Origin of the sequence: Novosphingobium soli, from assembly GCF_042432915.1 — a bacterium.
In the GTDB taxonomy this organism is placed as follows: Bacteria; Pseudomonadota; Alphaproteobacteria; order Sphingomonadales; family Sphingomonadaceae; genus Novosphingobium; species Novosphingobium soli.
This window is the reverse complement of the sequence record NZ_JBHLWK010000039.1, coordinates 1-42209: the sequence shown is the minus strand read 5'-3', so window position 1 is coordinate 42209 and position 42209 is coordinate 1. Positions and strand designations below refer to the sequence as shown.

Here is a 42209-nt window from a genome sequence, read left to right as displayed (position 1 = left end):
CGGCTATGCTTCAGCCTAAGATGATCACGCTCTAACGCGGCGCTAACCGACCGCTGCGGCCGAGCCGATCGCGGGGCAGCCGACCTTCACGAACGGGTCGACCACGAAGGGATTGCCCCCCGCGAAGGTACGGATGCGAAAGTCGAACCGCGCGCCGCCCTGGGTCAGGCTGCCCTCCCCGATTGCCGGCGACGCCCCGCCCTTGATCGCGGCCACCTTCATCATCCGAAAGACGGCCCAGGGACCGTTCCAGGTGCGCTGCGCCGGTGCCCCGCCCGCCGTCGCGAAACTGACCGAGGCGCCGCCCGCTCCCGGCCAGTCGAAGGTGGACGGGATCGCCGCCTTGCCGTCGTAGCGCAAGGTCTGGCCGTCCACCTGCAGCGTCAGCGATTCCGCGCCGGACAGCGCCACCGGCTCGATCTGGTAGGAGAGCCGCGGGCTGTTCGGGTCGGTTCCGAAGAACGTCCGCGTCACCGTGTCCGCCGCCTGCATGGCGCGCACGGTGGCGGCGGTCAGGCCGATTTCACCGGCGTTCTCCTTGGCCGTCCAGTACGGCGGCGTCTTGTCGACGTAGCCGCCCAGCTCGGTAGCGACGAAGTTGGCGAACAGCCCCTGCGGCGAGAAGAACCGCGTGAAGTCGGCCACCGCCAGATCCACGCTGGAGCCGGGCATCACCGGATAGGCCTTGGCCAGGCCGTTCGCGCAGGATTCCCCGAAGCTGCCGCTCATCGCCTCGCCCATCTGCGCCAGCCGCGCGCCGCCGAGCGCGACGTTGGCATCGCTGGCCACCGCCTTGGCCCAGAGGCTGGCCGGCGCCGGCATCGAATTGCCCGTCTGATCGAGCTGGAGGATGGCGGCCTTGGCCTCCATGCTCTGCTGCGAACCGGTCTCGCCGCCGCCGCCTGGCAGGACCGCGATGACGTTCAGCTTGTCGGCGAGCTGGACCATCCCTTGCAGCCAGGCGTCGAGCGGGGAACCCTCGCCCTGGCCGACGAACATGCGCAGCGGCAGGAAGGCATCGACCACCGCCTGCCGTCCACCGTCACCCGCCGCCGGCAACGCCCCCGCCTGCCCCGCCATGGTCATCGCCTGCGCCAGCTTTCCGCCCGGCTTGGGCGTCCCGGCGGCGGGGGTCATGTCGGTGGCCTTGGCCATGGCCGCCAGGAGCGGCTTGATCGGCGAGAGCGGCCCGCCCCCGTCGCGCAGGCGCTGGACGTTTTCGCCCAGGGAGGCCGCCGGCTTGACCTGGATCGAAGCGGTGTAGGACTGCCACCGGTCCAGGAACTCGGCGAAGTAGAGCCGCTCCAGGTCCGACTTCAGCCCGGCCAGCTCGGCCGGAGAGAGCTGCGTGCCGCCGGTGTCGCCGACGACCCATTTCTCCTCCTCCAGCAAGCTCGCGCCCTTGGCGACGATGGGCAGGAAGATCTTGTCGTAGCCGCTGCGGGTGAACAGCGCCGGTACGCCCGCGCCGGGCGCGAAGGCGCCGCTGGTGTCGAAGAACGCCTCCGGCCGCGGACCGGCATGGGCGCGCGCGGTCCACATCTCCTCCCCGGTTTCGAGCGCCTTGCTCTTGAGGCGGCCGTAGACGCGCACCGCCGCGGGCTGCGCGCGCAGGACCGAGCGAGCCGCCTCGACGCGGCCCGCGTCGATGGTCTGCGGTGCGAAGTTGCCGTCGAACAAGGCCTTGGTGTGGCGCGCGAGTTCACCCGCCTGGCTCTCGGCATTGCCGCCGCCGCGCTCCATCCAGGCCGGTTGCACCCAGCCCGCCACGTGCTCGCCCATGGCGGGGCCCTGCCCGCCGAGGATCAGGTAGGACTTGAGATCGTCGTAGAGCGCGGTCGGGTTCTGGCCGTCCGCCGCCATGCGCTGCTCCGCAAGGCCGACGAGAATCGGCGCGAGCCTGCGCTTGAGGTCGCGCCCGTAGATCCCGCCCAGCTCGGCAGAGAGGCGTCCGCCCTGGCCCAGCCCCAGACCGAAGTCGCTCGCCTGCGCCATCTGCGTCGTCGCGTCGCCCAGGATGCCGAGTGCGGCGACATCCTCGTCCACCCCGCCCCCGCCGTTCGCGCGCACGTTGGCATAGGCCTCGGCGGTGCCGAAGACCTGGTCGATGAGCGCAAGATTGCGGAAGTAGCCCCAGGTCCAGATGCCGCAGCAGATCGCCAGCGCCGCCACGCTGGCGGCGATGGCCACCGTGTAGCGCTGCCCGGCGCGCTTCTCCGCCAGCGGGTTGCGCCCGGCCATGCCCTGCTCCGGGATCAGCAGGTCGGAGAAGAAGCGCTTGAGGAAGTAGCTGCGCCCGGCGCCGACCGCCTGCGCCGAATGAGTGGCCGGCGCGCCGACGCTGAGCAGGATGCGATCGACCGGGTTGCCGGTCTGGATCGACGAGGCGAGATAGACCCCGCGCACGCGTGCGGGTTCGTCGAAGCGGCTCTTCTGGCCGAGAGCCTCCAGCAGCCGGGCGATGGGAGCCTGCAGCGAGGCGAGCTGCGCCGGAAAGGCCGCGATCTGCGCGCGCAGGTGCATCTGCGGCTCGTTCTGCATCCGCTCGACCACGCGCGAGGACACCGAGGTGACCAGTGCCTCGAACCCTTCGAGCACCGAGGCATTGTCCGGCCGATCGCCCCTGGCCGTCGCGCCGAACACCTGATCGGATTCGCTGTCGGTGCTGGAACGGAAGTACTCGCGGAAGCCGGCGAGCAGGTCCGCCTTGGTGACGAGCACGTAGACGGGCAGGTCCTGTCCCAGCTCCTTGCCGATCTCGGCCAGGCGCGCGCGGATGTGGCGCGCATGGTCGGCCATCTTCGCCGGATCGACGAAATCCGCGGCGGGGATCGCGACGATGACGCCGTTGAGCGGCTGGAGCGGCCGGTACTGCTGGAGCAAGTCCAGGAAGGACTTCCACCCCGCGGCATCCGCGCTGGCATCGTCGTCCTGCGTCACGTAGCGGCCGGCGGTGTCGATCAGCACCGCCTCGTCGGTGAACCACCAGTCGCAGTTCGGGGTCTTGGGCTGGCCGCGCAGGGCGCGATACTCCCCCGCCACGGCGGTGGGAAAATCGAGGCCGCAGTTGAGCAGCGCGGTGGTCTTGCCCGCGCCCGAGGGGCCGATGATGGCGTACCAGGGCAGCTGATAGGCGTAGGCCCCGCGCGAGCCCACCTTGGCGGACTTGAGCATGTCGAGCGCCTGGGTGAGCTTGGCGGAGATCTCGTCACGGTCGGCGGCGCCGGGCTCGGGCTTGAGCGCCTCCATCATCGCGGCGTTCTTCGTCTTCTCCCCCCGCACTGCCAGGAGCCACAGGACGCCCACGACGAGCAGCGGCAGCAGCGCGACAAGGCTCGCCACCGGCCACCAGCCGAGCGGACGAAAGCCCGCGATCGACACCAGGGGGCCGACGAAGAACAGCAGCAGGCCCAGCGCGACTGCGCCGATCACGCGCCAGAACCAGCGGTTGCGGAAGAGTGCCTTCATCACCTGTCTCCCTCAGCGCCAGTGGATGTCGTTGGCGACGCGCAGTTCGACCCGGCGGTTGCGGGTCCGCCCTTCGTCGCTGCCGTTGTCGCCGATCGGCTGGGTCGCTCCGAAGCCGGCGATCGACAGCCGCGCCGGGTCCGCCAGGCCGGCGCCCTCGATCGCCTGCGCCACCGACTGCGCGCGCGCCTCCGACAGCTCCTGGTTCGACGGGAACTGCAGCGAGTGGATCGCCTGGTCGTCGGTGTGGCCTTCGACCTTGACCGGGCCCTTGGTGAGGTTCGCGGCCTGCGCCAGATGCGCGAAGGTGTCGCTCCACGCGCTCGATGCGTCGGCTTGGGCGGAGGCGAAGAGGCCCTGGTTGTGCAGGCGGATGACGATCTCGTTGCCTTCGCGCGTCAGTTCGAGGCGACCGGCGGCGACGTCGGGGCGCAGGATGTCCTGGAACTTCTCGTAGAGCGGCGTCTCCGCCTGCGCGGGGGGCGGCGGCGGGGGCGGCACGGCGGCGGTGCCGACCGCGCGGTCGACCGCCTCGATCGCCGCGTTGCCCCGGCTCGACAGGTGCATGAGCAGCGCCGCGAAGATCAGCAGGGCGACGACGCCGATGCCGGCGAGCACGGCCCAGAGCGGGACCTGAGAGCCGAAGCGGCCGGACGCGATCTTCTGCCCGTGCCATTGCGGAGAGATCTCCCCGCTCGGCGCCGCGCGCTGGCGCTGCACCAGCGCGGCAAGGCCGGCGCGGCGCTGGGCGAGGATGTTCTGCCCGCGCGGGTCGAGCGCGGCGCGGCCCTCGAACCCGAGCGAGAGGCACAAGTACAGCAGCTCGATCAGCCGCGGCTCGCTAGCGGGATCGCGCTCCATCTGCTCGGCGAACTGGAACATGCGGTCACCGCCGCGCGCGTCCTTGTGGTAGACGACCAGCAGGCTCTGCGTGGACCACTGGCTCTGCCCGCCCCAGGGCGTGGACATCACCGCATCGTCGATGAAGGCGCACAGTATGTAGTGCGCCAGCTGCACCGACTTGGGCTCCAGCCCCAATGCCCGGGCGCGCTTGGTGAACGCGTCCAGCTCGCCGACGGTGGTGCGGCGCAGCGCCTCGAGGTCGGGACCGACCGCCATGGTCTTGATGTGGTTGGCCAGCAGGATCAGGCGACCCGCCGCCGCGACGACGGGCTCGGGTCCGTAGAGATGGGGCTCGCCAGGCGCGAAGTCGATGCGCCCGCCCCCGCCTTGTGAGGTCGATGGCGGCGGCGGCGGAGCGCCCCACGGCGCGGCACCGCCGGATACCGGCTGGCCGGGCGGCGGGGAGACCGGAATGCCGGGCGCCGCGGATGCCGGCGCCGGCGGGATGCCCTGCGGCGGCTGCGGCGGGAAGCCGGCGGGTGTCGGCGTGCCCCCGCCCCCGCCCCCGGCCGGACGGAACACGGTCGCGTCGTCGCCGTCGTCGTCGCCGATCATTGCTGCTGCCCCCGGATCGCCCACATCTCCAGCTCGAGGCCCGGGATCTCGCCCGCGACGTGCAGCGCGACTGCACCCGAGGTCCGCACCGCCTGCCACTGTTCGTGCCGCGCGTTGATGTTGAAGTAGACCGTGTTGGCCCGAAACGGGATCTGCCGCGGTTCCGCCGCCATGGGATAGAGGTCCGCGCCCGGCAAGTGCCGGTTGACCAGATCGCGGATGTGCTCGACCGAGCCGATCTTGGTGAGCCGCGGCATGTTGGCCCGCAGCTGCTCGGTGTCGACGCCCGCGCGCACCGCAAGCACGAACGAGGCGGTGGTGAACAGCGAGCGATCCTCGATCTGCCCGACCTGGATGCCGTAGCCGCGCGGGGTCAGCGCGATCGCCACGGCCGTCTGCTCGAACACCTTGCTGAGCGAGCGGCGCAGGTCCGCCATCACCGCATCGAAGCAAAGCCGCGGCTGGCGATGCTGGTAGAGCGGCATGAAGGTGGGCCGGTTGGACGTCTGGGTGAAGGTCGAAAGCTCTCCGGCCAGGGCACACAGCATGCCGTAGAAGTCGGCGGGGTGGATCGCGGGCAGCGCCGAGAGATGCTTGAGCAGCGCCTCCGCCCGGTTCGCCACCATCAGCATGAGGAAGTCGGTGATGTCGGCCACCGCCTTCGCACCGGGTGTGCCCAGCCGCCCCGCGATCGCTTCGGCCCGCTGGTGGAGCATGCCCTCGAGCTCGGTGATGAAGCCGGACAGCACCGGACTGGCAGTGACCGACACCGCGCAGGGGATGAAGCCGGTGTCGAGCACCACGGAGTCGTCGGTGCGCCGCTCCACCACGCGGGCGATCGGCAGGGTGACGTAGCCTTCCAGCCCCTCCGCCTCGGTGCGCAGCGACAGCTGCAGGCGGCCCACGTTCATCGCCACCCGCGAACTGGCGCCGTAGACGATGTCCGCCGCTTCGAACTCCTCCGCCAGGAACCGCGTCTCGGCCTGGGCGCTGCGATCGAGCGCGACATCGGCGGTGCCGGCGCGGCTCTCCGGGATGCATAGGTGCACGACCTGGTCGCGCACGTCGCGCATGACCTCGAGCGGCTTGGGCGCCGCCGCCTGCTCGGGGATGCGGAAGGGGGTGCCGTCCTCGAACACGCCGGAGCAGCGGTTGACGACGATCTTGCCGGTGCGCAGCGGCCCCTCGCCGATCTCCAGCTGGTGTACGCCGTAGCCGTGCGCCACCAGCGGCGCGACGCGCGATTCCAGTTGCGCGACGGCGAAGCGCTCAAACTGCTGAAAATGCTGCGGCCGCAGGAACATGCCTTCCGACCAGACAGGCTTGTTCTCCCACGTCACAGACCCGATTCCCCCTTGCCCAAGTCTACGTCCCCCGAATGACTCTAACGCGTAGACTTCATGAACTTTTCGTATCCTTCGCGGAAGGCCGCACTCATGATTCCGTTGGCATTGGACGTCGCATCTTTTCGCAGGTTTTCATAGACCGTCACGTACAGCGACCAGCGATCGATGCCGCGCTTTCCGAGGAAGCCCTTCTTCTGGCCTTCGGCAGCGGCGACGAGCTTGTCCATCTCCGCGGGCGAGAGGCGTGCGAAGGCGATCGTCAAGGCGTTCTGGACGCCGGCGAGCATCGCCATCTGGTGCTTCTTGATGTCCTCGAACGCACTGCGCACCGCCTCCTCCCCGTCCATGAACCCGGGCAGCGGCTGGCCGATCACGACCCGGGCGGCATCGAAGGCGGGCAGATGCTTGAGCGGGTTGTTGCGCCCCATGCTCAGCTGCGTGCGCTCGACCCGGAACTCGTCCTTGAACGTGGCGCGGTCCTGCAGGATGTCGCACAGGCCCAGCACGACCTGCCGGTACAGCACGCCGAGCCGGTACATGGCATCGGGCGGGAGCCGCATGTCCTCGGGCGAGAACCCGGCGCCTTCGTAGAACGCGGCCCAGCCCTCGGCATCGCTGCCCGGGCCTGCGGACGCGGACGGCGGGGGCGACGATGGCGGCGATGTTTCGGGCGACGGTGCGGACGGCAGCGATCCAGCGCCCGCGGCGCTCGCCTGGAAGAACGGATCGCCGGCCGCGTCCGGGCCGGGCATCGGCGCGGCGGCGAAGAGATCGTCCTTGCGCTGCGGGACACCGCCGGCATCCGGACCCAAGGGGGGCATCGGCAGCGCCGGGAACGGCTCGAACTCGGGGACGGGCTGGCCATCGCCGATACCATTGCCGGGGCTCGCCCAGTCCTCCGGAATGCCGACGCTGCCTCCGAACGGCACGGGGTCTGCCAGGATCGGGCGCGGCACGAAGGCCTGGCCGAACGGCTCGCTGAAGCCGAAGTCTGCCAGCGGCGGCGGCGCGGGCGCGAAATCCGGGACGTTCGGGGGCGGCGCATGGAAGCTGCCGCCGGAGAGGAAGTCGTGCACCTCGCCGCCGCCCAAGTCGCCGAGGAACGGATCGGCGGGACCCGCGCTCCAGATGTCGTCTCCGGCCGTGCTGGCGCCCAGCGGCAGCGGCGCGACCGGCGGTGGCACGAAGGAGGCTCCCAGGGCGTCTGCCGGCGTGCTGACGGTGATGACGAAGTCGTTGATCACCAGCCGGTCGCCGGGACGGATCGTCACCGGCTGGCCGGGCACGATCCGCTGCCCCGGATTGTTCAGCGCCACCCCGTTCTTGCTGGTGTCGGTGACGGTGAGGTCGAGCCCCATCGCCGCGATCGTGCAATGCTCGCGCGAGACGAAGCCCTGGTCGTCGGGCAGGACGAGATCGCAGATCTTCTCGCTGCGGCCCACCTTGATCTGGCCGGCGTCGATCTGGCGGCGGTCGAAGAAGCTCCCCGGAGGGTCGTTCAGGCGCGAGAGAAGCAGAGTCCACATGGTCAGCCAGGCTTGCGTTCGGCCAGCCTGCCCCGCAGTTCCGCCTGCGCCTGCGCCCCGTTGCCGCCCGCCATCAGCGCCAGCCCGACCGGGAGCCAGTCGGCAAAGGCGATCCGGCCGGCCAGCGCCGGTTCATGCGCCAGCAGAAGCAGCGCGATGCGCGCGGCGACGCCCGGCAGGTGCGGGGCCGGCGGCACCGCCTGCTGCCCACGCGGTGCGATGGAGGGCCCGGCCCAGTAAGCCGCAGTCGCCACCCAGGCGGGCGCGAAGTCGGGATCGCAGGCGTTCGCGATCTCGCCCGCGCGCTCCGCGTCCCCCGCGCCGCCGCCCTGCACCCAGCGCTCGGCCGCGGCGACCGCCGCAAGGTCCTGGCTGCGCCGCTCCAGATCCGGCACCACGCGCGCGGCCAGGCAGGCCCACCACACGGCCTGGCGGTGCGGCAGCATCATCGCCAGCGCATAGATGGCATCGCGCGCGTTGCCGTTCTCGACCAGCGCGGTGACGAGCTTCTCGGGATGTCCGATGCGGCCCAGCATCCCCTTTCCGGCGGCGGTGAGATCGGCCTTGGCCTCTAACTCGGACCGCTGGAACCGCAGGGGAATGGACAAGGGGGAGGACGCCATCAGTTGATCATCACCATGCCGCCCTTGAGGGTCAGCATGGCGTCCCCGTTGACATCCGTCTTCGGCGCCTTGAGCGCGGCGGTCGCCCCGCCCGACATGTCGAGCTTGACGTCGGCCTTGATGGTGATCTGCATGGCCTTGATGGTGATGCCGTCCGGCTTCATGGTGATCGTCGAGCCGCCGACCTTGAGTTCGATCTCGGACTGCGACTCCAGCAGGTTCTTGTCGGTGACGGTCACCGTGCGCGTGGACTTGACGTCCACCGTCTCCTTGCCCTCCACGGTGCGCTTGCGGTCGCGCTTGACCTCCAGCGTCTGGTCGCGCTTCACCGTGCCCCAGTCGTCCTGGTCGATCTCCCGGCGATAGTCGCGCCCGGTGTAGAGCTTGATTTCCTCCTTGCCGTCCTTGTCCTCGAAGAAGAACTCCTGGACCACCCCGCCGTTCTTTTCGGTCACCGATCGCCAGCCGGTCTGCGTCACCTTGCTGGCGGGATCGAACGGGTAGGCCTGCGACGGGGTGTAGACGGTGCCGGTGATGATCGGCAGGTCCGGGTTGCCGTAGAGAAAATCGATGATGACGCGGGTGCCGATGCGCGGGAAGAACTGCGCGCCGTGGGTTGCATGCGCCCACTGTTGCTGCACCGGCAACCACACCTGCTTGGCGAACCCGGCCTTGGAATAGTCGCGCGCGTTGGAGATGGCGACCGGAACGCGCCATTCGCCGTCCACTTTGATCTCGCCCGCGGTCGCGCCCTCCAGCTCGACCACGCCCAGCATCGGACCAGGCGCCTGCCGCGGGGGCGTGTCGACGCGCGGCCGCACCGTCTTGGTCGCGTCGATCGCGGTGAAAAGATTGGAATAGCGCGCCGTTCCCGCGCCTTCGAACATCCAGGGATCGTACGCGGAGTGGATGACGCGGGTCAGCACCATGCGCCTGGGCGCCAGCGTCGTGCCGCCGGTGATCTCGACCCGGCCGCCGGCCATGAAGCTCGGCTCCAGCGCCCTGCCCTCGACCCGGTCCGCGCTTTGTGCCGCGTGTTCGTCGCTGGCCTTCTGGCGGCTTTCCACGTCGCCCCCGGCCAGCGCCTCGTAGCCGATGGTCTCGTACTCGTGGCTGTAGACCGCCCCCCAGCCGTCCCCGGCGGAACTGTCCTTCAGGAACGGCTCGTCGAGCTTGTTCACGTTGAAAGAGACGTGCTTGTGCCGGCGCGCAGCGGCGGCATAGTGCCGCTCCAGCACGTCGATATGGCCGTTCTTGCTGCCCGCGACGAACTCCACCGGGCCCGCGGCGATGTCGACGTAGTCGGCCGGCTTGTTGGTCACGATCATCTTGTGCCGGTAGGCGCCCGCACTGCGGTCGTAGACGAAGAAGTACATGATGCCGTCCTGCGCCAGCAGGCGACCCAGGAAGTCCAGCTCGCTCTCGTCATAACGGACGGCGTAGCCACGCTTGGGCGGGGCGGGGCTGACCGACAGGGTCTTCACCAGCCCCGTGACATCGGCGGTCATGCCCTCGAAGATCTGGACGCTGGTCTTGTCCTGTACGAAGTGCGTGGCGCTGGCGTAGGACAAGGCGTGGTAGGCGGGGCGCAACTGGACGAAGATCCGGCCGATATCGTCGCCTACCACGCGGCGGGCGGCGTAGATCCGGCCCGCGAAGACGCGTTCCTGGCCCGATCCGGGATAGATGTCGAACTCGGCGAGCTTGCCGATCCAGCTCGTCAGGTCGGGTTCGGCATTGGTGATGAGCTCGAGCCAGTAGTCGAAAGGCTGGGATATCTCTTCCCGCCCCTCGAAGCCGACGAGGGCATAATCCTCGATCGCCGCATCCGCCAGGACGCGAAGATTGAGCAGGTGCTTGTCCATCGCCGCGTGCCGCGAAGCCGACCGGTCCGGCGGGGACGACGTGCACCGTGCACGCCGTCCGCGCCCGTCCCGATCAGCCGACCTTGTTTTCGGTGAGGTCGTAGATCAGGTGGGTCGGGTTGCCGCCCTGCTTCTTGTCGCGGCCGGTGAACGACCAGTCGAACTTCGTGAAGTTCAGCGAGATCGATTCGCTCGGCAGGTCCTGGCCACCGCTCGACATCGAATAGCCGGACACGATGATGTCCTCGAGTTCCAGGGTGGCGAAGGCGACCGATTCACCCTTGCTGGCGGCGACGAACGAGATCGTGCCCTTGCCGATCGGATCACCCTTGAGCAGCGCCTTGAACAGACCCTCGGACGACTTGTCCAGCACCTTGGTCGCGGTGATTTCCGAGACGCTGGGCTCGCTGGTCGTGCGGTCGCCGCCGCGCGGGCTGCCTACGCCGAGGCCGGCGCCCCACTGGAAGGACTGAAGCTCGATCTGCTCCGAAAACTTGCTGTCGGTGGAACTACCCTTGACGCTGTCGATCTTGAGAAAAATAGCCACTGCATGCCTCCTTCCACTTGATTTACCCACCCGGCCAAACGGACAAGGCCGGGTTCACTTCGCTCAACTTATCGTAAATGCGTAGTCTGCGGCCTCGCCCGAGGTGACCTCCACGCGGTCGACCGCCTTCCCCTCGGCGCGCATCTCCAGGAGCTGGCCGGCCAGGTCGGCCAGCAATCCGCGCTTCAGGATGTTCTCGATGTTGCGCGCGCCGCTCTCGACCTCGGTGCATCGCGCCACCAGCCGGTCCAGCAGCGCATCGTCCCAGGTGAACTGGGCGCCGTAGTTGGCGACGATGCGCTTGCGGATGCGCTCGAGGTTGATGACCACGATCTCCCTCAGGATCTCGGGCTCGAGCGGGAAGAACGGCACCGTGGCGACGCGGCCGAGGAAGGCCGGCTTGAAGTATTCGAGCAGCGCGGGCCGCAGCTCCTGCGCCAGCGCCTCGGGCTCGGGCATGTCGTCCTTGCCCTTGGCGCGGCACAGGTCCTCGATCGTGTCGGTGCCGGCGTTGGAGGTCATGATGATGAGCGTGTTCTTGAAGTCGATGTCGCGGCCCTGGCCGTCCTTCATCATCCCCTTGTCGAAGACCTGGTAGAACACGTCCTGGACGCCCGGGTGGGCCTTCTCCATCTCGTCGAGCAGGATCACGGAATAGGGCTTGCGCCGCACCGCCTCGGTGAGCACGCCGCCCTCGCCGTAGCCGACGTAGCCGGGCGCGGCGCCGACCAGGGTGGAGACCTTGTGCTCCTCCTTGAACTCGCTCATGTTGATGGTCGTGATATTCTGCTCGCCGCCGTAGAGCAGGTCCGCCAGCGCCAGCGCGGTCTCCGTCTTGCCCACGCCCGAGGTGCCGCAGAACAGGAAGATGCCCAGCGGCTTGCGGGGATCGGCCAGCCCGGCGCGGGCGGTCTTGACGGTGTGCGCGATCATGTCGAGCGCGTAGCGCTGGCCCTTGATCCGCTCGGCCAGCTGGTCCGCGACAGTCAGAACCGAGCGGATCTCGTCGCCACCCATCCTGCCGACCGGAATTCCCGTCCACCCCGACAACACGGCGGCGACGACGTCGCGGTCGACGACGTCGTACACCATGATGTCGTCGCTGCGCTTGGCGGAGAGTTCGTCCTGTGCCGCCTTCAGGTTCGCCCGCGCCTCGCTCACCTTGGCCGAGATGTCCTGCGTCGGCGCTTCGGCCACGGCCACTTCGCCATCCGTCGCGGCATCGGACGTCACCGGCGCCGGTGCTTCGCTGGCAGCGGACTTGGCGGGCGCCTCGTCATTGAGCAAGTCGTCGAACGCCATACGCGCTTCCGCGACCTTCTGGACGAGCGCCTTTTCCTCGTTCCACCGGCCGGTCAGCACTTCGGCCTCGGCTTCCAGTTCCGCCCGGCGATCGACGCAGGCCTGGAGCGCGGCGGCATTGTCCAGGCCGCTGCCCTGTTCGCGCTTGAGCATGCGCACCTCGGAGTCCAGCAGGCCGATCTGCCGCTGCACGTCCTCCAGCGCAGCCGGTGTCGCCGCCTGGCTGATCCCCACCCGCGCACAGGCGGTGTCCAGCAGCGAGATCGCCTTGTCGGGCAGCTGGCGTCCGGTGATGTAGCGATGCGACAGGCTGGACGCAGCCTCCAGCGCCTCACCCAGGATGCGCACGCCGTGGTGCTTCTCCAGCACCGGCACGAGGCCGCGCAGCATCGCGACGGCCAGCGTCTCGCTCGGTTCCTCCACCTTCACCACCTGGAAGCGGCGGGTGAGCGCAGGATCCTTCTCGAAGTACTTCTTGTACTCGGCCCAGGTCGTCGCGGCGATCGTGCGCATCTCCCCGCGCGCCAGGGCGGGCTTGAGCAGGTTCGCCGCGTCGTTCTGACCTTCCGCGCCGCCCGCGCCGATGAGGGTATGCGCCTCGTCGATGAACATGATGATCGGCGTCGGGCTTTTCTTCACCTCCTCGATCACCGACTTCAGGCGGTTCTCGAACTCGCCCTTGATGCCGGCACCCGCCTGGAGCAGCCCGAGATCGAGCGAGAGCAGGCGGATGTTGCGCAGCGCCTCGGGCACGTCACCCTGGACGATGCGCAGCGCGAAGCCTTCGACCACCGCGGTCTTGCCCACGCCCGCCTCGCCGGTGAGAATCGGGTTGTTCTGCCGACGGCGGGTCAGAATGTCGACGATCTGGCGGATTTCCGGATCGCGCCCGAAGATCGGGTCGATCTTCCCGTCGCGCGCCTGCTGGGTCAGGTCGATGCAGTACTTGGAGAGCGCTTCGCCCCCGCCCGCGGCGCCGGGCTGCGGCGCAGCAGCGGCGCCCGCAGCAGCCGGCGGCGCCGCGGACGACGCGGACTTCGCCTCTTCCGAGCTTTCGGTGATCTTGGCGAAGGCGGTCCGCAGCGTCTCGACCGGGATCTTGGCGAACTGCGCGCTGATGTCGCGTGCCGTGCCGGTGAGTTCGCTGCTGGTCAGCAAGGCCAGCAGCAGATGACCCGAGCGCACGACGCTGGATCCGTACTCCAGCGAGCCGACCAGCCAGGCTTCCCGGACGAGCTTCACCAGGTTGGGCGCGATCGCCGGCGAGCGTCCGTTGCCGGTCTTGAACCCGTCGATCTGGCGGTTGATGTCCTGCACCAGCCGGCCGGCGTCCACCTCGAAGTGGTTGGCGATGACGGCGATGTCGGAGGTCTGCCTGTCCAGCAGGCGGTTCAGCCAGTGCTCGACTTCGATGTCGTAGTTCGTGCGCGACAGCGCCAGCCCAGCGGCAGCTTCCAGCGCCTGACGACACGTGTCGTCAAGTTTGCCGATGAGACTCTTGAGATTCAACTCCACGCCCCGTCCCCCAAAGCTCCGCGCCGCCCGGCTTCATGCCGGTCGCACAATGACCTGCAATTCCCCCTCGTCAATTAATCTTGACTGTTATGTTGCGGCCCGTCGCAATTTGGATCGGCGTAGAAATCGCCCTGCGCGTTGCTGAAGCCTGCTTAGTAACGGGAGCGTCTGCACTCAACTCATTTTTCGCACCATTGCAGTCGGATCGACCGGAATGAGGCAATCGTTAGCTACACCCCCGGATCTTTCCGGAATGCCCATCCACGTCGTCCACCCCAGCATCGCCGGCGCCTGCGCATCGCCCAGGCGCAGCGGCGGTATGTCGCGCGTGGCGATGAGCAGGCGGATGGAGGGCCGCTGCTCGATTCCCGCGGCCAGCGCACAGAGCTGCGTCACCTCGCGCCGCCCCTCGCGCCTGAGGCAGAACGCCTGGAGTTCGTGGTACGCCAGCGGGCCGATCTCGACCACGTAGTGATGCTGGGCATCGAGCACGGCCGCCCCGATCATCGCCGCGGCCCCGGTGCCGGTCTCCGCCGTGTCACCGGGCTGCCCGAGCTGCGCAAACTGGGCCGCGATGCCGCCGATTCGGGTCTGTTCGGAAGGCGGCACCGCCATCCAGGTGGGCGTGGCCTGGACCAAGCGCAGCGGCAGTCCGGTCATCACCTGCAGCACCGCCTCGACGCTCGCGGCGCTGCGGCGCGCGTCCGCCAGATGGGCGACGAGCGTGACCAGCGAGCGGTCCTGCACGTCGAGTCGATCCCGCGCGCCTTCGTAACCGATGCCCGCCAGCGTCACGAGCATCGCCTGCACCGGATCGCCATCGCCGCGGACCGCGCGCTCGGCCATCAGCGGCCAGGAATACTTCTCGGCGATGCGCCAGAAGAACGACAGGGCCCGGTGGTCGAAGATCGAGAGGAAGTGCCCGAATGCGAAGTCGCGGGCCCGGCGCCGCTGCAGCTGGAGCTCGCTGTAGGGGGGCGGCAAGGCGGGGGTGGAACCGGCCAGGCCCATGACATTGGCCAGCACCCGCACCTGCCCCTGATCCGTCAGTTCCGCGTTGGCCACGTCGTTGGCGGGGGCGTGCAGGCGGTCGGACGCTCCGAAGCGCACCGGCTCGGCCGCCGGGAGATCGTCGCGGCCGAGCTCGGCGCGGCTTCCGCCGGCGCGCGCGCGCGCCTGTATCGTCCGCGCCGCCTGCACGAAGGTCGAGCGGCGCAGCCGGTCGAGGAGCGCTCCGCCGATCATGGCGCCCCTGCCCTCATACCAGCGGCCGGTCGCCGATGCGCGGCGGCCAGGTCTTCCAAGCACCGCTCTCCCGCTGGAGCCGGGCGGTGACCCGCACGAAGCTGTTGAGCGCGCAGGCCCCCGCCAGGAAGCGCTCGATGACGGCGCAGAGCAGGAACGCGCCCGAGCCCGACAGGCGCTCGTCGTCGATCTCCAGCGTCACGTCGATGCCGGAGCACATGGCGGTGTGGCCCTTGAAGCGCAGCCGCGCCACGCCCGGCGCGGCGCTGACGGAGATCAGCCTCTCGCGCAGATACTCGCTGTCGGGCGTGTTCCCGGTGTCGTAGATGGCGAGCACCTCGCGCAGCGCCTCGCCCGAAAGCTCGTCCCCGACCAGGGTGAGGTAGTTGAGCGAGAGCTGGCCGATCAGCTTCCAGTGCGCAGCCTCACCCCGCGCCGGACGGCGGGTGGGGGTCGGCTTGGTCAGCGCGCCGACGCCGGCCAGGCCGTTGATCGTTCCGGATACTTCGAGGTAAGGCCGCCCGCCGCCGAACGGCAGTCGCGCCGGAAGGTCGCGGTTCGTCGCCAGGATGTGGGTGTTGACCACCGTGGTGTCCTCCGCGAGCAACTGCGCCTTGAGGTCGGCGATCGTCAGGAACACGTCGTCGCCGCCGCCCACGCTGAAGCTGGAACGCCGCGCGGTCGAATGGAAGAACGATCCGAGCTCGGTGGAGCCGCGGCGGAACGAATAGAGCGCGGGCGTCTCGATCCGCTCGCCGCTGGCGGTCTGCAGGGTCACGCCGGTGACGGAGTGCACCTCGATCGCATCCTCGTGCTGCGCACTGGGCACGATGCGATATTCCACCGAGGTGTGATCGAGATGGATCGGCTCGGCCTCGACCGGGAACAGGTTGAGCGCAGGCGCCGCGTGCAGCTCGAAATCGTCGGCGCGAACCACCCGCTCCAGCTCGGAGGCGATCCGGTCGAAGAACAGGAAGATCTCGAAGCGGTTGCCGCTGGCGTTGATGAGGCGGCGGTCCAGCCCCGCGATCTCGAAGAACAGGTGCTTGTGCGGATAGGCGAAGTGCTCCTGCAGGAGCGCATAGGGCTTGCGCGCGGTGCGGGGCTGCGGCAGCAGCAGCCCGTCTTCGTCCAGGCCGAGCAGGCGCACGCTGTCGGGGCCGAGCGCGACGGCGCCGGGATCGGACGGGCTCGTGGCCACCGCCGCGCCCAGGAAGTTGGCGCCGAGCTGTTCCAGCAGGATCTGTGCCCGCCGCCCATCGCTCTTGATGAACAGCCGCAGCGTGTCGAGTTCGAGCCGGGCCAGGTCCACTTCGGGCTTGGTCGTCTCGAAGGTGAGGCGCAGCATGCCGCGCGCCGCCCCCGCTCCGACCGCAGGTGCCTCGAAGGGCGGCCCGACCATCGCGGCCTCGGCGAGCCGCAGCGGCAGCAGCCGGGTGTCGCCGCAGAGCCGGTAGCGGCAGGCGACGCCGTCGATCGGCTCGGTGGTGATCGTCGTCCCCCCCGGCACGGTGACCGGCTCCGCCATGTCCGGCGCCGGCTCCAGGCGCACGACCATCAGCGAGGGCAGCGGCTGAATGAGATGCGGATAGAGCGTGAGCAGCAGCGCGTCGGAGAGCTCGGAGTACTCTTCGTCCAGCTTGTGCCGCAGCCGCCCGTTGAGGAAGGCGACCGATTCGATCAGCCGGCTGACGTGCGGGTCCTCGATGGCGTCGCGGCTGATCTTCAGGCGCGCCGCATAGCGCGGATAGGCCTCTGCAAAGGCTCCGGCGTTCCGCTTGAGGTAGTCCAGTTCGCGCTGGTAGTAGGCAATCAGGTCGTCGATCATCCGGACAGGTTCACCTCTATGGTCCGGTCGCCCGGCCGCACCGCCGCCTCGTAGACCACCATCTCCTCGCTCTGCACCACGTTGAGGACCGCCGAGATGCGCAGGCGCATCCCGCGCGACGTCGGTCCCTCGTCCATCTCGATGTCGATCTGCGAGAGGCGCGGCTCGTGCTCGCGGATCACCTGGGCGATCACGCGGCGCACCCGTTCGCGCACGGCAGCGACGGACATGTCCTCGGTCGACAGATCGGGGATGCCATAGCCCACCACCGTCCGCTCCAGCCCGGGGTAGCGGTTCGTCGCGGGAAGCCACGGCCGCTTGGTGTTGAGCAGGCTCTCCAGGTCGCGGCGCAGCGCGACCTTGTAGCGGGCGATCGCCTCCTCCTCGCTCTCGTGGGCGTCGGCGGAGCCTTGCGGGTCGTCGTCGATGAGGCGGTCCACCAGCGACTGGGTGATGATCCGCGCCATCAGCCGGCCCCCTCGTTGCCGATCACGGTGGTGAGGCGGAACTCGGAGGTGATCTGGTCGAGCTGGTAATGCGGCCGCAGGTGGATCTCGCAGCCGTAGCTGCCCGGCTTGCCCGGCACCTCGTGGACGCTCACGGTGCCTTCGCGCAGGGGATAGCGCACGCGCATCTCGGGCGAGGCGTCGTCGTTGCCGGTGACGTAGCTGTGCAGCCAGCGCTGCAGCAGGCGTTCGCACTCGGCCGCGTCGTTGTACTTGCCGACCCAGTCGCGCGCGATCACCTTCACGTAGTGGGCGAAGCGCGCGACGCACAGGATGTAGTTGAGCATCGCGCCCATCTTGGCGTTCATCCGTGCCGCCTCCCCGTCGTAGTCGGGCGGGCGGTGCAGGCTGGGCAGGTTCATGAAGGCGCTGTTGCCGGTGAGGTGAAGCTGGCGCAGCACCAGCAGGCCCTGCTCGTTGAGCGCCACCTCCTGCTCCTCGGAGACGGCGTTCTCGATGGCGAAGCGGGCGACGAAGCCGGCGCGGTCGCTGGGCAGGAAGTGGCGGACCGGGCCATCGACGATCCCGGCTTCCCCCGCGGGCAGCGTGCCGCGGATCGCGGCGGGCCAGCGGTGCCGGGCCATGGCGCGGGCGGTGACGTAGGCGACGCCGAAGCCGCCATGCAGCCACAGCAGATCGCGCGGACCGGAGACTTTCTCGTCGTAGACGAAGCCCAGCCGCGGATGGTCGCGGCCGCGGTGGGGCGTGCGCACCAGCATGCGGGGGATGACCGCGCCCACGAAGCGGCTGTCGGGGCGCAGGCGGATGCGGTTCCAGCGGGCGAAGGACGGGTCGGCGAAGGTGGCGCTGAGGTCCTGCCGCAGGTCGATCTCGTCCAGCCCGTCGAGCGAGAGGAGCGAAGGGTCCACCCCCAGGACGAACGGGCAGAACGCTGCCGAGGCCACCGACATCAGCCCTTCCAGCACCTCGACGTCGTCCACCTTGCTGCCGCGGCCCAGACGGTGGGAGATCGCATGGTCCACCACGACGACGCCGTAGGGCTTGCCGCCGGGCATGCCGAACTCCTGGCTGTAGACGAGATCGAACAGCGTGCTCTGGTCGAAGTCGAGCGCGCGCTCGAGGTCGCGGGCGATCTCTGTCCAGCGCACGTCGAGGATGCGCAGACGCACCGCCGGATCGTCGATGCTGTCGGCCAGCCAGGCGACGCCGCGCCACAGCGCTTCCAGCTTCTGGAGCGCGGGATGGTGGAGGATGGCGTCGAGCTGGCGCCCGAGGTCGCGGTCGATCCGCGCGATCAGGCCGGCGGCGGTGGCCCGAAGCCGCGCGTGCCGGTCCGCGGCGGAAGCGAGGTGCGCGCTCTCGTCCGCGTCGGCATGGAGCGCTTCCGCAGAAGCCGGCCCGGGCTCTGCGGAAGGCGCCGTGGCCGCCGGCAGCGTCGTCGCGTCCTGCCCTTCGGCGAGTAGGGGCGACGACGCCATGGCGGCAGGTCGAGCGTCAGGACGCGGTCGGGATGCGGGCCACGAGACGCATCGAGGTGGTCAGCTCCTCGAACTGCAGCCAGGGCCGCAGGTGCGCCACCGCGCTGTAGGAGCCCGGCGCGCCCGGCACTTCCTTGACCTCCACGCGGGCCTCGCGCAGCGGGTACTTGGCGCGGGCTTCCTGCCCGGCACCCTCGGTCGCGTCGACGTAGTTCATGATCCAGCGATTGAGCCAGGTCTCGCAGTCGCTCGCCTCCATGAACGAGCCGATCTTGTCGCGCGCCATGACCTTCAGGTAGTGCGCGAAGCGGCTGGTCGCCATGATGTACGGCAGCCGCGCCGAGATCGCCGCGTTGGCGGTCGCTTCCGGACGATCGTACTTCTTGGGGTTCTGCGTGGTCTGCGCCCCGAAGAAGACCGAGTAGTCGGTGTTCTTGTAGTGGCACAGCGGCAGGAAGCCCAAGTCCGACAGTTCCTTCTCGCGCCGGTCGGTAATGCCGATCTCGGTCGGGCACTGGGTGTCGAGGTCGCCGTCGTCCGACTGGAAGACGTGCGTGGGCAGGTTCGAGACCTTCCCGCCGCCCTCGGCCCCGCGGATCGCGGTGCACCAGCCGTACTGCGCGAAGGCGTCGGTCATGCGGGCCGCCAGCGCGTAGGACGCGTTCATCCAGCAGTAGTCGTCATGGTCCATCGCCTTGGGCGCGCCGTTCTCGTCGCGCGGGGCTTCCTCGTACTCGAAGGCGTCGACCTTCTTGGTGTCGCGCCCATAGGGCAGGCGCGCCAGCACGCGGGGCATCGTCAGCGTGACGAAGCGCGAGTCCTCCGACTGCCGGAACGAGTTCCACTTGGTGTAGTCGGCCGTCTCGAACAGCTGCTTGAGGTCCATCGGCTTGGACAGCTCCTTGTAGGAGTCCATGCCGAAGACGTTGGCGTCCGCCGCCGAGATGAAGGGCGTGAAGCCGGAGGCGGCCACGCTCGAGATGTTGGTCAGCAGCTCGACATCGTCGGGATGCTTGGAGAAGTAGTAGTCGCCCACCAGCGCGCCGAACGGGGTGCCGCCGGCCATGCCGAACTGCTCCTCGTAGACCTTCTTGTAGAGGGTCGACTGGTCGAAGTCGGTGGCCTTGGCGAGATCGTTGGCGATCTCCTTCTTGGTGGCGTTGAACAGCTGCACCTTCAGCGTGGTGCTGATCTCGCTGTTCTTGACGAGGTAGTTGAGCCCGCGCCAGGTGCCTTCGATCTGCTTGAACTTGTCCGCATGCATGATCGCGGCGAGCTGCTCGGAAATCTGGGCGTCGATCTTGGCGATCGCGTCCTTCAGCGTGACCGTCATGTTCTTGTTGAACTGAACGGTACCGCTCATCGCCTCTTCGGCGAGCGTGCGCATGAGTTCCTCGACGCGCGAGGGCTCGGTCTGCTTGGTGACGCTGATCGCCTCGTCCAGCAGGCTCGGCGGCGCATCGACGGTCTCGGTCTGGACGGCGCCGGCGCCCTGGGCTTCCAATTCGGCCATGTCAGTTACTCCGCGGGCTTTTCGGTGCCGAGCTGGGCGGAAAGCTGGCCCAGCTTGTCCTGGTCTCCCAGGATCTGCTCCAGAAGGTTCTCGAGCTCCTCGGAGCTGTCGGCCTTCGCCATCAGGTCGCGCAGGCGGTTGCGCGTCTCCATCAGCTGGCGCAGCGGCTCGACCTGCTCGACGATCTTCTCGGGCTCGAAATCGTCCATCGAGGAGAACTTGAGGTTGACCTCGAACTCCTTGCCGTTCTTCTCCAGCGTGTTCTCGACCTTCATCTTCACGGCCGGCTCGATGCGCGCCATCACCTGGTCGAACTTGTCCTTCTTGAGGTCGATGAACTTGCGTTCCTTGAGGCTCTTCTTCGGAACGGCGGAATCGCCGGAGAAGTCGCCCATCACGCCCACCACGAACGGCAGTTCCTTGACTTCCTGGGCGCCCTCCGTCTCCACGTCGTAGGTGATGTGGACGCGTGGCTTGCGCACTCTCTTGAGCTTGTCGTGTACCGAGTCAGCCATTGTGATCTCCCTCGATTCCCGAAAGCACCGGCACGGCCGGACACCCTCGTGGCCCCCACCGGGCCGAACTAGTAATCGTCGCTGTTGCCTTCTTCTTCCGCAGGCGGCTTGATACCCGATCGCCAGTAGAAGTCCTGACGAGCCGAATCGTCGGGAATGAGTTCATTGAGAAGGTCATGAAGACTCATTCGCGCGCGTCGGTCAACCTCGCGCAGTGTTGCTCCCAAGGGCGACAGCGGTTCGTTGAGCTGGAAGTAATCGGCCGCCGCGGCAACCGCTTTCAACGCATCCTCGCGCCGCGTGATCTTGCCAGCGACGAAGCCGCCGCTGCCCGCCGGAGCCGCTTCGCCCGTGCCTGCCGTAGCGGCGACACCCTCTTCCCGGGCCGGCTCGTCCGCGGCGACGGAGGACGGGGCCATGGCGGTAAGCCACTCGCGGATGCCCTTGAGCTCCTCGCTCAGACGGGAGGCGGCGGGGAACTGCGGCTTGGTCCGCTCCGAGATGAAACCGATCGCGCGCCGCCAGCCGTCCTCGGCCTCGCCGGCCAGCTTCGCGGCGCGCGCCAGGGCCTCGCCCGAAAGGCGGCGGCCCTGCGCCTCGATGCTGCGGTAGAGGCCGTTGGCTTCGTCCATGCGGGCGGCCTTGGCATCGCCGGAGAGCCCCTGCGAGGCGGCCATCGCGGCGTCCGCCCGCACCTTGTCCATGTGGCGCAGCTCGCCGTCGCCGGTGCGCGCGATCGCCAGCTTGCGCACCGGCTGGATCAGGGCACCGTCCTTGTCGGTGCTGCCGCCGGAAAGCCCCGAGAGCGGCTGGAAGCGGGTCTCCACGCCGTCTTCGTCCTCGGCGGGGTACACCCCGTCGTCCCAGAACGCTTCCACGAAGTCGGCCAGCAGCGTCATCGCCGCCGCCAGGTCCGCCAGCCCTTCGCTGCGGGCGGCGGCCTCGACGATGACGCTCATCGGCTCGAGGTCCTTGCCGTGAGCGCTGAGGTAATCGACCGCGCTCTCGGCCAGCTGCTCCCAGTCCCAGGCGCCGTCGGGCAGGACGAAGTCGTCGTCGGTCATCGCCGCGGACTGTTCCAGGCGGACGATCGCCTTGCGCTGCGAGCGGATCTCGCGCAGCAGATCGCCGGCGGCGCCTTCGTCCTCGCGGCCGTCCAGGCCCACCGAATCGTCGATAGGGGCAAGGATCGACTGCCGCCGCTCTTCGTCAATCAGCACTGTTCCCCCAACTCCCCCGAGCCTAGCGCACTGAAACTACAGCTTTCGCCTCGGCACTCCACTTCTTTTTTCGATAATATCAGCACTCGTCATAAGTCACGACTCGAAATCCTGCTAAGGAGTACTGATGCCACCCGCCGCAAGACTTACCGACATGCACACCTGTCCGATGGTGACGGGGGTGGTGCCGCACGTGGGTGGCCCGATCGTCGCCCCCGGGGCCCCCACGGTCCTGATCGGCTCGCTTCCCGCGGCGCGCGTGTCGGACCAGTGCGTCTGCGTCGGCCCGCCCGACCTCATCGCCAAGGGCAGCGCCACCGTGCTGACCCAGAGCATGCCCCAGGCCCGGATCGGCGACCTGACCGCGCATGGGGGCGTGATCGTCGCCGGCATGCCCACGGTGATGGTCGGCGGCTAGGCGCCGCCTCAAACCCGCATCACACGCACGATCCGCCTGGCGCCCGAGCCGGCGGTCCGCCCTTCCCCGCCTGCACGCGGGCGGTCAGTAGCGGACGATCTCGACCCGGCGGTTGCTGGGATCGGACGCGACGGTTCCGTCGCGCGGGTGGTCGAAGCCGTAGCCCACGGCGCGCAGCTTGGCCGAAGGCACGCCTGCGCCCACCAGGTAGTTGACCACCGCCTGCGCGCGCTCACGCGACAGTTCGCGGTTGTAGGCCGGAGAGCCGATGTTGTCGGTGTGCCCTTCGATCACGAACTGGCGCGAACCCGCCGCATCCTTGAGCTGGCGCGCGAAGATGTCGGCCTGCTGGCGCGCATCGGGCGTGAGCGTGGCCGATCCCAACTCGAACGAGAGGCGCATGTCGAGCGACTTGCGCGTACCCGGCATCGCCAGGCGGGACGCGCCCGACGCGCGCGAGCCCGCGGGCTTGGCACTGGCGGCGGAGGAATAGCGCGGAGCCGATGGGCGCGCCCCGGCGGGCTTGGACGCGGCGGCCCTGGACGCACCGGGCTTGGCCGGCGTTCCGGTGGACAGGTGGAAGCCGCGCGTCTCGCCCACCGGGCAGATGCCGGAAACCATGCAGTCGTCTTCCTCTTCCGAAGCGCCGGCGTCCTGCGCGGCCGGCTCGTCGCAGCCGGAGACGAAGCACTTGATCTCGTCTTCGCTGACCGCCGCGCTTTGGGCCGACGCGACTTGCGCACCTGCGAAAAGGGAGGCGCTCAGCAATATGGATACTGAAGCCTTGACCATGACAGACTACCCCTAACTTCCCCGGTCGATTCGATTCTTGCCTGATACCTCCGGCGGCACCGTCAAACAACCATGTTGCATGGGCTTAACAGCGACCGTCATGTAGAGGCACAGTCGAATCGATGCTAACGCGCACAAGAGCACACGATCTTTTCGATGCGCGGGCATGGGAATGTACATGGGAACGCGCCCGGAGGTTCTTCGAGACATCGGTGCGGCGGGGGAGAAACACATGCAAGATGCGCATCCGTCGACCGCTCACCCCGCCCTCGGCCTGGCGAGCCTGGCCGCGTGCGCCGCAGCCGCGGCCGCGATCCTGCTGGGCGTGCCGAGCCTGTTCGGGCTGCTGATGCAGGCCCCGGCGATCGCCGGCTCGGGCCCCGCCGCGCTGGGCGCCGCGTTCACGCTGGTCACCTTCGGGCTCCTCGCGCTCGTGGCGCTGGCGGCGATCCGGCTGCGCGGCCTGCCCGTGCCGCTCGGGCCGCGCGCGTCCCTCGCGGCGGGCGGCGGGCTGGCGCTGGGGCTTGTCGGCTTCACCGTCTCGGTCGCGCTCTGCGCCCTTGCCGGGACCGCCCAGCTCGGCATGCCGGCATCGCAAGGCGCCGGGCTGCTGCTGCTCGAGACCGTGCTGCTGGTGATCCAGAGCGGCGCCGAGGAGTACTATTTCCGTGCCTGGCTGCAGGCCGACCTGGAACGGCGGTGGGGAACCTGGCCGGCGCTGGCGGCCGCATCGCTCCTGTTCGCCGCGCTGCACTTCGTCGCCGCGGCCAGCGAGCCGCTGACTTTCGTGACCATGCTGCTGGGCGGCCTGCTGTTCGGCCTGGCCTACCGCAAGTCCGGCTCGCTGCTGTTCCCCTGGGCGATCCACTTCGGCTGGAACTGGGCCGAGGAGCTGGCCTTCGGCCTCGTCCCCAACCCCGGCACCGGCCCCTTCGGTGCGCTCCTCAACATCGACATGCGCGGCTCACCCTGGTGGGGCGGGACCGAGGAGGGCTTGAACGCCAGCCTGTCCTCGGTCTTCGTGCTGGTGGCGCTGCTCGGCGCCGTGCTGGCGTGGCCGAGCGCGGCGGACCGGCCCGCCCCGAGGCTCAGGAAGATCCCTGCGCCCGGTTGACGTCGATGCGGTCGCGCACCTGCTCGAAGGCCTGCATCTGCGCGCCGGTGAGCGACTTGCTCTCCGACGGATCGGGCTGGACGGTGGCAGGGTCCACGCGCTCACCATTGATGTGGACTTCGTAGTGGAGGTGCGGTCCGGTCGAGCGCCCGGTGGTGCCGACCTCGCCGATCTGCTGCCCCTGCGCCACCCGCACGCCCACCGCGATGCCGGGTGCGAAGCGGTTCTGGTGCAGGTAGAGCGTCTCCCAGCCGTTGTCGTGGCGGATCTTGGTGAAGTTGCCGTTGGCACCCTTGGGGCCGCAGAACTCCACCACCCCGGCGCCCGAGGCGTAGATCGGGGTCCCGGTGGGCGCCGCGAAGTCGATGCCGCCGTGGAGCTTGCGGTACTTGAGCACGGGGTGGATGCGGAACCCGAACTTGGAGCTCACGCGCGCACCGTCCACCGGCGTGCGCATCAGCGAGCGCGCCACGGTGCGGCCGCTGGCGTCGTACCACTCGACCTCGCCGCCGGGCTGCTGGAAGCGATAGACGGCGGCCGACTTGGTCTGCGTCGTCATCGAGGCATAGAGCAGCAGGGGCGATCCCATGGCCTCGCCCGCGGCATTGGTCCTCTGCGCATAGGCCAGTTCGAACGCATCCCCCGCGACCACGTCGCGCTGGAAGTCGAAGTCGAACGCCAGCGCCTTGGCGAAGGGCGAGATCAGCGCGTTCGGCACGCCCACCCCCACCGCCGAGCTGTAGAAGCTGTCCCCGTCCATGATCCCGTGCATGACGACGATGCGCTCGCGCATCTCGGCGGCGAGGCGGCTGGTCTCGAGCGCTCCCCCCTCGCCGCGCCGGACGACTGCGCCCGAGCTGTCGGGATTGGAGGCCTGGAGGCGGTAGAAGCGCAAGGCGCCGCCTTCCCGGGTCATCTCCAGCACCGCGCGCACTTCGCCCTCGGCACCCAGCGCCGGGCGCGCCTGCGCCGCCACTTGGGCCGCCGTCGCCGCATCGAGGCCGAAGCGCCGCAGCGCCGTCTCCAGCTCCGCCGCGCTCGCGAGCTGGAGCGTGCGGCGGACCGACTGCGCCTCGCCGGCGCCGGGGGGCGCATCGGCTGCGACGCCGGGCCGAGGCGTCATGGCGTCCGGCCGCGCGATCCACGCTGCGGCCGCGCCTGCCAGGAGGATGCCGGCGCCCAGCCCGACGCTTCCCAGCCGCTGCCGCGAGGCGGAGCGCCGCGCCGCCCGCCCTTCCAGCGCCTGCCGCGGCGTCCAGGCCGCCGCCCAGCGCCGCGGATCGTAGGAGTCCACGAATTGATCGCCCATGCGCTCCCCCTCCCCGGACAACACGTCGTCAATAATGACAACTGGTGCGGAACGAATAGACGCTGTTGCCGAAATTGGAACCGGCAGTCTATGAAACCGGCAGTCGATGTCATCGGCAAGGCAGTCGAAGGAGGGGACCGGGTGATACCAATTCGGGCGGAATCGCAGGCCCTGACCGACGTGGGTGCTGTGCGCAAACACAACGAGGACCGCTATTTCGCCTCCGACGCGCTCGGCATCTGGCTAGTCGCCGATGGAATGGGCGGGCTGGAGAAAGGCGACTGGGCCGCAACGCAAGTGGTCGATGCGGTGGCCGCCCTCCCCCGCGCCGACGAGCTCGACGACACGATCGAAGCCATCCGCGCCGCGCTGGTCGCGGCCAACGAGCGGATCCTGGCGGAGGCCGAGGCCGTCGGCAAGCAGATGGGCTCCACCGCGGTCGCGCTCGTCATCCGCGGCCGGCGCTTCGCGGTGGCGTGGGTGGGCGACAGCCGCGCCTACCTGCTGCGCGAGAGCCGCCTCTACCGTCTCACGCGCGACCACAGCCAGGTCCAGGACCTCGTCGACCATGGCGTGATCGACGAGGCCGCCGCCGCCACTCACCCCTTGCGCAACGTGCTCACCCGGGCGGTGGGCGTCGCGCGCCCGCTGCAGATGGACGCCATGGCCGACGCCCTGCAGGACGACGACCTGCTGCTCCTGTGCAGCGACGGGCTCTACGGCGTGATCGGGGAGCAGGAGATGGAAGCCACGCTGTCCGCCCTGCCCTTCGGCCGCGCGGCCGAGGCGATGGTCGCGCGCTGCCACGAACTCGGTGCCCCGGACAACATCACCGTGGTCGGCGTCTCCACCAGCGAGGTCACCCTGGTCCACTACGGCAGTGCCGTTCCGGAGGCGTGACGTGAACGACGAGAAGGACGAGACGGTCTTCCAGCCCTCGCAGTTCGGCCAGGGCGACCCGCAGGCGGCCCCGCGCCCCGCCGACGGCGGCGAGGAAGGCACCGCCTTCGCGGCACCCGCGCCGCCCCCGCCCCCGGCCCCACCCGTCGACGACGAAGGCACGGTCTTCGCCGCGCCCACTCCCCCGCCCTCCCCGGCCCCGGCCCGCGCACGGGGCACCGCCGCCGCCATCGAGGTCGGGACCGTGCTCAACCACATGTTCGAGGTGAAGCGCTTCCTCGCGCGCGGCGGCATGGGCGAGGTGTTCGAAGGCGTGAACATCGCCAGCGGCGAGCGGGTGGCGATCAAGACGATCCTGCCCGAACTCGCCGCCGATCCGAACGTCATGGCGATGTTCCAGAAGGAGGCGCAGGCGCTCACCCAGCTGTCGCACCCCGCCGTGGTGCGCTACCGCGGCTTCGCGCTCGAACCGCAGCTCGGGCTCTACTACATCGCCACCGGCTTCATCGAGGGTCGCAACCTCTCCGACCTCCTGGGCAAGTCCACGCTGTCGGAGGACGAGCTCTTCGGCCTCACCCGCAAGCTCGCCGAGGGGCTGCGCGAGGCGCACGAGCTGGGCGTCGTCCACCGCGACATCTCTCCCGACAACGTCCTGCTCGACGGCGACCGGCTGGACCGGCCCAAGATCATCGACTTCGGCATCGTCAAGGAGACCGACCCGGGGTCCAAGACCATCATCGGCGACGGCTTCGCCGGCAAGCCGAGCTACGTCGCGCCCGAACAGCTGGGCGACTTCGACAAGCAGGTCGGCCCCTGGTCGGACGTCTACGCGCTGGCGCTGGTGGTGCTGGCGATGGCGCAGGGCCGCAAGCCGGACCTCGCCGGACTGCCCGCCGAGGCGATCATGAAGCGCCGCAACGGCGTGGACACCAGCGCGGTCCCGGCGCGGCTGCGCCCGGTGATCGACCGCATGCTGGTGGCCGATCCGCAGAAGCGCCTGCGCACGATGGACGCGGTGATCGCGGCGCTGGACCAGGCGCTGGCCGGCAAGACCCCCCGCGCCAGGAAGCCCGCCGCCACCGCGGCGAAGGCCAAGGCCGCTGCGGCCGCCGCCACCTCCGCCTCGCGGCCCTCGCGGCCCCTCCTGATCGGCGGCGGCGCGCTCGTCGCGGTCGCGCTGCTCGCCGGCATCGGCTACCTGGTGGCCGGCGGGAGCGACACCGATCCGACGCAGCCCGCGGCTCCGCCCCCGCCCGGGGGCGTGACGCTGCAGCAGGTGGACGCCGCGGTGCAGTCCGCCGCCCGCGCCACGCCCTGCTCGTGGCTGAGCCTGGAGACGCGGCCGCAGGGCAACGGCTTCTCCGTCGCCGGCACCGGCGTCTCAGGCTCGCCGCTCGACGTGCAGGACGCCGTGCTCAAGACCACGCACGGCCTCGGGGTGGAACCGGGCACCGACCTCACCGGGATCGCCCGGATCGACCCGAGCTACTGCCCGGTCCTCGACGCCCTCGCCCCGTTCCGCGCACCGCCGCCCGAACGCATGACGCGCAAGCAGCCCGAGTACGAGCTCGATGTCGCCGAACAGGGCGAATACGCCGGCCAGATCGGCACCCGCGTGGTGACCGACCTCGCGCTCGAGGGCATCACCGGCGACTACGCGCTCTACTCGATCGAGAAATCGAACGTGATCGCGCAAGTGTTCGGCGACCGCAGCTTCCTGCCGCAGAACGTCAACGGCACGACGATCCAGAAGCTGCCCGGGATCGAGAACTACCGCCTCAACATCGACACCAACGCGCAGCCCGGCTGGTCGGGGCTGGTCCTCATCACCGGCAAGGGCGGCTTCACCCCCGACGCGCTGAACGACCTGGTCTCTCCAGCGGGAAGGACCGCCTTCGCGCAGCGCGCAAGGGCCAACGACTGGAAGGTGCAGATCGTCTGGTACAAGTTCGTCGACAACCAGCCCAACGCCGCAGCCCCTGCGACGTAACTTTCATCACCGCGAAAGTGGTCCCACGCCGCTCAGTCTGAGCTTGTCGAAGGCGCCGAGAGGTGGGGCGAGGCCCGCATGCTTCGACAGGCTCAGCATGAGCGGAGGTTGGGCGAGCCCCGCCGGCCACTCCGCTTCGATCGCTCCTCGCGTCCTTCCGGTCGTTCAAGAAGCTGCTTCTGGGTGCGCGACATGGGTCGGGAAGAGACTGGCCTGTTTATGACGGGTGGCCCAAATAGCTGCCGTTAGTTGAGGCTGCTCGAAAGCACCTGAATTTCGCCAATGGAGTCATTAGTCCTCGATCCGAGTAAGATGCGGCCAGGCATCGCATCATGATCTCGAGCGTATCCACTCCCCGTAGGTTGCTCGCTTATCCTGACGGAAGCGTGGCGTGGGACACAAAATGAGGGCAAGCTGCAGAATTGTTCGGTGCGTCACCATCGCGGACATGTGTCCGAGCTTGGTGTTTGACCGACTATTTGATGAATGGCTCCCACGCGTGCAACCGCGCCTCAAGCTCTCTGTCGCAGGCGCATCAGCACGGTGCGGATCATAACAAATTACGTCAACATCGCCGCGGATCGGTCTGATTGATCGCTGGTGGAGGTGAACCCAAACCGCGTTTTTGATAAATTCAGCGCCGATCCAACACTCCGGCAAGCCTAGCGCAGCGACTACATCCATAACTCCCAGCGGTAGGGGTCATGCGAAGTATGGAAGAAACGCATGAGGCCATGTCGTCCATGAAAGCAGCGTAAGGCGTCGGACGAGAACGGAAACGCCGGAAATCAGATGCAGGACGAAATGGCCTGATTGTCGCAAAGCGGTGAGTTACTGGGCAAGGCCGACCACTCGTGATCCGGCAAACCCATTCGTTATCTAATCGCACGTAGATCAATCGGTGATCTTATCGAGCACATCTACGAGCTTTTGGAGAACGAACTCATATCGTTCATCCTGGTACGTGAACAGGAACGTCTCGCCTGTAACCAGCAAACGGTCGTTCAGATCGAATTCTCCATACCGCTGCTTGTAGGTGATCGGGTTGTCTGAATCCTGCCCGAAATCGCACTGACCATCTTTCGCGATGACAAACGGCCAAATGTCCTGTGTGCCAAGTCTCCCCCACCAACCCGCCGTAGGAAGGTCAGCGAAACGCTTGCGATTATCGCGGATCAGAAGGTCGATTGTAAGGTTATAGCCAGGATCACCGCACGTAAAGAACGCTCGCTTGAAGCTGGCCATTCGATCACCAATCCTGTTCGGAAACTCTGAATGCCGGAGGATATGTACTCTGATCTGTTCCCGCAAGCCTCGAACGCTCGGCTGAACGGCTTAAATGGGGCGCAAAGCAGGCGTAGCGCGGCGGCTCCTGAAGTGACCGCCCTCCCCCTCCATCAGACCTCCCCACACCGCTCAGCCTGAGCTTGTCGAAGGCCCCGAGAGGGGGCGCGAGGCTGACATGTTTCGGCAGGCTCGGCATCAGCGGCAAGCGCGGGTCGCTCTTCCGCCTTCGGCCCCCATCGTAGCGCTCGCGATCACCGACCAGCAGCGTGCCGCGGGCGGGCCCGCTGGACCCGTCAGGTCCCGACGGCCTCGGCATATCGGGTCGAGAGGGCCTGCGCGAAGATCTCGACGAAGCCGTCCCGGTCCTCGAACGCGCGTTCGTAGACCTTCCAGGCCTCTGCGTCCCCGCGCGCCTTGTTCTTGATCGAGGCGGGGGAGAACTGGTCGAGGGCATGGTGCAGGCCGGCCTGCATCGCGCCCAGCACCGCGCGCTGGTGGGCATCGAGTTCGGCGCACAGCGCGGAGACCTGCGCCGTCGCATCGGCCGGCGGGGCAGACAGCAGCGCCAGCAGGAGTTCCTCCGCAGACCCGGGCAGCGCCGGCGCGGCCGGGCCGGCTGCGGTGCCGAGGTCGGCGCGGGCCTTGCGACGGTCCTGCGCCAGCCGCAGCAGGCCGGCAAGGGCGGCTTGCAGCACCGCGCCCGCCGTGGCCGCGACTTGCGCATCGGGGGCCGCCACCTGCCCGCGCGAAAGCCCCAGCGCGCGCAGCAGCGCCCCGGCGGCATCCGGATCGCCGGGCGCGGCGGCCGGTGCGGGCGGCGTGCCCGGTGCGGTCCAGTCTCCGGGGATCTGCGTGGACGCGGGCTTGAGCCTTCCCCATCCGTCGCGCGGCGATGCCCCGGGCGCGGGCCCGGACAGGCCTTGCGCCTGCTCCAGCGCGACCGCGACCTCGCTCTCGCCCACGCGGATCACGTCGCCGTGGCGCAGCGCCTGCGCCCCGGCGATGCGCTGCCCGTTAACGAAGGTGCCGCCGCTGCTGGCATCGACGATCCGCCAGTCCAGGCCGTCGCCGCTGACGGTGCAGTGGCGGCGCGACACGGTGGGCTCGGCGATCAGGAGGTGCGCGCCCGCGCCGCGGCCGATGACGACCTCGCCGCGCTCGATCCGGAGGGGGGCCGGCTGGGCAGGCTGCCCATGGCGGTTGCACAGGGCAAGAATAACGGCCATTTTCCCTCCGAGTCCTGGGGCGTCGTTACTATAGCATCAAGGCCGCTTCGCAAGAGTACGGCCAGTCGGGGGGAGACGGGAACTTGGAACGCACGGCCACGGCGTATGACGACGTGCAGTATCCCTCTGCACTTTACCGGACCACGCACCCCGAACATCTCGCCGCCATGGCGCGGCTGCATGGCCTCGACGCCGCCGATCCGCGCCGTGCCCGCGTGCTGGAGATCGCCGGGGGCGACGGGCTCAACGTGCTGGCCATGGCCGCCGCCTTTCCCGAGGCGCGCTTCGTCAACATCGACCTCGCCCCCACCGCGATCGCCCGGGGGCAGGCGCTGGCGCAGGCCTCCGGGCTCGCCAATGCGCGCATCGAGGTGGCCGACGTGGTCTGCGCCGCCGAGAGCTTCGCGGGAGAGTTCGACTACGTCATCGCGCATGGCCTCTACGCCTGGGTGCCACCGGCGGTGCAGCAGGCCACGCTGCGGCTGATCGACCGGGTGCTGGCGCCCGAGGGCGTGGCCTATCTCAGCTACAACGCGCTGCCCGGCGGCTACCTGCGGATGGCGGTGCGCGACATGCTGCTGGCCGAGCTGGGCGGCATCGCCGACGCCGAGGAGCGGATCCGGCACGCCCTGGTGATCCTCGACGACTACGGCCGGCCACGGGAGGACGACAGCCTCGCCCAGGCGGCGCTGCGCAAGACGGCGCGGCTGATCGCCGACAAGGACGTCCACACGCTGTTCCACGACGAGCTGGGGACGGTCTACGATCCCAAGTCGCTGCAGCAGGTGGTGGCGGAGGCCGGGGCGCATAACCTGGCTTACCTGGGGGAGTCGCAGCCGGGCGGCCTGTTCCACGGCCTGCCGGGAGAGCCGCTGGACGACCGGGCGCTGGTGCGCCGCGCCCAGCTGGCCGATCACCGGGACTTGTGCTTCTTCCACCAGTCGCTGTTCGTGCGGCCGGGCCGCCAGCCGCTGCGCGTGCCGGACTGGAGGATCGTGGGCTCGCTGCTGGCGGGCGTGCCGTCCGGCATCAAGCGCGTGGGCCGCAGCGCGTTCACGATGGGCGAGTCCGAGTTCGAGGTGGGCGACGACGAGCTGGCCGACTTCCTGGAACAGCTCGTCGTCCACGCGCCCGCGCGCCTTCCGCTGGCGCGCTTCGCGGGGTCCGCGGCGCATGGCGAGGCGATCCTGCGGCTGGTCGACCGCGGCATCGTCGAGCTGCACTCGCTGCCCTTCCCCGGCGTGCTGGAGCCGGGGGAGCGACCCCTGGCCAACCCCCTGCTCCGGGCCATGATAGCGGCGGGGGAGACCCGGCTCTTCACCCTGGATCACCGCGCCATCGCGATCAGCGAGGAAGGGCCGCGCTGGTTCCTCTCGCTGCTCGACGGGAGCCGGGACAGGGCGGAACTGGCGCGCGAATGGCAGGCTTGCGGGCTTGCGGCGCCGATCGACGTCGACGCGGCGCTGCGCCAGCTCGCCCGGGCGGGATTGCTCTCGGCATGAGGACACCCGCGCGCGCTGCACGCTAAGGCCACCTTAAGGCCACCTTAGCGCGCTCCTAAGGGCTTGCCGGAGTGGCCCTGCCATCAGGGAGTCAGCCATCCTGTGGCACAGAGCCGCGATGGCATATCCAGCGGACCATGCCCCCTCCACCTCCCGATCCGGGGCCTGCGCCGCGCCTTAGACCGGGGCCGGTGCGCCGAGCGCGATCTCCGCGAAATACGAGGCCATCGCCGCGGCCGCCGTGTCGCTGAGCGCGATGAACGCCCGGCGCTTGTCCGCGGGATCGTCCATCCGCACGAAGATGCCCGAGTCCACCAGCTGGCCGATCCAGCGCAGCGCGGTGGTGGGCGGGACGCCGGCCGCGATGCACAGCGAGGTCACCGACACGCGCTTGCCCTCCGCACGCGCGGCGGCCAGGTCCAGCATCATGTCCCAGGCCGGATCGGCGAAGAGGTCGCTGCCGAGAAAGCGCGCGCGCAGCTGGCGCTGGCGGATGATCCTGCGCAACAGCCGCGGATCGGGCAGCCCGTCGGCCGCCAGCGGGGGTGGGGCATGCGCCGGCCGCGGCTCCGCCGGCGCGGCCGGGACGGCGGAGAAGCCGCGCGCGTCGAGCCGCTCGATCCGCCCCGCGATCCGCCCCACCTGCTCGGTCAGCCGCAGCAGCATGAGCCGGTCGTCCTCCGACAGTTCGCGCAGGCGCGCGGCCGGGAAGCCGGCCAGGACCTGCCCCAGCGCGATCACCCGTTCCGCCCGGTTGGGATCGACCAGCAGGACCGGGTTCGACTGGTCCATGCAGGCGAAGACATCGTCCAGCGCCTGCACCGTGGTGGAGACGATCAGCCGCGTCCCGCCCCGCGCCGCCCGCATGTCCAGCCGGGCGAGCGCCGCCAGCACGGCCCCGTCCAGGCACGGGCAATCGACCAGGACGACGTCGCCGAGCAGCCCTTCCCCGGCCACCAGATCGGCCAGGGTGCCGATCGCGACGACCAGCGCGCCGCTTGCCTCCACGTCGCTGCGCAGGGCGGAGAGCACATGCGGCCGGTCCGCGTAGATCGCGAGCGCGGCGCTGCGCTCACCCGCGGAAGCCCCTGCCGCGGGATAGGCGAAATCCGCCCCGGCGGGCTGGTCGTCGTGCATCGTGTCCACCCTCGCCTTCCTCCGGATGCGGTTCCGGACCTGACTTCGGGAGGGTAGAGCAAGGAGGATCGCCGGCGGGGTTAAATTGGTGCAACCCTCACAGCCAACCGGATAGTTCGCGCCGCACCAGCGTCTCCAGCATCTCCATCCCGGCAGAGCGGTCGTTGAGGCAGGCGAGCACGCCCAGCCGCTCGCCGCCGGCGGCCTCGAACACCTCGCGGCCGCGGATGGCCAGCTCCTCCAGCGTCTCCACGCAGTCCGCGGAAAAGCCGGGCGCAGCGATGGCGATACGCCGAACGCCGGCGCGGGCCTCGTTCGCCAGCACGGTTTCGGTCGCAGGCTCGAGCCAGCGCGCCCGCCCGAAGCGCGACTGGAAGCTCGTCTCGATCCGCAGCCGCGGCAGCCCGTCGCGCAGCCGCTCGGCCAGCAACCGCGAGGTCTTGCGGCATTGGCAGTGGTACGGATCGCCCAGCTGCAGGGTGCGCTCGGGCATGCCGTGGTAGGAGAGCAGCAGCACTTCGGGCACGAAGTCCAGAACCGCCACCTGGGCGCAGATGTCCTGCGCCAGCGCCGCGATATAGGCCGGATCGTCGTGATAGGGCGGGAGGGTGCGGATCGCGGGCTGCCAGCGCATGGTGCGCAGCGCATCGCCCAGCCGGTCCATGACCGAGGCGGTCGTGGCGCCCGAGTACTGCGGATAGAGCGGGGCGACCAGCACGCGATCACACCCCTCGTCCTTCATCGCCTGCAGCTTCGCCGGGATAGAGGGATTGCCGTAGCGCATGGCCCAGTCGACCGTAACCGCCGCGCCGAGCCGGGCCTGCAGCGCCCGGGCCTGCGCCCCGGTGATCGCCGCCAGCGGCGAGCCGCCCTCGGTCCAGACCTGCGCATAGGCATGCGCGGACTTGGCCGGCCGGGTGCGCAGGACGATGCCGTGCAGGATCGGCTTCCAGGCGATCGCCGGGATCTCGACCACGCGCGGGTCGGAGAGGAACTCGGCCAGGTAGCGACGGACGGCCGGGGGCGTCGCGGCGTCGGGCGTGCCGAGATTGACCAGGAGCACCCCGAGGCCGCCCGTCGCGACCGGCGGATGGTTGGAGGGCGCGTGGTGCGGGCTTGCGGGATCGGGCATCACAGTTCCTCGGCGAAGAAAGGCAGGCGGCGCAGGCGCAGCCCGGTCGCGGAGTACAACGCATTGGCGAGCGCCGGTGCCACCGCGGCGACGCCGAGTTCACCGGGATCGGCCGGCTCCGCCGCGCTCTCGACGAACTCGACGTCGATATCCGGGCAGTCCTCCAGCGTCGGCAGCGCCAGCCCCGCCAGCCGTTCGCCGTCCGGGCGCCCCCCCTCGTAGCGCACGCTGCAGCCGAGCGCGAGGCCCAGGCCGAAGACGAGCCCGCCCTCCACCTGCTGCCGCGCGATGTCGAGGTTGACGATGCGACCGATGTCGACCACCGCGCTCAGGCGGTCGACGCGCGCCCCTTCCGCGCCCCGGCGGGCGCTGGCCACCACCGCGATGCGGCCCTCGCCGATGCGGTGGCAGGCGATCCCCTGGCCGCTCGCGTCGCCGCCGCCCCACTGCGCCAGCGCTGCCACGCGCTGCAGGCATTCGGCCAGCCGCGGGTCGCGCCCCAGCATCGCCATGCGGTAGGACAGCGGCTCGCGACCGGCGCGGTGCGCCAGTTCGTCCACGAAGCTCTCGTTGAAGAAGGCGGTCCAGCCGTGCGCATTGCCGCGCAGGCGCGCGGTGGGAAGGCCCACGGTGGCCGGCACGTGGTCGATCGCGAGGTTGGCGATCGCGTAAGGCGGCAGGGCGCCGTCCAGCGCCATCGGGTCTGCCTCTCCCGCCACCGCGGCGCTCGCTTGGAACGGCGCCTCGCCCCCGAACAGTCGACGGCCGAACTCGCGCGCGGTGGGGGGCACGGCGATCCGGGCCCGCCATGCGGCGATGCCGCCGGCGCGGTCCGGGCGCGCGGCCATGACGGCGACCACCGGCGGGCGCGGCAGGCCGGCGCGGAACTCCTCACGCCGGGCCCAGCAGAGCTGGACCGGCCGGTCCACCGCCTTGGCAATGGTCGCCGCCTCGACCGCGGGGCCGGACTCGAGCCGCCGGTCGAAACTGCCGCCGATGCCGACCGGGTAGAGCACCACGTCGCGCACATCGAGCCCCACAGCCCGCGCCGCCGCCTCCCGCGTCGCCTCGGGCGCCTGCGTCCCTGCCCAGAGCTCCAGGCGCCCATCGTGCAGCCAGGCGGCGGCGGCGCCGGTCTCGACGGTGGCGTGGAGCGCGGGCGCCACCTCGTAGCGGATCTGCACGGGGAGGCCACCGCGCACCAGCGCGCGATCCCCCTGCTCGTGCAGTGCATGGGCCGCGCCCGCGCGCATCGCCGCGTCCATCGCGGCATCGACCGTCATCGAGTCCACGCCGGCGGCCACCTTGAAGCGGGGGGCCATGCGGCCGAGCGCGTTCTCCGCGGTCCAGGTGTCGGTCGCGACGGCGGCGACCCAGCCGGGGCCTCGCACCACCTGCAGGAAGCCGCGCAGGCCCTTGGCCGTCGCCTCGTCCAGGTCCGAAAGCGAGGTGCTCGCGCCCAGCGGCGCGTGGCGGATGGCGGCGAACACCATGTCGGGCAGGCGCACGTCGCCGGCGAAGGTGAAGGCGCCCGCGGCCTTGGACGGCAGGTCGAGGCGCGGGTGGCGCAGCGGCGCACCGGGCGGAAACTCGGCGGGGCGCTCGGTCGCGGGCTCCGGGCGCAGCGGCGGGGTCGCCGGCGGCGCGAAAGTGGCGGCCTCCTCAGCCAGCGCGCCGAAGGACAGGCGGCGGCCTTCGTGCACCACGAAGCCCTGCTCCACCGCGCATTCCTCCCAGGCCACGCCCCAGCGCGCGGCCGCGGCTTGCGCCAGCATCGCGCGGGCGCAGGCGGCGGCGGCGCGCGCCGCCCCCTCGAAGGCCGCCAGCGCGGTGCCGTCGGCGGTGGCGTTGAACAGGTGGTCCTCGGCCCAGCGGCGGGCGATCAGGTCGTCGGGCTCGTCCGCCAGCCCGGGTGCGAGCGGGAACCACAGCGGGGCCCAGCGGGCGGCGAGCGCGACATTGGCGTAGCGGGCGCTGACGGGCGCGGGCTCGACCGCCACGCGGCGCCAGTCGGCGCCCAGCTCATGCGCCACCACTTGCGGGATCAGCGTGGTCACGCCCTGCCCCATCTCCACTTGCGGCACCGCCACGGTAACCACGCCCTCGCGGCCGATCCGGATCCAGGCGTCGAAGGCGGCTTCACCCTCGCGCGGCGCCAGCGGCAGGGGATAGCGGCGCGGGCCGATCGCGTATCCCAGCGCGAGCCCGCCCCCGGCGAGCGCCGCCACGAGCACGCCGCGGCGGGTCACGGCCATCAGGGATGCTCGTCCAGCCAGCGGCCCACCTGTCGCGCCAGCTCGGCGAACGCCGCCGCCTGCGGCCCGTCCCCCGCCGCGGTGGGCGTTCCGGCGTCGCCTTCCCGACGGATCGCAATGTCGAGCGGGATGCGGCCGAGGAAGGGCAGGCCCATGTCCCGCGCCGCCGCCTCGGCGCCCCCCGCCCCGAAGGGATCGCTGCGCTCCCCGCAATGCGGGCAGACGTACCCGGCCATGTTCTCGACCAGGCCAATCACCGGGACCTTGCTCTGGGCGAACAGCTCGACCGCGCGTGCGGCATCCAGCAGCGCCAGGTCCTGCGGGGTGGAGACGATCACGGCGCCGGCCGGCGGGCAGCGCTGCAGCATCGTGAGCTGCACGTCGCCGGTGCCGGGCGGCAGGTCGACCACCAGGACCTCGGCCCCGTCCCAATGCGCGTCGACCAGCTGGAGCAGCGCGCCCGAGATCTTCGGCCCGCGCCAGGCGATCGCCTGCCCGGTCTGCGAGAAATGCGCCATCGACAGCGCCGGCACGCCCCAGCGGCTCTCGACCGGGACCAGCTTGCCCTCGTGCGCGGTGGCGCGGCGGCCCTCGGTGCCGAGGAGGCGCGCCTGCGAGGGGCCGTGGATGTCGGCGTCTACCAACCCCACGCGGCGCCCGGCGCGGGCCAGCGCGACGGCGAGGTTCGCGGCGAGCGTCGACTTGCCCACGCCGCCCTTGCCCGAACCGACCGCGACGATGCGCGGGCCCTTGGGCGCTCCGGTGTCGAGGGCCTTATCCGCCATCATCGCGACGCGCACCTGCACCACGCCGGGCGCGCCCTGCAGGGCGGTGCGCACGCCCGCCTCCATCGCGGCCCGGCCGGCGGGGGGCAGGCCGCTCGCGTCGAGCACCAGCGTCGCCGTGCCCTCGACCAGGCGCAGTGACTGGACGCGCTGCGCGGCCTCCTGCGGCAGCAGCGCCTTCAGGCCCTCGCCGCCATCGCCGGCGCCATCGCCATCGCCCGTTCCAGCACCACCGATCGTCATCATGTCTCCGGTCTGCGAAGGTGCTCAAGCGGCGCCGAGCCGCTCTCCGTCCGCGCCGCTCAGGTGGCGCAGCCGAGGAAAAAGGGCAAGAGAGGCACTGTTATTTGGCGGCGGTGTTCCTATAGATAGCCGCATGACAGCTATCGGTGGTGCAGACACGCGCAGCGGCGGACAGGGAGAAGACGGCCGCATCTCGACCATGGCCGGCCGCAACAGCCCCTGGGGCGGCGGCCGTGACGATGGTGGCGACGGGAAGGGCGATGGCCCGGCCCCGGACGGTGAGCCGGCCGCCGGCGACGCGCCCGAGGCCCGCGGCGGAGAGCGGCGGGGCCCGCGCAACCCGTGGCTCCCCAGCGGCGACACGCCGCCGCGCCGCTCCGCAGGGATCGAGGACATCTTCCGCAACCGCGACCAGCGCCGCCCCGGCGGCGGCGGCGGTTCCGGGCGGGGCAACGGCTTTCCCAACCTGCCGCGCCGGCCCGACGGCCGCTCGTGGCTCCCGCTCGGCATCGGCGTCGTGGTGGTGGGCCTGCTCGCCCTGTCGAGCGTCCATGTCTTGGGCCCCAAGGAGCAGGCCGTCGTCACCACCCTCGGCCAGTATTCGCGCACCATCGATTCCGGCGTCAGCCTCACCCTGCCCTGGCCGATCGAGCACGTGCAGGTGGCCGATGTCCGCTCGTTCTCGGTCGACATGATCCCCGACAACGACGGCGAGAAGCTGATGCTCACCAGCGACAAGGGGCTGGTCGATCTCAGCTACCTCGTGCGCTGGAACATCAAGGACCTGAAGAACTATACCTTCCGCCTGTCCGACCCGAAGGAGACCGTGCGCGAAGTGGCCGAGGCGGCGATGCGCGCCTCGATCGCGCAAGTCTCGCTCAACGATGCCCTCTCCGGCGCCGGCCGCGCCAAGGTGGAGCAGGACGTGCGCGAACGGATGCAGAAGATCCTCGACTTCTACCGCGCCGGGGTGACCGTGCAGGGCGTCGAGATCAAGAAGGCCGACCCGCCGTCGAAGACCAAGAGCGCGTTCGACCAGGTCAACGTCGCCCAGCAGGAGGCCGAGCGCGACCGTTCCGAGGCGCGGGCCTGGGCGCAGCAGGTGATCGCGCGCGCGCAGGGCGACGCCAGCGCGTTCGACAAGGTCTACGAGGAATACAAGCTCGCACCCGAGGTGACCAAGCGCCGCATGTACTACGAGACCATGGAGCGCGTGCTGCGCGACAACGACACCGTCGTGGCCGAGGCCCCGGGCGTGACCTCGTACCTGCCGCTGTCCGAGTTCAAGCGCAAGGCCGCGCCGGCTCCCGACGCGACGGTGGCGGCGCCCAGCCCGCGGGGAGCCCAGTGATGGGCAGCGTCTGGCAGGACTACAAGGCCGCGTGGATCGCCGCCGGCCTCATCATCGTCGCGCTGCTGCTGAGCGTCATCGTCGTGCCCGAGGACGAGCAGGCGGTGGTGGTCCAGGCGGGCCGGCCGGTGCGCGTCTACAACACGTTCTCGGCCAAGGCCGACTACGGGCAGACGGACGCGGGCATCCACTTCCGCATCCCGCTGGTCGAGCAGGTGATCCGCATCGACAAGCGGCTCCTGTCGGTCGACATGCAGCAGCAGCAGGTCCTCTCCACCGACCAGCAGCGCCTCAACGTCGATGCCTACGCCCGCTACCGCATCATCGACCCGGTGCGCATGGTCCGCAGCGCCGGCACGACCGAGCGCGTCACCCAGCAGCTGGAGCCGATCCTGTCCTCGGTCGTGCGCCAGGAGCTCGGCAAGCGCACCTTCCAGTCGCTGCTGACGGCCGAGCGTGGCAAGGCCATGGAGAACATCCGCGACGGTCTCGACCGCGAGGCGCGCGAGTATGGCGCGCAAGTGATCGACGTCAGGATCAAGCGTGCCGACCTGCCCGAAGGCGCGCTCGCCGCGGCCTTCGTGCGCATGGAGGCGGGCCGCCAGGAGGAAGCGAAGACGATCTCCGCGCAGGGGCTGCGCGACGCGCAGATCATCCGCGCCGAGGCCGAGGCCCGCGCCGCCGGGATCTATGCCGCCAGCTTCGGCAAGGACGCGGCATTCTACGACTTCTACCGTGCCATGCAGAGCTACCAGGTGTCGTTCGCCAAGGACCAGCAGGGCGGCAAGACCATCCTGCTTTCGCCCAACAATGCCTATCTGAACCACTTCCGGGAGCCGTAAGGCGCCTCGCCCGTTGCAGGGCGGGACCCGGAGAATCGCCGATGCCCGCGGCATTCAAATCCCGTTAAGCTCGCCGGGCTTCAATCGGCCCCGGGGTTGACTGATTGGTGCCACGACACCGTCGAATCGGAGGAATCAAAGGACGTGAAGCCCGTGCGATACGCTTATGGACTGACCACCGCGCTCCTGCTGGGAGGCGCCACCGCAACGCTCGTCACCGGCTATCCCGCCGGCGCGCAGGTGGCCCAGAACGAAGCCAGCCAGATGTCGAAGATGGTCCCGCGCTCCGGCGCGCCGGCCAGCTTCGCCGACCTGACCGAACAGCTCGCCCCTGCGGTGGTCAACATCTCGACCCGTCAGCGCGTCCAGGTCGCAACGGGCGGCAATCCCTTCGCCGGCACGCCGTTCGAAGGGCTGTTCGGCGGCCCCGGGGGCGGCGGCGGCCCGCAGACGCGCGAGGCGCAGTCGCTCGGCTCCGGCTTCATCGTCTCGGCGGACGGCTTCGTCGTCACCAACAACCACGTCATCACCGCCGACGGCAAGGGGCAGGTGGAATCGATCACCGTGACCATGCCGGACGGGACCGAGTATCCGGCCAAGCTGATCGGCAAGGATGCCGCCTCTGACCTGGCGGTGCTGAAGATCCAGGCGTCAAAGCCCCTGCCCTTCGTGAACTTCGGCGATTCGCGCAGTGCCCGCGTGGGTGACTGGGTGGTCGCGATCGGCAACCCCTTCGGTCTGGGCGGCACGGTGACCTCGGGCATCATCTCGGCGGTGTACCGCAACACCGGCGCGGGCGGCGCCTACGACCGCTACCTGCAGACCGACGCCTCGATCAACCGGGGCAACTCCGGCGGCCCGATGTTCGACATGAAGGGCCAGGTGATCGGCATCAACAACGCGATCTTCTCCCCCACCGGCGGCAGCGTCGGCATCGGCTTCGCGATCCCGGCGGAAACCGCCGCCCCGATCGTCCAGAAGCTGATGAAGGGCCAGGCGATCGAGCGCGGCTACCTGGGCGTGCGGATCCAGCAGATCAACGAGGATCTGGCGGATTCGCTGGGCATCGAGCACAACAAGGGCGAGTTCATCCAAGCCGTGGAGCCCGACGGTGCCGCCGCCCGGGCCGGCATGCAGGCGGGCGACGTGGTGGTGAAGGTCGACGGCAAGGAAGTCACCCGCGAACAGAACCTGTCGTTCATCGTCGCCAACATCGCCCCGGGCAGCCGCATCCCGATCGAGGTGATCCGCAACGGACGCCGGATGACGCTCAACGCCACCGTCGCCAAGCGGCCGACGGAGGAGGAACTGCAGCAGTCCTTCGACCCCAACGCCGAGCAGGAGGGCGACTCCTTCAACAGCCCGCCGGGGCAGCAGGAACAGGGCGTGGTCGAGAAGTCGCTCGGCATGTCGGTGATCCCGCTCACCTCCCAGATCGCGCGCCAGCTGGGCGCCGCGGACGGCACCAAGGGCCTCGTCGTGGTCGCGGTCGATCCGAATTCGGACGCCGGCCAGAAGGGCTTTCAGCGCGGCTTCCTGATCCTCCAGGCGAACGGCCGCCCGGTCGCGACGCAGGCGGAGCTCGCGGCCGCGGTGACCGCCGCGAAGGCGGAAGGCCGCACGGCCATCCTCCTGCGCGTCCAGCCGCGCGGGCAGCAGGCGGTCTTCATGCCCGTCCGCATGCGCTGATCCGCCCCGCTCGGGCCCTTCGAGGGCCTGGGCCGGACACCGCAAGCACAAGCGCCCGCCGGAACGATCCGGCGGGCGTTCTTTTGTGCGCATCGAGGCCGATGGCGCGCGAAGATCCTCCTTGTTTTCAAGGAAAAAGGGCGGCGGAGCGGTCAGCACACTCCGCCACCGCCCCAACGCTGCGGAGCAGCGAGGGACGACGCGTGCCAGCGGCAGGACTGCAGGAGCCTGACAGGGGTCGCGACGCTCTTCATCCGCCCAGACTGAGCGGGTCCCAGCCCCTTAGAGCGTGATCTTGTTTGAGTGAATCGTAAGGGGGAT

The 42209-nt window shown here is 69.9% G+C and carries 32 protein-coding genes; 8 read left to right on the top strand and 24 right to left on the bottom strand.

The features are described 5' to 3' along the window. Window positions 1–42 precede the first annotated feature (42 nt). The 15 genes from tssM to ACFFJC_RS20665 all read right to left on the bottom strand — a co-directional run bounded on the left by tssM (window position 43) and on the right by ACFFJC_RS20665 (window position 21916). Window positions 43–3468 (bottom strand): type VI secretion system membrane subunit TssM, encoded by a 3426-nt coding sequence (gene tssM, locus ACFFJC_RS20735; RefSeq protein ID WP_379489219.1) that lies wholly within the window; start codon window positions 3466–3468, stop codon window positions 43–45. A gap of 12 nt (window positions 3469–3480) precedes the next feature. Then, window positions 3481–4926: a type IVB secretion system protein IcmH/DotU gene (icmH, locus tag ACFFJC_RS20730; protein ID WP_379489218.1), complete on the bottom strand. Its 1446-nt coding sequence runs from the start codon at window positions 4924–4926 to the stop codon at window positions 3481–3483. After that, window positions 4923–6266 (bottom strand): type VI secretion system baseplate subunit TssK, encoded by a 1344-nt coding sequence (tssK, locus tag ACFFJC_RS20725; protein ID WP_379489217.1) that lies wholly within the window; start codon window positions 6264–6266, stop codon window positions 4923–4925. Before tssK ends, icmH begins: the two co-directional genes overlap by 4 nt. A 44-nt stretch (window positions 6267–6310) precedes the next feature. Further along, complete coding sequence (gene tagH, locus ACFFJC_RS20720; RefSeq protein WP_379489216.1) at window positions 6311–7798, bottom strand: type VI secretion system-associated FHA domain protein TagH; 1488 nt, start codon at window positions 7796–7798, stop codon at window positions 6311–6313. A 2-nt stretch (window positions 7799–7800) separates the two neighbouring features. Continuing rightward, window positions 7801–8421 (bottom strand): DUF6931 family protein, encoded by a 621-nt coding sequence (locus ACFFJC_RS20715; RefSeq protein WP_379489215.1) that lies wholly within the window; start codon window positions 8419–8421, stop codon window positions 7801–7803. After that, complete coding sequence (locus tag ACFFJC_RS20710) at window positions 8421–10286, bottom strand: type VI secretion system Vgr family protein (protein ID WP_379489214.1); 1866 nt, start codon at window positions 10284–10286, stop codon at window positions 8421–8423. The genes ACFFJC_RS20715 and ACFFJC_RS20710 overlap by 1 nt, the downstream gene beginning before the upstream one ends. A 73-nt stretch (window positions 10287–10359) precedes the next feature. Beyond that, window positions 10360–10833 (bottom strand): Hcp family type VI secretion system effector, encoded by a 474-nt coding sequence (locus ACFFJC_RS20705; protein ID WP_379489213.1) that lies wholly within the window; start codon window positions 10831–10833, stop codon window positions 10360–10362. 63 nt (window positions 10834–10896) lie between these two features. Further along, window positions 10897–13650 carry a type VI secretion system ATPase TssH gene (gene tssH, locus ACFFJC_RS20700; RefSeq protein ID WP_379489212.1) on the bottom strand — a complete coding sequence of 918 codons (2754 nt, stop codon included), beginning with the start codon at window positions 13648–13650 and terminating at the stop codon, window positions 10897–10899. 174 nt (window positions 13651–13824) lie between these two features. Further along, window positions 13825–14895, bottom strand: coding sequence for a type VI secretion system baseplate subunit TssG (gene tssG, locus ACFFJC_RS20695; RefSeq protein WP_379489211.1), 1071 nt, complete (start codon window positions 14893–14895; stop codon window positions 13825–13827). 13 nt (window positions 14896–14908) lie between these two features. Further along, the gene (gene tssF, locus ACFFJC_RS20690; RefSeq protein WP_379489210.1) at window positions 14909–16723 is read right to left on the bottom strand and encodes a type VI secretion system baseplate subunit TssF; all 1815 of its coding nucleotides are present in this window, start codon (window positions 16721–16723) and stop codon (window positions 14909–14911) included. After that, window positions 16720–17190, bottom strand: coding sequence for a type VI secretion system baseplate subunit TssE (tssE, locus tag ACFFJC_RS20685; protein ID WP_379489209.1), 471 nt, complete (start codon window positions 17188–17190; stop codon window positions 16720–16722). Before tssE ends, tssF begins: the two co-directional genes overlap by 4 nt. Then, complete coding sequence (gene tssC, locus ACFFJC_RS20680) at window positions 17190–18668, bottom strand: type VI secretion system contractile sheath large subunit (protein ID WP_379489208.1); 1479 nt, start codon at window positions 18666–18668, stop codon at window positions 17190–17192. The genes tssE and tssC (ACFFJC_RS20680) overlap by 1 nt, the downstream gene beginning before the upstream one ends. A gap of 16 nt (window positions 18669–18684) precedes the next feature. After that, window positions 18685–20181: a type VI secretion system contractile sheath large subunit gene (gene tssC, locus ACFFJC_RS20675; protein WP_379489207.1), complete on the bottom strand. Its 1497-nt coding sequence runs from the start codon at window positions 20179–20181 to the stop codon at window positions 18685–18687. A gap of 5 nt (window positions 20182–20186) precedes the next feature. Next, window positions 20187–20696 carry a type VI secretion system contractile sheath small subunit gene (gene tssB / locus ACFFJC_RS20670; RefSeq protein WP_379489206.1) on the bottom strand — a complete coding sequence of 170 codons (510 nt, stop codon included), beginning with the start codon at window positions 20694–20696 and terminating at the stop codon, window positions 20187–20189. Between the two features lie 68 nt (window positions 20697–20764). Next, window positions 20765–21916 (bottom strand): type VI secretion system protein TssA, encoded by a 1152-nt coding sequence (locus ACFFJC_RS20665; protein WP_379489205.1) that lies wholly within the window; start codon window positions 21914–21916, stop codon window positions 20765–20767. Between the two features lie 127 nt (window positions 21917–22043). Here ACFFJC_RS20665 and ACFFJC_RS20660 point away from each other — a divergent pair, with 127 nt between their 5' ends. Then, on the top strand, window positions 22044–22334 hold the full coding sequence (locus tag ACFFJC_RS20660) for a PAAR domain-containing contractile injection system baseplate protein (protein WP_379489204.1): 291 nt from the start codon (window positions 22044–22046) through the stop codon (window positions 22332–22334). A gap of 84 nt (window positions 22335–22418) precedes the next feature. Here ACFFJC_RS20660 and ACFFJC_RS20655 read toward each other — a convergent pair whose 3' ends face one another. Beyond that, window positions 22419–23126 carry an OmpA family protein gene (locus tag ACFFJC_RS20655; RefSeq protein ID WP_379489203.1) on the bottom strand — a complete coding sequence of 236 codons (708 nt, stop codon included), beginning with the start codon at window positions 23124–23126 and terminating at the stop codon, window positions 22419–22421. A gap of 232 nt (window positions 23127–23358) precedes the next feature. Between ACFFJC_RS20655 and ACFFJC_RS20650 the strand changes: the two genes are divergently transcribed. Beyond that, window positions 23359–24240 carry a CPBP family glutamic-type intramembrane protease gene (locus tag ACFFJC_RS20650; protein WP_379489202.1) on the top strand — a complete coding sequence of 294 codons (882 nt, stop codon included), beginning with the start codon at window positions 23359–23361 and terminating at the stop codon, window positions 24238–24240. Here ACFFJC_RS20650 and ACFFJC_RS20645 read toward each other — a convergent pair. Then, entirely contained in the window at window positions 24215–25549 is a 1335-nt protein-coding gene (locus tag ACFFJC_RS20645; RefSeq protein WP_379489201.1) for a M23 family metallopeptidase, read from the bottom strand. The genes ACFFJC_RS20650 and ACFFJC_RS20645 overlap by 26 nt on opposite strands. A 141-nt stretch (window positions 25550–25690) precedes the next feature. On the opposite strand from ACFFJC_RS20645, the gene ACFFJC_RS20640 reads away from it, so the two are divergent. Together ACFFJC_RS20640 and ACFFJC_RS20635 are read left to right on the top strand one after the other, a co-directional pair. Further along, entirely contained in the window at window positions 25691–26449 is a 759-nt protein-coding gene (locus tag ACFFJC_RS20640) for a PP2C family protein-serine/threonine phosphatase (RefSeq protein WP_379489200.1), read from the top strand. A 1-nt stretch (window position 26450) separates the two neighbouring features. Further along, window positions 26451–28439 (top strand): serine/threonine protein kinase, encoded by a 1989-nt coding sequence (locus ACFFJC_RS20635; RefSeq protein ID WP_379489199.1) that lies wholly within the window; start codon window positions 26451–26453, stop codon window positions 28437–28439. 330 nt (window positions 28440–28769) lie between these two features. On the opposite strand, the gene ACFFJC_RS20630 is transcribed toward ACFFJC_RS20635, so the two are convergent. From ACFFJC_RS20630 to ACFFJC_RS20620, 3 genes are all read right to left on the bottom strand, one after another. Continuing rightward, window positions 28770–29123 carry a nucleotidyltransferase family protein gene (locus ACFFJC_RS20630; RefSeq protein ID WP_379489198.1) on the bottom strand — a complete coding sequence of 118 codons (354 nt, stop codon included), beginning with the start codon at window positions 29121–29123 and terminating at the stop codon, window positions 28770–28772. 210 nt (window positions 29124–29333) lie between these two features. Then, window positions 29334–29684, bottom strand: a complete 351-nt coding sequence (locus tag ACFFJC_RS20625; protein ID WP_379489197.1) for a hypothetical protein — start codon at window positions 29682–29684, stop codon at window positions 29334–29336. Window positions 29685–30019: 335 nt separating this feature from the next. Next, window positions 30020–30952 (bottom strand): FHA domain-containing protein, encoded by a 933-nt coding sequence (locus tag ACFFJC_RS20620; RefSeq protein WP_379489196.1) that lies wholly within the window; start codon window positions 30950–30952, stop codon window positions 30020–30022. A gap of 83 nt (window positions 30953–31035) precedes the next feature. Between ACFFJC_RS20620 and ACFFJC_RS20615 the strand changes: the two genes are divergently transcribed. Continuing rightward, a complete protein-coding gene (locus ACFFJC_RS20615) occupies window positions 31036–32454 on the top strand; it encodes a methyltransferase domain-containing protein (RefSeq protein WP_379489195.1) in 1419 nt (472 codons plus the stop codon). A 177-nt stretch (window positions 32455–32631) separates the two neighbouring features. Here the strand turns inward: ACFFJC_RS20615 and ACFFJC_RS20610 are convergent, their stop codons facing one another. The 4 genes from ACFFJC_RS20610 to ACFFJC_RS20595 all read right to left on the bottom strand — a co-directional run bounded on the left by ACFFJC_RS20610 (window position 32632) and on the right by ACFFJC_RS20595 (window position 38009). Then, window positions 32632–33591 (bottom strand): MarR family transcriptional regulator, encoded by a 960-nt coding sequence (locus tag ACFFJC_RS20610; protein WP_379489222.1) that lies wholly within the window; start codon window positions 33589–33591, stop codon window positions 32632–32634. 97 nt (window positions 33592–33688) lie between these two features. Continuing rightward, a complete protein-coding gene (gene hemH, locus ACFFJC_RS20605; RefSeq protein ID WP_379489194.1) occupies window positions 33689–34723 on the bottom strand; it encodes a ferrochelatase in 1035 nt (344 codons plus the stop codon). Continuing rightward, window positions 34723–36978 carry a molybdopterin cofactor-binding domain-containing protein gene (locus tag ACFFJC_RS20600; protein ID WP_379489193.1) on the bottom strand — a complete coding sequence of 752 codons (2256 nt, stop codon included), beginning with the start codon at window positions 36976–36978 and terminating at the stop codon, window positions 34723–34725. The genes hemH and ACFFJC_RS20600 overlap by 1 nt, the downstream gene beginning before the upstream one ends. Beyond that, window positions 36978–38009 (bottom strand): P-loop NTPase, encoded by a 1032-nt coding sequence (locus ACFFJC_RS20595; RefSeq protein ID WP_379489192.1) that lies wholly within the window; start codon window positions 38007–38009, stop codon window positions 36978–36980. Before ACFFJC_RS20595 ends, ACFFJC_RS20600 begins: the two co-directional genes overlap by 1 nt. A 196-nt stretch (window positions 38010–38205) precedes the next feature. Here ACFFJC_RS20595 and hflK point away from each other — a divergent pair, with 196 nt between their 5' ends. From hflK to ACFFJC_RS20580, 3 genes are all read left to right on the top strand, one after another. Beyond that, window positions 38206–39357: a protease modulator HflK gene (gene hflK, locus ACFFJC_RS20590; protein WP_379489221.1), complete on the top strand. Its 1152-nt coding sequence runs from the start codon at window positions 38206–38208 to the stop codon at window positions 39355–39357. Continuing rightward, window positions 39357–40199, top strand: coding sequence for a protease modulator HflC (gene hflC / locus ACFFJC_RS20585; RefSeq protein ID WP_379489191.1), 843 nt, complete (start codon window positions 39357–39359; stop codon window positions 40197–40199). Before hflK ends, hflC begins: the two co-directional genes overlap by 1 nt. Window positions 40200–40352: 153 nt before the next feature. Beyond that, the gene (locus ACFFJC_RS20580; protein WP_379489220.1) at window positions 40353–41888 is read left to right on the top strand and encodes a Do family serine endopeptidase; all 1536 of its coding nucleotides are present in this window, start codon (window positions 40353–40355) and stop codon (window positions 41886–41888) included. Window positions 41889–42209 lie beyond the last annotated feature (321 nt).

Excerpts from the sequence above, each read along its gene's own strand:
- ACFFJC_RS20630 (WP_379489198.1), bottom strand. The coding sequence starts at position 29,123 with ATGGATGTAGTCGCTGCGCTAGGCTTGCCGGAGTGTTGGATCGGCGCT.
- ACFFJC_RS20660 (WP_379489204.1), top strand. The coding sequence starts at position 22,044 with ATGCCACCCGCCGCAAGACTTACCGACATGCACACCTGTCCGATGGTG.
- ACFFJC_RS20610 (WP_379489222.1), bottom strand. The coding sequence starts at position 33,591 with ATGCACGACGACCAGCCCGCCGGGGCGGATTTCGCCTATCCCGCGGCA.
- hemH (WP_379489194.1), bottom strand. The coding sequence starts at position 34,723 with ATGCCCGATCCCGCAAGCCCGCACCACGCGCCCTCCAACCATCCGCCG.
- tagH (WP_379489216.1), bottom strand. The coding sequence starts at position 7,798 with ATGTGGACTCTGCTTCTCTCGCGCCTGAACGACCCTCCGGGGAGCTTC.
- ACFFJC_RS20625 (WP_379489197.1), bottom strand. The coding sequence starts at position 29,684 with ATGGCCAGCTTCAAGCGAGCGTTCTTTACGTGCGGTGATCCTGGCTAT.
- ACFFJC_RS20645 (WP_379489201.1), bottom strand. The coding sequence starts at position 25,549 with ATGGGCGATCAATTCGTGGACTCCTACGATCCGCGGCGCTGGGCGGCG.
- tssM (WP_379489219.1), bottom strand. The coding sequence starts at position 3,468 with ATGAAGGCACTCTTCCGCAACCGCTGGTTCTGGCGCGTGATCGGCGCA.
- tssC (WP_379489208.1), bottom strand. The coding sequence starts at position 18,668 with ATGGCGTCGTCGCCCCTACTCGCCGAAGGGCAGGACGCGACGACGCTG.
- hflC (WP_379489191.1), top strand. The coding sequence starts at position 39,357 with ATGGGCAGCGTCTGGCAGGACTACAAGGCCGCGTGGATCGCCGCCGGC.
- ACFFJC_RS20715 (WP_379489215.1), bottom strand. The coding sequence starts at position 8,421 with ATGGCGTCCTCCCCCTTGTCCATTCCCCTGCGGTTCCAGCGGTCCGAG.
- tssB (WP_379489206.1), bottom strand. The coding sequence starts at position 20,696 with ATGGCTGACTCGGTACACGACAAGCTCAAGAGAGTGCGCAAGCCACGC.
- tssG (WP_379489211.1), bottom strand. The coding sequence starts at position 14,895 with ATGATCGGCGGAGCGCTCCTCGACCGGCTGCGCCGCTCGACCTTCGTG.
- ACFFJC_RS20655 (WP_379489203.1), bottom strand. The coding sequence starts at position 23,126 with ATGGTCAAGGCTTCAGTATCCATATTGCTGAGCGCCTCCCTTTTCGCA.
- icmH (WP_379489218.1), bottom strand. The coding sequence starts at position 4,926 with ATGATCGGCGACGACGACGGCGACGACGCGACCGTGTTCCGTCCGGCC.
- ACFFJC_RS20650 (WP_379489202.1), top strand. The coding sequence starts at position 23,359 with ATGCAAGATGCGCATCCGTCGACCGCTCACCCCGCCCTCGGCCTGGCG.
- ACFFJC_RS20595 (WP_379489192.1), bottom strand. The coding sequence starts at position 38,009 with ATGATGACGATCGGTGGTGCTGGAACGGGCGATGGCGATGGCGCCGGC.
- hflK (WP_379489221.1), top strand. The coding sequence starts at position 38,206 with ATGGCCGGCCGCAACAGCCCCTGGGGCGGCGGCCGTGACGATGGTGGC.
- ACFFJC_RS20600 (WP_379489193.1), bottom strand. The coding sequence starts at position 36,978 with ATGGCCGTGACCCGCCGCGGCGTGCTCGTGGCGGCGCTCGCCGGGGGC.
- ACFFJC_RS20620 (WP_379489196.1), bottom strand. The coding sequence starts at position 30,952 with ATGGCCGTTATTCTTGCCCTGTGCAACCGCCATGGGCAGCCTGCCCAG.
- tssE (WP_379489209.1), bottom strand. The coding sequence starts at position 17,190 with ATGGCGCGGATCATCACCCAGTCGCTGGTGGACCGCCTCATCGACGAC.
- ACFFJC_RS20710 (WP_379489214.1), bottom strand. The coding sequence starts at position 10,286 with ATGGACAAGCACCTGCTCAATCTTCGCGTCCTGGCGGATGCGGCGATC.
- tssF (WP_379489210.1), bottom strand. The coding sequence starts at position 16,723 with ATGATCGACGACCTGATTGCCTACTACCAGCGCGAACTGGACTACCTC.
- tssC (WP_379489207.1), bottom strand. The coding sequence starts at position 20,181 with ATGGCCGAATTGGAAGCCCAGGGCGCCGGCGCCGTCCAGACCGAGACC.